Annotated in this window: 61 protein-coding genes and 1 pseudogene (2 of these 62 only partly in view); 25 read left to right on the forward strand and 37 right to left on the reverse strand. The window is 40.9% G+C overall.

From position 1 onward, the window contains the following. Positions 1–2,356, reverse strand: partial view of a helicase-exonuclease AddAB subunit AddB gene (gene addB / locus AC20OE_RS11455; RefSeq protein WP_487268868.1) — the 5' portion only. Its footprint begins 1,154 nt before the window's first position; the window shows 2,356 of its 3,510 coding nt (coding positions 1–2,356); the start codon lies at positions 2,354–2,356; the stop codon falls past the left edge of the window. Positions 2,357–2,508: 152 nt separating this feature from the next. Between addB and AC20OE_RS11460 the strand changes: the two genes are divergently transcribed. Then, a complete protein-coding gene (locus AC20OE_RS11460; protein ID WP_039177646.1) occupies positions 2,509–2,955 on the forward strand; it encodes a ferritin-like domain-containing protein in 447 nt (148 codons plus the stop codon). Positions 2,956–3,152: 197 nt separating this feature from the next. Here the strand turns inward: AC20OE_RS11460 and AC20OE_RS11465 are convergent, their stop codons facing one another. From AC20OE_RS11465 to AC20OE_RS11475, 3 genes are read right to left on the reverse strand one after another with little or no spacing between them, the layout of a single operon-like run. Next, positions 3,153–3,563 (reverse strand): DoxX family protein, encoded by a 411-nt coding sequence (locus AC20OE_RS11465; protein WP_487268869.1) that lies wholly within the window; start codon positions 3,561–3,563, stop codon positions 3,153–3,155. A 57-nt stretch (positions 3,564–3,620) separates the two neighbouring features. Then, positions 3,621–4,460, reverse strand: a complete 840-nt coding sequence (locus tag AC20OE_RS11470; RefSeq protein WP_047202351.1) for a M56 family metallopeptidase — start codon at positions 4,458–4,460, stop codon at positions 3,621–3,623. Further along, complete coding sequence (locus AC20OE_RS11475; RefSeq protein ID WP_024425495.1) at positions 4,453–4,875, reverse strand: BlaI/MecI/CopY family transcriptional regulator; 423 nt, start codon at positions 4,873–4,875, stop codon at positions 4,453–4,455. Before AC20OE_RS11475 ends, AC20OE_RS11470 begins: the two co-directional genes overlap by 8 nt. Positions 4,876–5,142: 267 nt before the next feature. Here AC20OE_RS11475 and AC20OE_RS11480 point away from each other — a divergent pair, with 267 nt between their 5' ends. Then, on the forward strand, positions 5,143–6,288 hold the full coding sequence (locus AC20OE_RS11480; protein WP_059376668.1) for an AbrB family transcriptional regulator: 1,146 nt from the start codon (positions 5,143–5,145) through the stop codon (positions 6,286–6,288). 38 nt (positions 6,289–6,326) lie between these two features. Here AC20OE_RS11480 and lepB read toward each other — a convergent pair whose 3' ends face one another. Both lepB and AC20OE_RS11490 read right to left on the reverse strand, forming a co-directional pair. After that, complete coding sequence (lepB, locus tag AC20OE_RS11485) at positions 6,327–6,839, reverse strand: signal peptidase I (RefSeq protein WP_039177636.1); 513 nt, start codon at positions 6,837–6,839, stop codon at positions 6,327–6,329. Further along, a complete protein-coding gene (locus AC20OE_RS11490; protein WP_024425492.1) occupies positions 6,839–7,456 on the reverse strand; it encodes a TVP38/TMEM64 family protein in 618 nt (205 codons plus the stop codon). The genes lepB and AC20OE_RS11490 overlap by 1 nt, the downstream gene beginning before the upstream one ends. Positions 7,457–7,613: 157 nt before the next feature. On the opposite strand from AC20OE_RS11490, the gene AC20OE_RS11495 reads away from it, so the two are divergent. After that, entirely contained in the window at positions 7,614–7,982 is a 369-nt protein-coding gene (locus AC20OE_RS11495; RefSeq protein ID WP_059374641.1) for a YhjD family protein, read from the forward strand. A gap of 62 nt (positions 7,983–8,044) precedes the next feature. Here AC20OE_RS11495 and AC20OE_RS11500 read toward each other — a convergent pair whose 3' ends face one another. From AC20OE_RS11500 to AC20OE_RS11510, 3 genes are all read right to left on the reverse strand, one after another. Beyond that, positions 8,045–9,001, reverse strand: coding sequence for an LCP family protein (locus tag AC20OE_RS11500; protein WP_039177632.1), 957 nt, complete (start codon positions 8,999–9,001; stop codon positions 8,045–8,047). A 178-nt stretch (positions 9,002–9,179) separates the two neighbouring features. Next, on the reverse strand, positions 9,180–9,458 hold the full coding sequence (locus tag AC20OE_RS11505) for a barstar family protein (RefSeq protein ID WP_144464992.1): 279 nt from the start codon (positions 9,456–9,458) through the stop codon (positions 9,180–9,182). Positions 9,459–9,523: 65 nt separating this feature from the next. After that, entirely contained in the window at positions 9,524–10,693 is a 1,170-nt protein-coding gene (locus AC20OE_RS11510; RefSeq protein ID WP_487268870.1) for an MFS transporter, read from the reverse strand. 145 nt (positions 10,694–10,838) lie between these two features. Here AC20OE_RS11510 and pdxR point away from each other — a divergent pair, with 145 nt between their 5' ends. After that, entirely contained in the window at positions 10,839–12,278 is a 1,440-nt protein-coding gene (gene pdxR / locus AC20OE_RS11515) for a MocR-like pyridoxine biosynthesis transcription factor PdxR (protein WP_341083447.1), read from the forward strand. Between the two features lie 30 nt (positions 12,279–12,308). Here the strand turns inward: pdxR and AC20OE_RS11520 are convergent, their stop codons facing one another. Beyond that, entirely contained in the window at positions 12,309–12,791 is a 483-nt protein-coding gene (locus tag AC20OE_RS11520) for a hypothetical protein (protein WP_212043319.1), read from the reverse strand. A gap of 322 nt (positions 12,792–13,113) precedes the next feature. Then, positions 13,114–13,692: a competence protein ComK gene (locus tag AC20OE_RS11525; protein WP_039177625.1), complete on the reverse strand. Its 579-nt coding sequence runs from the start codon at positions 13,690–13,692 to the stop codon at positions 13,114–13,116. 289 nt (positions 13,693–13,981) lie between these two features. On the opposite strand from AC20OE_RS11525, the gene AC20OE_RS11530 reads away from it, so the two are divergent. Further along, positions 13,982–14,218, forward strand: a complete 237-nt coding sequence (locus AC20OE_RS11530) for an IDEAL domain-containing protein (RefSeq protein WP_008348804.1) — start codon at positions 13,982–13,984, stop codon at positions 14,216–14,218. Between the two features lie 56 nt (positions 14,219–14,274). Here the strand turns inward: AC20OE_RS11530 and AC20OE_RS11535 are convergent, their stop codons facing one another. Beyond that, entirely contained in the window at positions 14,275–15,135 is an 861-nt protein-coding gene (locus AC20OE_RS11535; RefSeq protein ID WP_024425480.1) for an SDR family oxidoreductase, read from the reverse strand. A 142-nt stretch (positions 15,136–15,277) separates the two neighbouring features. Between AC20OE_RS11535 and AC20OE_RS11540 the strand changes: the two genes are divergently transcribed. The 5 genes and pseudogenes from AC20OE_RS11540 (at position 15,278) to AC20OE_RS11560 (ending at position 20,375) form a co-directional block, all read left to right on the forward strand. Next, positions 15,278–16,810, forward strand: coding sequence for an FAD-dependent oxidoreductase (locus tag AC20OE_RS11540; protein WP_338594492.1), 1,533 nt, complete (start codon positions 15,278–15,280; stop codon positions 16,808–16,810). Between the two features lie 90 nt (positions 16,811–16,900). After that, positions 16,901–17,440 (forward strand): annotated as a pseudogene (locus AC20OE_RS11545) (protoglobin family protein); the annotation flags it as partial. A 240-nt stretch (positions 17,441–17,680) separates the two neighbouring features. Next, a complete protein-coding gene (locus tag AC20OE_RS11550; protein ID WP_394336034.1) occupies positions 17,681–18,196 on the forward strand; it encodes a methyl-accepting chemotaxis protein in 516 nt (171 codons plus the stop codon). A 61-nt stretch (positions 18,197–18,257) separates the two neighbouring features. Continuing rightward, positions 18,258–18,842: a histidine phosphatase family protein gene (locus tag AC20OE_RS11555; RefSeq protein WP_059376272.1), complete on the forward strand. Its 585-nt coding sequence runs from the start codon at positions 18,258–18,260 to the stop codon at positions 18,840–18,842. 387 nt (positions 18,843–19,229) lie between these two features. Next, positions 19,230–20,375, forward strand: coding sequence for a serine alkaline protease SapB (locus AC20OE_RS11560; RefSeq protein ID WP_047202379.1), 1,146 nt, complete (start codon positions 19,230–19,232; stop codon positions 20,373–20,375). A 47-nt stretch (positions 20,376–20,422) separates the two neighbouring features. Here the strand turns inward: AC20OE_RS11560 and AC20OE_RS11565 are convergent, their stop codons facing one another. Beyond that, entirely contained in the window at positions 20,423–21,706 is a 1,284-nt protein-coding gene (locus AC20OE_RS11565) for a M48 family metallopeptidase (RefSeq protein ID WP_212043316.1), read from the reverse strand. Between the two features lie 177 nt (positions 21,707–21,883). Here AC20OE_RS11565 and AC20OE_RS11570 point away from each other — a divergent pair, with 177 nt between their 5' ends. Further along, on the forward strand, positions 21,884–22,291 hold the full coding sequence (locus AC20OE_RS11570; protein ID WP_059376278.1) for a YhfM domain-containing protein: 408 nt from the start codon (positions 21,884–21,886) through the stop codon (positions 22,289–22,291). Positions 22,292–22,384: 93 nt separating this feature from the next. On the opposite strand, the gene AC20OE_RS11575 is transcribed toward AC20OE_RS11570, so the two are convergent. The 3 genes from AC20OE_RS11575 to AC20OE_RS11585 form a co-directional block, all read right to left on the reverse strand. Beyond that, positions 22,385–23,938: a fatty acid--CoA ligase family protein gene (locus tag AC20OE_RS11575; RefSeq protein WP_106025309.1), complete on the reverse strand. Its 1,554-nt coding sequence runs from the start codon at positions 23,936–23,938 to the stop codon at positions 22,385–22,387. Positions 23,939–24,110: 172 nt separating this feature from the next. Continuing rightward, positions 24,111–25,100, reverse strand: coding sequence for a lipoate--protein ligase (gene lplA / locus AC20OE_RS11580; protein WP_024425472.1), 990 nt, complete (start codon positions 25,098–25,100; stop codon positions 24,111–24,113). 2 nt (positions 25,101–25,102) lie between these two features. Next, positions 25,103–25,846: an MBL fold metallo-hydrolase gene (locus AC20OE_RS11585; RefSeq protein WP_487268871.1), complete on the reverse strand. Its 744-nt coding sequence runs from the start codon at positions 25,844–25,846 to the stop codon at positions 25,103–25,105. Between the two features lie 156 nt (positions 25,847–26,002). Between AC20OE_RS11585 and yhfH the strand changes: the two genes are divergently transcribed. Beyond that, complete coding sequence (gene yhfH, locus AC20OE_RS11590) at positions 26,003–26,140, forward strand: protein YhfH (protein ID WP_008359029.1); 138 nt, start codon at positions 26,003–26,005, stop codon at positions 26,138–26,140. A gap of 339 nt (positions 26,141–26,479) precedes the next feature. After that, the gene (gltT, locus tag AC20OE_RS11595) at positions 26,480–27,769 is read left to right on the forward strand and encodes a glutamate/proton symporter GltT (protein WP_039177611.1); all 1,290 of its coding nucleotides are present in this window, start codon (positions 26,480–26,482) and stop codon (positions 27,767–27,769) included. A gap of 33 nt (positions 27,770–27,802) precedes the next feature. Here gltT and AC20OE_RS11600 read toward each other — a convergent pair whose 3' ends face one another. From AC20OE_RS11600 to AC20OE_RS11630, 7 genes are all read right to left on the reverse strand, one after another. After that, positions 27,803–28,852, reverse strand: a complete 1,050-nt coding sequence (locus AC20OE_RS11600; protein ID WP_039177610.1) for a M42 family metallopeptidase — start codon at positions 28,850–28,852, stop codon at positions 27,803–27,805. 144 nt (positions 28,853–28,996) lie between these two features. Continuing rightward, a complete protein-coding gene (locus AC20OE_RS11605) occupies positions 28,997–31,306 on the reverse strand; it encodes a YhgE/Pip domain-containing protein (RefSeq protein ID WP_059376286.1) in 2,310 nt (769 codons plus the stop codon). A 64-nt stretch (positions 31,307–31,370) separates the two neighbouring features. After that, entirely contained in the window at positions 31,371–31,949 is a 579-nt protein-coding gene (locus tag AC20OE_RS11610; protein WP_059376290.1) for a TetR/AcrR family transcriptional regulator, read from the reverse strand. 173 nt (positions 31,950–32,122) lie between these two features. Next, complete coding sequence (hemY, locus tag AC20OE_RS11615; protein WP_039177605.1) at positions 32,123–33,535, reverse strand: protoporphyrinogen oxidase; 1,413 nt, start codon at positions 33,533–33,535, stop codon at positions 32,123–32,125. A 22-nt stretch (positions 33,536–33,557) separates the two neighbouring features. Further along, positions 33,558–34,496, reverse strand: coding sequence for a ferrochelatase (hemH, locus tag AC20OE_RS11620; protein ID WP_024426557.1), 939 nt, complete (start codon positions 34,494–34,496; stop codon positions 33,558–33,560). A gap of 32 nt (positions 34,497–34,528) precedes the next feature. After that, positions 34,529–35,587 carry a uroporphyrinogen decarboxylase gene (gene hemE, locus AC20OE_RS11625; protein ID WP_039177601.1) on the reverse strand — a complete coding sequence of 353 codons (1,059 nt, stop codon included), beginning with the start codon at positions 35,585–35,587 and terminating at the stop codon, positions 34,529–34,531. 124 nt (positions 35,588–35,711) lie between these two features. Then, the gene (locus tag AC20OE_RS11630; protein ID WP_212043306.1) at positions 35,712–37,847 is read right to left on the reverse strand and encodes a transglycosylase domain-containing protein; all 2,136 of its coding nucleotides are present in this window, start codon (positions 37,845–37,847) and stop codon (positions 35,712–35,714) included. 127 nt (positions 37,848–37,974) lie between these two features. Between AC20OE_RS11630 and AC20OE_RS11635 the strand changes: the two genes are divergently transcribed. Further along, positions 37,975–38,460, forward strand: coding sequence for an antibiotic biosynthesis monooxygenase family protein (locus tag AC20OE_RS11635; RefSeq protein WP_487268872.1), 486 nt, complete (start codon positions 37,975–37,977; stop codon positions 38,458–38,460). Positions 38,461–38,524: 64 nt separating this feature from the next. On the opposite strand, the gene AC20OE_RS11640 is transcribed toward AC20OE_RS11635, so the two are convergent. Further along, on the reverse strand, positions 38,525–38,677 hold the full coding sequence (locus AC20OE_RS11640; RefSeq protein ID WP_228285951.1) for a hypothetical protein: 153 nt from the start codon (positions 38,675–38,677) through the stop codon (positions 38,525–38,527). Positions 38,678–38,960: 283 nt separating this feature from the next. Here AC20OE_RS11640 and AC20OE_RS11645 point away from each other — a divergent pair, with 283 nt between their 5' ends. Beyond that, the gene (locus AC20OE_RS11645; RefSeq protein WP_099663107.1) at positions 38,961–40,148 is read left to right on the forward strand and encodes a M20 family metallopeptidase; all 1,188 of its coding nucleotides are present in this window, start codon (positions 38,961–38,963) and stop codon (positions 40,146–40,148) included. A 232-nt stretch (positions 40,149–40,380) separates the two neighbouring features. Here AC20OE_RS11645 and AC20OE_RS11650 read toward each other — a convergent pair whose 3' ends face one another. Genes AC20OE_RS11650 through AC20OE_RS11660 form a run of 3 tightly spaced genes read right to left on the reverse strand, consistent with a single transcriptional unit; the run spans position 40,381 to position 43,095 of the window. Further along, a complete protein-coding gene (locus AC20OE_RS11650) occupies positions 40,381–41,088 on the reverse strand; it encodes an EcsC family protein (protein WP_487268873.1) in 708 nt (235 codons plus the stop codon). A 53-nt stretch (positions 41,089–41,141) separates the two neighbouring features. After that, entirely contained in the window at positions 41,142–42,362 is a 1,221-nt protein-coding gene (locus tag AC20OE_RS11655; protein WP_487268874.1) for an ABC transporter permease, read from the reverse strand. Then, positions 42,355–43,095: an ABC transporter ATP-binding protein gene (locus AC20OE_RS11660; RefSeq protein WP_047202605.1), complete on the reverse strand. Its 741-nt coding sequence runs from the start codon at positions 43,093–43,095 to the stop codon at positions 42,355–42,357. The genes AC20OE_RS11655 and AC20OE_RS11660 overlap by 8 nt, the downstream gene beginning before the upstream one ends. A gap of 487 nt (positions 43,096–43,582) precedes the next feature. On the opposite strand from AC20OE_RS11660, the gene AC20OE_RS11665 reads away from it, so the two are divergent. The 3 genes from AC20OE_RS11665 (at position 43,583) to AC20OE_RS11675 (ending at position 45,896) form a co-directional block, all read left to right on the forward strand. After that, positions 43,583–44,011, forward strand: a complete 429-nt coding sequence (locus tag AC20OE_RS11665; protein WP_024425457.1) for an HIT family protein — start codon at positions 43,583–43,585, stop codon at positions 44,009–44,011. 159 nt (positions 44,012–44,170) lie between these two features. Continuing rightward, entirely contained in the window at positions 44,171–45,250 is a 1,080-nt protein-coding gene (gene serC, locus AC20OE_RS11670) for a 3-phosphoserine/phosphohydroxythreonine transaminase (RefSeq protein ID WP_058838797.1), read from the forward strand. A 127-nt stretch (positions 45,251–45,377) separates the two neighbouring features. Next, positions 45,378–45,896: a tryptophan transporter gene (locus AC20OE_RS11675; protein ID WP_039177586.1), complete on the forward strand. Its 519-nt coding sequence runs from the start codon at positions 45,378–45,380 to the stop codon at positions 45,894–45,896. A 49-nt stretch (positions 45,897–45,945) separates the two neighbouring features. Here AC20OE_RS11675 and yhzF read toward each other — a convergent pair whose 3' ends face one another. After that, positions 45,946–46,137, reverse strand: coding sequence for a membrane protein YhzF (gene yhzF, locus AC20OE_RS11680; protein ID WP_024425454.1), 192 nt, complete (start codon positions 46,135–46,137; stop codon positions 45,946–45,948). A gap of 128 nt (positions 46,138–46,265) precedes the next feature. On the opposite strand from yhzF, the gene AC20OE_RS11685 reads away from it, so the two are divergent. Further along, positions 46,266–46,622 (forward strand): YtxH domain-containing protein, encoded by a 357-nt coding sequence (locus AC20OE_RS11685; protein WP_024425453.1) that lies wholly within the window; start codon positions 46,266–46,268, stop codon positions 46,620–46,622. Positions 46,623–46,809: 187 nt separating this feature from the next. Then, positions 46,810–47,430 carry an HTH-type transcriptional regulator Hpr gene (locus AC20OE_RS11690; protein ID WP_058838795.1) on the forward strand — a complete coding sequence of 207 codons (621 nt, stop codon included), beginning with the start codon at positions 46,810–46,812 and terminating at the stop codon, positions 47,428–47,430. On the opposite strand, the gene AC20OE_RS11695 is transcribed toward AC20OE_RS11690, so the two are convergent. After that, positions 47,408–47,752: a YhaI family protein gene (locus AC20OE_RS11695; protein WP_058838794.1), complete on the reverse strand. Its 345-nt coding sequence runs from the start codon at positions 47,750–47,752 to the stop codon at positions 47,408–47,410. The genes AC20OE_RS11690 and AC20OE_RS11695 overlap by 23 nt on opposite strands. 232 nt (positions 47,753–47,984) lie before the next feature. Between AC20OE_RS11695 and AC20OE_RS11700 the strand changes: the two genes are divergently transcribed. Then, entirely contained in the window at positions 47,985–48,506 is a 522-nt protein-coding gene (locus AC20OE_RS11700) for a DUF3267 domain-containing protein (protein ID WP_039177576.1), read from the forward strand. Between the two features lie 82 nt (positions 48,507–48,588). Next, a complete protein-coding gene (locus AC20OE_RS11705) occupies positions 48,589–48,774 on the forward strand; it encodes a hypothetical protein (RefSeq protein ID WP_072368131.1) in 186 nt (61 codons plus the stop codon). Between the two features lie 51 nt (positions 48,775–48,825). Here AC20OE_RS11705 and AC20OE_RS11710 read toward each other — a convergent pair whose 3' ends face one another. Both AC20OE_RS11710 and AC20OE_RS11715 read right to left on the reverse strand, forming a co-directional pair. Next, entirely contained in the window at positions 48,826–48,915 is a 90-nt protein-coding gene (locus AC20OE_RS11710) for a YjcZ family sporulation protein (protein ID WP_017360317.1), read from the reverse strand. A 145-nt stretch (positions 48,916–49,060) separates the two neighbouring features. After that, a complete protein-coding gene (locus tag AC20OE_RS11715) occupies positions 49,061–49,147 on the reverse strand; it encodes a YjcZ family sporulation protein (protein ID WP_008361129.1) in 87 nt (28 codons plus the stop codon). A 161-nt stretch (positions 49,148–49,308) separates the two neighbouring features. On the opposite strand from AC20OE_RS11715, the gene AC20OE_RS11720 reads away from it, so the two are divergent. Further along, positions 49,309–50,187, forward strand: coding sequence for a peptidylprolyl isomerase (locus tag AC20OE_RS11720; RefSeq protein ID WP_047202904.1), 879 nt, complete (start codon positions 49,309–49,311; stop codon positions 50,185–50,187). 53 nt (positions 50,188–50,240) lie between these two features. On the opposite strand, the gene AC20OE_RS11725 is transcribed toward AC20OE_RS11720, so the two are convergent. The 4 genes from AC20OE_RS11725 to AC20OE_RS11740 all read right to left on the reverse strand — a co-directional run bounded on the left by AC20OE_RS11725 (position 50,241) and on the right by AC20OE_RS11740 (position 55,615). After that, on the reverse strand, positions 50,241–50,471 hold the full coding sequence (locus AC20OE_RS11725) for a sporulation YhaL family protein (protein ID WP_041089925.1): 231 nt from the start codon (positions 50,469–50,471) through the stop codon (positions 50,241–50,243). A 116-nt stretch (positions 50,472–50,587) separates the two neighbouring features. Continuing rightward, on the reverse strand, positions 50,588–51,535 hold the full coding sequence (gene yhaM / locus AC20OE_RS11730; RefSeq protein ID WP_024425447.1) for a 3'-5' exoribonuclease YhaM: 948 nt from the start codon (positions 51,533–51,535) through the stop codon (positions 50,588–50,590). A 62-nt stretch (positions 51,536–51,597) separates the two neighbouring features. Continuing rightward, complete coding sequence (locus tag AC20OE_RS11735) at positions 51,598–54,384, reverse strand: ATP-binding protein (RefSeq protein WP_268502994.1); 2,787 nt, start codon at positions 54,382–54,384, stop codon at positions 51,598–51,600. A 16-nt stretch (positions 54,385–54,400) separates the two neighbouring features. Next, positions 54,401–55,615, reverse strand: coding sequence for a metallophosphoesterase family protein (locus tag AC20OE_RS11740; protein ID WP_106025320.1), 1,215 nt, complete (start codon positions 55,613–55,615; stop codon positions 54,401–54,403). A 171-nt stretch (positions 55,616–55,786) separates the two neighbouring features. Here AC20OE_RS11740 and AC20OE_RS11745 point away from each other — a divergent pair, with 171 nt between their 5' ends. After that, positions 55,787–55,975 carry a YhzD family protein gene (locus AC20OE_RS11745; protein WP_039177563.1) on the forward strand — a complete coding sequence of 63 codons (189 nt, stop codon included), beginning with the start codon at positions 55,787–55,789 and terminating at the stop codon, positions 55,973–55,975. A gap of 223 nt (positions 55,976–56,198) precedes the next feature. Here the strand turns inward: AC20OE_RS11745 and AC20OE_RS11750 are convergent, their stop codons facing one another. Further along, complete coding sequence (locus tag AC20OE_RS11750) at positions 56,199–56,969, reverse strand: enoyl-CoA hydratase (RefSeq protein WP_039177561.1); 771 nt, start codon at positions 56,967–56,969, stop codon at positions 56,199–56,201. 27 nt (positions 56,970–56,996) lie between these two features. After that, positions 56,997–57,191, reverse strand: a complete 195-nt coding sequence (locus AC20OE_RS11755) for a hypothetical protein (protein ID WP_080967171.1) — start codon at positions 57,189–57,191, stop codon at positions 56,997–56,999. 353 nt (positions 57,192–57,544) lie between these two features. On the opposite strand from AC20OE_RS11755, the gene AC20OE_RS11760 reads away from it, so the two are divergent. After that, positions 57,545–57,671, forward strand: partial view of a cation:proton antiporter regulatory subunit gene (locus AC20OE_RS11760; RefSeq protein ID WP_024425442.1) — the 5' portion only. It continues 371 nt past the right edge of the window; the window shows 127 of its 498 coding nt (coding positions 1–127); the start codon lies at positions 57,545–57,547; its stop codon lies off the right edge, out of view.

Genomic DNA, 57,671 nt, shown 5'->3' on the forward strand with positions numbered 1-57,671 from the left:
CACCGTAAAGTTCTTTTGTGACGTTTGGTTTTAAGCGCTTTGCTCGATTTGTAAAAAACAAACTCGACAAGATGTTTTTTGATACATCCCGATGAGTTGACGTTATCAAATAATTATAAACACTCCACCATACACCACTGATGGGATATTGGTTGAGCCATTGCTGCAGCTGCGAGACGGTATACGATAACGAGACATGCCCATTCGCTACAAATTTTAATTGCTCCTCGTCATCCAGCTGTTCCGGGTCTAACACATACAAAGCATGCTGATGATTTGGCATAAGCTCCTGACAATACTTGATAAGAGTCGAAGGCAATAAAGAGCGCCCCTCTTCATCTGACACTGAATAAGACAAATACAAATGATGAGATGGACTCGACAGCGCCTGGTAAATTAAAAATTGCTCATCTAGCAGCCGTTCCTTTCCTGTCTCTGCCAGCTCTGCTCCTGCTCGCTTTAACCATTCCCTGTCATCCTCAGACAAAACACTTTCGTCAGAAGGGCGTGCGGGAATAACGCCATCATTTACCCCAATGATAAACATACACTTCACTTGATACATTCTTGATAAATCCATACTTCCGATAAATACTTGGTCGAGTGAAGGCGGAATTAAAGCGAATTTTAAAGAGGCCAATCCTGTATCCATCATTTGCTGGAATAAAGGAAATGAGAGCTCCTCATCACCGAGCATTTCAACAAATTCATCCATTAATTGAATAACAGCATCCCATACTTGTCCATGCTGCATGGCTTCAGCTAATCTACCTGCTTCTTCTGCTTCCAGCCTAGCCTTTTCAAGTTTATCCGGCACTTGTATTTCCTCTAAAAAGACATAGACTGCCTCCACCATGTCTTTTACCTTTTGCGCTTTTTTCAGCCTTTTTTGCAATTGGAAAAGCGGAGGTGCAATCCACTCCTTTACATCATTCAGCATCTGTTCCATTTCAATTTCTTGATCTGTTTGTCCAAAATCCTCATCTAAAGATTGGAATCGTCTGTAGTGGAAACGGGAGCCGTTTGTCCAGCGTTCTCCTTTTACACCATAAGCAATACAGTAGTTTTCAAGCTGATCTGCCTGTTCTCTCGCTTTGTTTTTGGCAAGTTCGAGCGGAAATAAGAACTCTGTTTTCACGCAGCGAAACACGGCCTCATACCGCCAGTTTCCTTTTATGACATCCAAGCTCGAACGAATCAATTCAATGAGCGGATGATACTGCATTGATTCATTTCCATCAATAAAAAAAGGAATATCGTAATCTCGAAAAACCTCTTTTAACGTATCTTTATAGTCATCTACATGCCGCGCGACAACTGAAATATCTCGCAGTCTAAGTCCTTCTTCTCTCACTAAATGAAGAATTTCTCTCGCTACTCCCTCAATTTCAGCTCGTTTACTCGCACTTTTAGACACTGTGAGATGAGGGGTTACTTCCTGATATGGCCGCACCGGTCTCTGCTCATATTGGCGTTCTAAATAAGCAAGATCTGGCGTATGAAGATGCCGGTTATTTCTCTCCAAAATGTGCTCAGAAATGGCCGCTCCGCACTCTTTAGCAAGCTGATAGAGCTGGAAATACGTTTTACCAGTCATACGAAATAAATCAAGTTCATTTGGCTGCTTATCATGGTAGGAACGATCCACTGTGAACGCAGCCGTTATTTTCTCAGCATGAAGCAGAAGCTGTTCAATGACGAGAAGCTGCTGCGGTGTAAATTGATAAAAGCCATCTATATAAATATGTGCTCCTTTTATTTCTTCAGATAGAGGAATTTGCTGCGTGAGAAGCGTCAAATAGTCTTCTGAGTGCACATATTCATCTTGTAAATGCTGCTCCATCTGCTGATAAAGAACATGCAGATCATGCAATTTTTCGCCTGCCCGTCTTTCTTCTGTATACTCTGAATGCATGCTCGATAATGAAATTTTTTCAATATCCTCCGGCAGCATGCAGTATCTTTTGAACTCAGCCATCGTCTTTTCGATTTGCTCGACAAACCCTGGCTTATCACTCGCTTTTTTGAATACCTTAAACTTTTCTTTCTCTTCTTCAATTACTTTTCTTAAAAGCATTTGAATTCCTGTGCTTGTCACAAATTGCCGGTTCGCTCCGCCAGTCTGCTGTAAAATAGACCAAGCAAGACGCGTGAAACTAAATACTTTGGCCCTGATCATCCCGCCAGCTTCAGACGTTTTTGCAAGCTCGTATTCCATTAAGAATGTCATTTGATCCGGGACTAAAAAAATGATTGGCGGACCCAGTGGATCTAGCCGAAGCTGTTCTTTGATTTCCTCTAAGATTGCAGTCGTTTTTCCACTCCCCGATCTGCCTGCTAAAAACTGAATCTCCACGCTCCACAACACCTTTCTTATGTACTCATATTCTAGCGAAAATAAAAGTAAATAGCTATTTTCCCCTTCTCCTTCCTAAAAAGATATAGGCACCTTTCCTAACTCTTCTCATATCATAAACCATCATGAACTCAAAGGAGGCTGGCAATATCATGTATTACGGTTATTATGACTACTCGCCATATGACATGCGCCAAAACACAAGGATCATTTCTGACCTTGAAAAAGCGATCAATGGTGAATATTCTGCGATCCAATGCTACGAAAAACTTGCCCAAAGAGCAAAAACTCCTGAGGCAAAAAAAATCATTCAAGAAATACGCCAGGATGAAGTCAGACACTATCAACTATTTACAAAGCTATATTATTCTTTAACAGGTAAAAACCACAAACCAAGCGTAACAGAACCTTGTCCAGATCAATTTAGAGAAGGGCTTCTTTTCGCATTTAAAGATGAACAAAGAACGGTCGATTTTTACTTAACGGTATCAGATTATGTCCGGGATCAAGGAACAAAAGAGCTGATGAAACGTATTGCTCAAGATGAACAGCAGCATGCTGTATGGTTTTTATATCTTTTAACGCACCATGTGTCTTAGATAGTCCTATTTTAATAGGAGATCGTATGTTCCGTCAAAAAATGAAATCGTCTTTTTATTCATTCAATCTATAAAATAAAGGACTATTTTCAGCAAACCTCTCATCTCTTTCACTTTTTCAAACGTGAAAACGACAATTTGATAAATAAAAAAACTCCTCTGCCACACATAGCAGAAGGAGTTTTTTTCATGATCGTTTAATGAAATTTTGCTTCATTGCTTTGCTGCTGATGTTTTAGCAGCCCATCAATGGACAGCATCTTACTGCCGCTAAGTGTTAAATAAAACGCCATAACAAGCAGTGATAGTTCAAATTCATAACCGCCAACAAATCCTTTAGAAAAACCAACCGTCATAATCGCCACAGCCATAATTGGTACAAATAGCGCTGCGAAAATACGTGTTCCTAGACCTAAAATCAAGGCGATACCACCGACCAGTTCAATTGTCTTCACAATATAGGCCATAAATTCCGGTATACCGATTTGTCCAAAGAATGCCGCTGTTCCTCCCAGACCTCCTTGATATGCCTGAAGTCCGTGTAGAAAGAAGATCAAACCTAAAATAACACGTACGAAAAGTGTTCCTATTTCTTGATTCGTTTTCATATAGTGATTTCCTCCTGTTTTTACACTACATAATGTAATGTTAATTAGTAAAAAAAATTAGTAATTTAGATTAAGCATAATCATCAAGACCACCATGAGAATGGTTGATGTGACAATGGGAATGATGGGTACATTGAAAGGAATATTGTATGTTGGATTTAAGATCTTTTGTATTCTTAAATTCAATGCCCGATCTCCAAAGGATACCGCAAACTTCGTTTGTTTTTGAAACTGAGTTCTCTTTTTAATGAGTTTCAAAAGGGCTTGCCCTACTCCAAGCTCAGTGCCTGTCTGCCGAATCGCATAGTCATCTGCGATCACTTCACGAAAAACGGAATAACTTTGTCTCATATGCTTTAACACTGGAATGTACCAAATAACTTTTGTGAGCATTGAGAATGTGAAGGCCTTTAAAGGATCATAGCTGTATTTGTGGTGCAATTCATGATGAACAACAGCGTCAATCTCCTCTTCATCCAGCATGTCCATGAGAGACGTTGATAAGTAAACCTTTGGGTGAAGCATACCCATGGCAAAAGCAAGCGGTTCATGACAATGAAACACAATGATGTCGTTTGCATATTTCTCAGATAAAGATTCGGTCGACTGGTGATCGACTGCAAGCATGAGATTTTGCTTGAATTGAATGTACGTTTTGATTTGCTTCGTCATATAGAAAATCGCAAATCCCAGTGTGTAGAGTACTAAAGCATCTAGAAAATATTTCAAAGGAGTGAATCCATAGAATTCGAGAACAGATTGGCATACATGAATGAGATTATATGCTTGATTCCAGCCAAAAAAGCTTGAAAGCACGTAATACCCCATCTGATAAAAAATCGTTAAACCAATCAATATACCGCCTAAAAATAGCAGGCTCGATTTCATTTTATTCATTTTGCTGCTCCTCTTTTTTGGATGCCAGCCTTGCTTCAAGCACTTTGAGTAATTCAGGGTCAGCACTTTCAATTGCATCCACCATATGATTCACTGCCAGTGGACCAAAATCGTCCATCAGCCCTTGCGTAATCCATTTTGTCTGCTCATTTAGAAATTCTTCTTTTGTTAAAATAGGATTATAAATAGATGAACGCCCTTTTGTTTTCTTCTCCACAATTCCCTTTTCGGTTAAGCGGTTCAGCACAGTCATCACCGTGTTGAAATTAATCGGCTTTTCATCTGACAGCTTCTGCTGCACTTCTTTAATCGGCATATCCTCACCTTGATAAAGGATCTCCATAATTCTTCCCTCTAAAGGACCGAAAAAACGATTCAATCCCTTTTCATTATATTTAAAAGAAGGAATTTTCATGTTATCACCTCACACTAAGGATTGTAGTGTAATTGAAAATGATAGTCAACTGATAACAAAAATAGGGGAAAATCGTTGTATATTTGTTTTTGTTTTTGGTAAAAATTATATCTTCACTTTTATTAAGAAGCTGTCAGGTTCTTGATAAGATAATCTTATGAAAATGGTAAAAAAATTCGTATTTTATTTATAGAGACTTTTGTATTATAGTGAAGATAACAACATTTCACTTACTGAACAAAATTATAGGAAGAAGGTTTACATGTGATGAAACAAGGAAACAGCCTTCGAACCGATCTCATTTTGATCGCAATAAGCGGTTTAGGTGGTTTTCTTTTGTCTTTAACAGGAATGTCTATTGGCTGGATGATCGGTACATTAATCACAGCTGCATTTATTGCCATGCGACGTCCCACCCTGTTTCAGCGTAAAGGAAACAACACCTTGCGTATTCACAGCAGATGGCTACTCCTTGGTCAATTTATTCTCGGAATCGAACTCGGACAAAAAATGAACATGAAAGTTCTTCATATTTTCGCTGAACATTGGCTCCCTGTGAGTTTCATGCTCGTTTTTTCTATTCTACTGGCGATGCTCTCTGGCTTTGCCTTATGGAAGCTGAGTAAAACAGATATGCTGACCAGCTTTGTCGGCACAGCACCAGGCGGTTTATCTGCTATGCCAGGGATTGCCCAAGAGGTTGGAGCAAATACAGCCGTTGTCAGTCTCGTACAAACAACACGTGTATTAATGGTGGTACTCACCATCCCATTTACGGTGTTCTATTTAAATACAAAAAATCCAGCGGATGCAGCTGCAGGCATTCAAGGGAGCGCCTTTTCATCCGGTGTTTTCACCCTGTCAAATATCTCGTGGACTGCTGCACTTATTTTAGGTGCCTGGCTTATGTCACGCCTGGCGGTTCGTCTTCATTTCCCTGCCCCTTGGCTGATTGGCAGCATGTTAGGAGTTGCTGCTCTTCAAGTAGGTGCAGGTGCGCTCATAGGTCATGATTTGATTCCTTATTGGCCAGCACAAGCGAATATCGCATCACAGGTATTTCTAGGTGCAACCATCGGTTCAAAAATGAATAAACAGATGTTTGTCGGACTAAAAAACACGTTAATTGTAGCCGTCGTCAGCTCAGCTGGACTAATTGCTGCAACGGTTCTCAGTTCAATTGCCATTGCTGAGGTCACAGGGATTTCTGTCATTACAGCCATTCTTGCCTTTTCTCCTGGCGGTATTGCAGAAATGGCAACAACAGCAGTTACACTCCATGAGGACTCAACCTTTGTAGTAGCTGTACAAGTCGTTAGAATCATTCTTGTCATAGCAATGCTGCCACCGTTTTTTCGATTCTTACATCATGTCTGGGCAAAAAGACATCCTGATTATAAAGCCGCTAAATAAAAAAGAGAGACGCTTTGCATGTGCAGAGCGCCTCTTTTTTATTCATCCTGATTTCTTTTGACACCAACTACTTGATCTTTTGAAATCGTTCCAAAATGCCGGCTGTCAAAGCTATGTATTCGGTTATCTCCGATCACGAAGTAATGGTTTTTTTTGATTTTATCATGTCCTGTGATGGCTTTCAGCTGAAAATCCCCTGTCAGGACATTCCCCATTTTATGTTTTTTCTGCTCTTTTAAATAGGGTTCTTTCCATTTTGCCCCATCCACAAATAACTGATCATCGACATACTTGATCGATTCTCCCGGGAGCCCAATGACCCGTTTGATCAAAATTTGATTTTTTGGTCCGTGAAATAACACATAATCAAACCGGCTAATTTTCGTGAGTTTTGGTGAGAACTTGTTGATTAATAATTCTGTTCCATCTGTAAATGTGGGGTCCATACTAACCCCTTCTACTTTATACTTCACAAACATGAAATTCTTTACTTGGAACAATAAGACGATGCATGTAATAATCATCAACCATAACAATGGCTTCTTTTTCATTAAGAGCCTCCTTTGTCCTCACGCTTGCTCATTCGAATGTTCAACCTATTTTCTACTCTCTTTCCAACATACCATAATAAAACGATAACTAGAACCGCAAAAACACTTCTTAACGGATTCTTTACTAAAGCAGAAAGGTCATAACCAATAAAACTAATGATAAAGAGCATGACACACTTACCAGCTAAAGCAGCTAATGAAAATTGCCACATGCTAATTCTTGATAAGCCTGCGACCACATTGACGGCAGCAGAAGGTGTAAAAGGAAAGCAGAGTAAAATAAATAACGGACCAAATCCCCGTTTCTCTACCCAAAGCATTAATTTCTTAATGGAAGGGTGTCTGCTAATAAAGTTCAGCATTCTCATCTGTCCAAATTTTCTGATCAGTAAAAAGACAAGAATAGAACCTGCACTTGCACCGATCCAGGTTAATAAAAAGCCTTCCCAAAGGCCGAATGCATTTGCATTTGCCACCGCAAACGCCACGAGTGGTAAAAAAGGAAGAAATGCTTCAATCAGAGGAAGCAATATAGCGACAATTGGTCCAAAGGCCTTGTAGCTTTCAAAAAATGATGTGATATTTTCATGAGTAAATAGAGAAAGAAATGATGTCAACTTGTTTGACTCCTTCAAGGTTTGTCTACATTTCATTTTACATGGAAAACATAAAAATATACAAATAAATCCCACTCGCCCCCCTTGAGATTTTTTGACTCATTCGATATAATAAACAAGAACATTTGTTCTATTTATAAAGAAAGCAGGCTTGGACATGACGAGACTATCAAGAGTACAGCTTCAAATGATGGAACAGGCCATCTTTCTTCCTATGGTCATCTCCATCCTCAATCGTGATCTGACACACTTAAAACAACATCAAACATTTAAATTAAATGAACCATACATTCAGCTTGTGACCTCTGTGTTAAAGGAAGCACAGAAAGCACTTTATGAACTGAAGCAGCATTTACGTAAAGAAAGTATGAAAGTACAGCAAATTGAACACGATGAGGGATTTACAACGTATCTATTTATCATAAATGGCTATGAAGAAAAGCATAAATACTTTAATCCGCGTATACGTCACCGGGTAGAGGAACTGCTGACTCGATATTTTCTCCAACAAACAAATGAACTATAGGCTGAAATGTTGCGCGTTACACATGCAAAAAAAGCCTGCCGCGGCGGCAGGCTCCTACTTATTTATGATAATTCAAGCTGTTTTCTCAGCTCTGTTCTCACTTCGTTTAATCCTGGTCCATCTAACTCAAAATAATACACATTCCCAGGCTGATAATCATGTCCCTTTAGCTGAATGGTATCTACTGATTTCAATGAGCTCAGTAATGGAAAAAGACCGATGAACTGTTTCATGGAAAGATTGGTTGAGACATTATCACCAAGCGTATCAATGATGTTGTCGTATGACGGGATCGAAGAAATCGATTTAGATTTTTCAAAGATGGCTTGAAGTGCTTCCATTTGGCGCTTTCCGCGCATGAGATCACTGTCTGCTTTTCTCGTTCTCACAAAGGCTAGAGCTTCTTCGCCATTCAGTCTATGAGTGCCTGTCTGTACTTGAACTTTTCCTTTTGAATCCTTTTCCATCTGTTTTACGATGCTTTCATCTTCAATCGTTACATCAATTCCGTTTAGCTCATCCACAATGTCTTGAAATGCCTTAAAGTTACCTGAAATCACATAGTCTACAGGAATGTTCAACAAGTTTTCGACCGTTTTGACTGACAAATCTGCACTCCCAAACGCATGGGCGTGAGCAATTTTATCATATCCTCTTCCCGGTATATCCACATAAGAATCGCGAGGAATACTGAGAAGCTTAATGGTTTTGTCTGTTCGGTTCACCGCCGCCAGTAAGACCGCATCACTTCTTGCTTCGTCTACCGTTTCACCTGGACGGCTGTCAATTCCAAGCAGCAGCACCGAAAAGCTGTCTTTTCCTGGATCAAACGCTTTTACACGCTTTTGCGAGGTGTCTCCTCTTTCTAATGATACTTGCGCCTTATTCGACGCTTTTGAAATTTTATAATATGCGTATCCAGTCACGGACACTGCCATCACCATGACAAATGCCATGATAAACAGCACGGCTTTTACCCAAGGTCTCAGTCTTCTTTTTGATCTTGTTTTTTCCTTCATCCTTTCCGAACCCTCACTCTATCTTAGTCTATCAATGTAGGTCCCACTATAACATATTTTGATGAAAGTTTCCTTCATACAACATATTTTTATGAATCCACAATCTTAAACATCAGACAGCTCACCTATTTACAAATCAAAATCAAAAAACAGCCTGCGGCAGCGGCTGATTTTTCCATCATGATTGAATATCAAATTGAAATTGTCCCTTCAGTTCTTCTTCTGCTTCTTGAAATAACTGACGCAAGCTCTCAGCATAATCGCCAAGAGCGTCTTTGCTCGTTTGAAAATTCACCCATGTCAGTTCTACTGGAAGATCCACCTCTCCTGTTAAACAGTCCCAAAGAGCATCAAGGTTTTTCCCGTAATAATCAGGAAGGTGTAAAACGGTTTTTAGCTGATCATGAAGCTCTTCTTGCGACCTGCACACTGCGCCGTCCAGCTGCACTTTTTTCATGTTCATCTTCCCCTCTCCTCTCTATATTTTAAACGAATTGGAGGAGAAAGAGAAAGATAGGCACCTTACTTTTGTTTCTGTCTGACACCTGAGATGAATAGAATGAGGCAGGCAGCCAAAACGAGCAAGAAAAAGAGGATTAATACGAGCTGAGTACCGTAAATATCAGCGAAGAGGCCAACAAACACACTTGGAATACCAAGACCTAAATAAGCAAACAAGTAATACCCTGCAACGGCTCTAGCCGCCTCTTTTTTCCCCCGCTCAACAATGAGCTGAAGTCCACCTAAATAAGTAAATCCATAGCAGGCAGTACCCGCCAGCATCGTTCCAGCAAGCAAAAGGAAGATAGATTCGCTGTTTGCACCGTATAGCAAGAGGCCATATCCGCATGGAAGACAGATAAACCCCAAAAGAAGCGCTGTGCTGCTATTCATCTTGCGCACAAAGGGCTGCATCAGGACACCTGCCATATTAATCAAAAAGAGCGCCGGTCCTACCCACAATTCATAACCATTTAATTTAAGCTGTGCTGGCAAAATTGAAATGACAAGGCCGCACACCGACCACGCAATAGCAATGGCTGCATTCGCCGGCATTGTTCCTTTTGGAAATCTTGGCATGTTCATCATCGGTTTACCTGAATCTCCTTGGACAGGCGGAACGAAAAAGAAGACACCCACAATAGTTAAGAACAAAAAGGCCAGCACAATCCAATAGCTAAGCGGCGTGAGAGACACACGCTGAAAAGAAAGAAGTGCCGTAAAAAGAGCACCGCCCCCAAATCCAACCGAACTGCATAATGCAATAAAAGTTGGAATCCAGCTTGATTTCTCAGGATATAAAGCAATCAAATATGCGGTGCATGTTCCAACACTAAGACCAAGACCGACACCTTGCAGCAGCCGGGCAGCAAAAAGCATCTGTATGGAAGGATGTACAATCATCAACAAAGTGGCACATAACGAAAAGCTAAGCGCAACCAATAAAATCGGTTTGCGTCCAGCCCGGTCAGAAATACCGCCAAGAAAAAGCAAAACTGGAATGAGACCGAAGACATACGAGGCAAATACAAGTGCTGTTGCCGCCTTTCCGTACCCTGCTTGTTCTGCATACGCCGTATAAAGGGGCACTTGCAGATTCACAGCAATCGTAATCATAAAAAGACCAAGTAAAACGAAAATAAACGGGATCATGGATAAGTGTGCCGTTTCTTCTTTGGATGCTGGGATCATTTGACTCTCTCCTCTATGTCATTGCATATGAGAACAGTGTACACACCATTTGGCTTACTTCCTACATCCAAAAACGGCACTATTGACCAGTCCATAATTCCGTGTCATCATCATCTTATGATGTGAAAACGAGAGAAGGTGCACGATGTATATTCATTTAGACCGTTCAAGCGCCACCCCGCTCTGGCAGCAAATCGTAAATGAGATCATTCAAAAAATTCATTCACAAAAACTGCATCCTGACGATCAGTTAACACCGACAAGAGTGCTCGCACAGGAGCTTAATGTATCAAGATCAACCGTCCAGCTTGCCTACGATGAACTGCTGGCAAGAGGCTACGTCAGCACATCTAGAAGAGGCGGTACAAAGGTCATTTCAAGTGATCAATATACAGCTTCCCCTCCCCATCAAAGTGAACCGCCTTTCCCACCTCCGATAAGACCTCACTTTGAAGAAGCCGAAAAACAAATGGACCATTGGCTGTCAGCCAATCATTTTCATGAGAAGCTCGATATTGATTTTCGTCATCAGGAACCGGCGATCGATGAACACTTTCAAAACATATGGAAACGCTCGCTCATGAAAGCATTACAGCGATTAGATATGAAGAATTGGGGCTATTCCTCCCCGCATGGATTATGGGAAGTGCGTTCAGAAATACGCCAATATTTATCTGTTGAGCGCGGGATTGAAGTAGAAGAAGATCAAATGGTGTTAACAGGTGGCACCCAGCAAGCCATTGATTTGATTTCACAGGTATTGCTTAAAAAAGGGGATACAGTAGCTGTTGAAGATCCAGGTTTTCCTGGGGCAAGGCTGTCGTTTATGCATCGCGAAATGAACATTCACCCCGCACCAGTTGATGAAGAAGGAATGATGGTGAATACATTGCCCCAGCAAACAAAACTGATTGCTGTGACGCCCTCCCATCAGCGTCCAACTGGAGTATGTATGAGTGTAAACAGAAGGCAGCAGCTGCTAAAGTTTGCTGTCAGCCATCAGTCTTATATATTAGAGGATGATTTTGATGGAGATTATCGTTACCATGGCGGGCCGCTCCCTTCCCTATTTTCAGAAGCACCCGAGCATGTGATTTACATCTTAAGCTTCTCAAAGGTGCTGGCGCCTGGCATCCGCCTTGCTGCCATTATCGGCACCAAAGCAGTCATGAAAGAAATTGCCGCACTGCAATCACTCATTCAAAGACAGCTGCCCATTATGGAACAAATCACACTTGCTTCTTTTTTCAAAGAAGGAGAATTCACCCGATATGTCAGGCGAATGAGACAGCTGTATAAAAAAAGACAGGCGGCCATGATGGAAGCCCTTTTGGCACATCAATTTGACAAACACTTCCGTATCTATGGAACCGATACGGGCCTTCATGTCTTTTTAGAAGGAACACCAGACTTTGATGAAAAAGGAAGCATTGAAGCAGCAAAGGCAGCTGGCGTTGGCATTTATCCTTTAAGTCCTTATTGTTTTGAAAGCAATCGAAAGGGATTACTGCTAGGATTCGCCTGTACGGACGAAAGCATGATTCAAGAGGGCGTTCGCCGTTTAAAGAAAATACTTCACATCTAAAAAAGCCTGGAAGTAAACCTTCCAAGCTTTTTAGGATGATTGCTGAATCTGACCTACTTCTTCAATAAATGCGGCTGTCTGCTGCAAGCCATCCTGAAAATGATGGGTAGCGGATATAAACAGCTTTTCTTGATCGGGATGCTTCAAGAGCTTCTCCACCTTACTAACCCCTTTTTCAAATGAAGCCAGGCCCGTCTTTAATTGTTGATCGGCCTTTTGATAAGCGGCTGGAACTTCTTGATGATCAAGCCCTTTTTGAATCACACGATCAAATGCTTTCGTCGCTTCTGTCAATTTTTTATTTGTTTGAATTTTTCCATGTCCATCTGAGATAAACTGATCGGTCATCTTTTCATATGATTCATTTAACTCATTCATATAAGATTGAACCCATTGTTCATAAGCAGCTTCTTTTGCGTCTTGTTTTGAAGGCGATTGACCTGCTTGCTGACAGGCTGCTAGTAATGTCACTGTTAGGATAAATAGCAGCACCAAATGTGATTGTTTTTTCATACAGAGCCTCCATTTCTTCATCCCACTCGTTCATATCGGTCAAATATAAGCATCCTTTACTACATAAAAATACTTCGCAAGAATTGATTTCTTTTATTGTAACAGACAAGCTCGTGTCACTTCTGTGATTTATGAATAAATAGATGAAAATACGTCTAAGGATTCACATTTCCCTGTCATTTCCCAATACAACCAATAGACGACGAGACATACGTATTTGGTTTCAATGAATTCATCTTTATGATAGATGTCCCCCTTTTTACATTGCATGAAGTCCATATGAGATAAGAGGTCCAGCGGCTGCTCTGCCGCTGGCTTTTGATTAATATCTGTTACGAAGCTCCCTTAATATAAAATCGTATACGAGATTGAGCTGCTGTTCCTTTGGATACAGCATAAATTCTTGTTTCTTAGGAAGACCTCCATCAAGACGATCTTGAAATTTCGTTCGGAGATATGCTGTCCGGTGCACCTGACTCTCAAATGATTTATAAGAGACATCAAGTTTGATGGTTTGCTCATTTGTAAAGGTGACCACCGTGTCTCCGAGGGATGATTCCTGGAAGGTATGAATGTATTTGTGGGAGATCCAGCCGCACTGAGGACGGTTGGATGAATAGGTTGGGAAGAAATACAGATGATTGGATGAGTCAATCACAATTGGAGGTTTATGAGATATACCTGTTACTTCATATGTTCCCGCCTTTCTGCCTGCATAGCTTGAGCCGAAGAATCTGCAGCTGCGTTCAATAATTTGCAGGGGCTTTAATTCAACATAAAAGCTTGTCTCTCTTTCTATGACTTTTGAATATACTCTTTTTCCTTCTTCAACTGAAAGGACCGCCATTGTTGTTTGATTAATGACGTATGAATCTAAAGGTGTTTCACTAATTCCTGACACTTCTTTTCCTCCTGTGTTAATATTTGGTTATTTAGGATACTATTAATCTATCACCAACATATAAGAAACGACAGGATTTTTTCAAAATTTATTAAAAATCATCTTTTTATCATATTTTTTAGTCCATTCGATCTATCGAAAAGCTTTTTTTAAAGATATATCACATTCTGTCGATTGGACAAGTGATGTCGATTCTGCTCAAAAATAAATTGTCTAAAAATTATAAATTCTTGTTGATTTTTTCTCCGCCAATCCATATACTATAAAAAAGGCATCGGGGGGATTCTTTATGAAAGAGAAAAAAACGTATGCTGAGCTCATGAAGTCCCGCAACACCCAAAAAACCGAAGAAAACGGCGTCACCATTTTAGACATCTATATTCAAATGGTTTTAGATGAGGCGCTTTATAAACAGCGCTTAACCTTCCTAAGAGAAGAGATTGATAAGGCACTGGATCAGCGTGATGAAAAGCGATTCAATGACTTGTCAGCTCAATATGCAGAACACTGCTTACATCAATCATGATGATTTTACTTGCGGCAGAGAGACAGCAACTTGTCTCTTTACCGCAAGTTTTTTGTTTATCCATTTAAAATGGTTCCGCCATTCACATGGAGCATTTGTCCATTCATATAAGATGAATCTTCACTTGCTAAAAATAAATAACTCGGTGCAAGCTCTACTGGCTCACCAGGACGCTCCATTGGGACATCCCCGCCAAATTCAGAGACTTCTTTTTCCGTAAAGGTTGATGGAATCAGCGGTGTCCAAATGGGACCCGGTGCTACCCCATTCACTCTAATCCCTTGTTTAATGAGCGATAAGGATAATGATCTCGTAAATGTCACGACCGCCCCTTTTGTAGATGAATAATCGATCAATGTTTCATGCCCTTTATAGGCGGTGACAGATGCTGTATTAATAATACTGCTTCCTTTTTTTAAATGAGGAAGAACAGCCTTTGTTAAATAAAACATGGCAAAAATATTCGTTTGAAACGTCCGAAGAAGCTGATGTGAGGTAATTTGCTCAATGCTTTTTTGCGGATGCTGTTCCCCGGCGTTATTCACCAAAATATCAATGGAACCAAATGCATCTTTTGTTTTTTTGACGACCTCATTTGAAAAAGCCTCATCCCCTAAATCACCTGCAATTAAGATGACACGGCCTCCCGCTTTCTCAATATAGTCCTTTGTCTCTTCGGCATCGCGATGTTCACTTAGGTACACAATGGCGACATTGGCACCTTCCTTCGCAAATAAGACAGAGACTGCTCTACCGATCCCGCTGTCTCCACCTGTCACAATGGCTGTTTTTCCTGCTAACTTTTTATCCTGCACCTCACGATCAAAGACAGGTCTAGGGTTCATTTTATATTCAAGACCAGGACGTTCATTTTGGTGCTGAGGCGGCAATGTTTTCTTCGGCTGCTTTGTTGACACGTTAGTCCACTCCTTCCTTTTATCTTGTTTATTTTTATGTGCTGGCTCCTTTTTTATGTATGACGCCCTTGTTTCCTTTCAGATGTATGATTTTCATTATTGTGGAAAAATTATACACAACAAGTTAAGTGGAGGCGACAACATGGAACAAGAACATAAAGGAATGGAAGAGGCAAAATCGTTATGGCTGTCGGACAGCCGGAAGCATTCTTTTTCTTCTGTCAATGAAGATCTCACAGCAGATGTGATCATTGTCGGCGGCGGTATTACCGGTATCGCTGCGGCCTTTGAAATGACAGAGCGAGGATTAGATGTGATCATCATTGATGCCGAACAATTGCTGCAAGGCACGACCGGACACACAACGGCTAAAATCACCTCACAGCATGATGTGTACTATTATGAGCTGATACAGCAGATTGGCATGCCAAAAGCACGTTTGTATGTAGAAGCAAACGAAAAAGCAAAAGACCTCATTCAAGCTCGTATCAAAGAGCACGACATCGATTGTCAGCTAGAGATAAAAGATGCGTACCTTTATACAAAGGAAGAAAGCGGTGTAAAAAAGTTAAAGAAGGAATTAGATGCCTACAAACAGCTTGGTATTGACCGGGAATGGAAAACAGAGCTTCCTTTTGACGCTGACATCAAAGCAGCCCTTGCGATGACGAATCAGGCACAGTTTCATCCCCTTCATTATCTCAATGCGCTAATTGACAAGCTCCTCGAGCGAGGTGTACGTATCTTTGAACAAACAACCGCTGTTGATGTAAAAGAAGGGAACCGGCCTGCTGTCGTCACAAAAAACGGACATCATCTGACAGGGCGCTACATCATTTCATGCTCACACTTTCCTTTTTATGATGGGAAAGGACTTTACTTCACCCGAATTCATCCAGAACAATCTTATGTCGTAGCAGCCAAAACGACAAAACCTCTCCCAGACGGGATGTACCTCGGAATTGATCAGCCTGCTCACTCTTTAAGAACGGCAGAATGGCACGGCGAGGAAGTTGTCCTCATCGGAGGAGAAGGTCATAAAACAGGACAAGGCGGAGATGAATCCGCTCACTATGAAGGACTAGAAACGTTTGGAGACGCCACCCTTGGAATTGAAGAAGTGCTGTATCGCTGGTCGACACACGATATGGTCACAATGGATCAAATCCCTTACATTGGCCGCCTGACCAAACACCACCAGAATATCTTTGTTGCGACCGGCTTTAGAAAATGGGGCATGACCACAAGCCACGTAGCTGCTACTCTTATCGGTGATTTAATTGAAGGAAAATCGAATCCATACGAATCAATTTTTACGCCATCAAGACCTGTTACTGACTCTTTCGTCAAAGATTTCATAAAAGAAAATACCAATGTCGCTGCCAAGCTGATCAGTGGTAAATTCAAACGAACTGATCAAACAATCGATGATTTACAACCAGGCGAGGGCGGCATTATCTCGTATGAACATAAAAAGTGCGGCGCCTATAAATCAGAGGATGGAAATATCTTTCTTGTCGATACCACGTGTACTCATCTAGGCTGCGAAGTCGCTTGGAATAATAGTGACCGCACTTGGGATTGCCCGTGTCACGGTTCACGTTTTTCTATTACTGGAGAAGTAGTAGAAGGCCCTGCTAAAAAACCACTAAAAAGGTCGTATAAAGAACAGTAAAATTTCACTCTTCCCCTTTAAAAAATCCAATATTATCCGATAAAAAACATAAAGTCTGATATTTGTGATGATTATGGGGGGACAAACAAATTGTTATTTAAAAAAGAACCGAAAAGAAAAAACACTGCTTTTTTCACAGAGCAGGATGATGGGATAAAACGAATCAATTTCTCGAACAATACGGACATCGCTAAACAAATCAAAATGATCGACCTGACGCAGCATGACCTATTGATATTAAAGCAGCTCAATTCAATTGTTCAGGATGATATTGCACATATCGTTGATAAATTTTATAAAAATTTAGAAGTCGAGTCTTCCTTGATGCATATCATTCAAGACAATAGTTCTGTCGATCGTTTGAAAAAAACACTCCGCATTCATATTAGCGAAATGTTTGCAGGTGTGATTGACGAAAACTATGTGGCAAAACGCATTAAAATTGCGCAAGTTCATTTACGGATTGGACTCCAGCCTAAATGGTACATGGCCGCATTCCAAGACCTTCTGCTATCAATTATGGATTTATTCGCTAACCATATCCAAGATTTCAAAGAATATCAGACAGCAGTCAAAGCGACAACGAAAATTTTAAATTTAGAGCAGCAGCTTGTCCTAGATACATTCCAAAATGAATATTCTAAAATTCGTGATGAAGCAGAAGAGCAGCAGCAGGAGCTTCATACAAAAATCACGGAAACTTCAAATTCGCTTGCTTCTCTCTTCTCAAACACAACAAGTGCAGTTGACAAGCTTGTCTCAAAATCGGATGAGATGGCGGACATGTCACAAGCTGGAACACAAATTTCAGCACAGGTTGAAGAAAAATCAATCGGCGGTAAAAAAGAATTAGAAATTCAGCAAACACAAATGAATCAAATTGACGGCAGCATGACAAAAATTGAAACAGAAATTAAGCGCCTTGAAGAAATCGCTAAACAAATTGAACAAATCTTTGGGATCGTTACAGGTATTGCAGAGCAGACGAACTTGTTATCTTTAAATGCCTCAATCGAATCTGCACGAGCAGGTGAACACGGAAAAGGCTTTGCTGTCGTTGCAAACGAGGTGCGCAAATTATCAGAGGACACAAAGAAAACGGTTTCAACTGTATCTGAACTCGTTAACAATACCAATTCACAAATCGCCATTGTGTCCCAGCATATTGCGGACGTGAACTTACTTGTGACAGACAGTAAAGAAAAAATGACTCAAATCAATTCACTCTTTGATGATATCGTCAGCAGCATGAACTTAAGCAAAAACCAAAACGGAAAAATTGAAATTGACCTTCAGACCTTCCTTAACGAATTGAAGGAAGTCAAACAAACGGTGTCTCAAGTCGCAAGCTCCGTCGAATCCTTAACTAGCCTGACAAATCGCTAATACAGCCTTTTTTCTTCTGCTTTAGTATAATAGAAGAAAAGATAGAAAAGGCGGGATTTGATTGACAACAATTTGCCTAGTCAGACACGGGGAAACAGATTGGAATGCAGCGAAACGAATTCAAGGACGAACAGATATCCCTTTAAACGACAAAGGTAAATGGCAGGCTGAACAAACTGGACTTTACTTAAAGGATGTCCATTGGGATGTTGTCATTTCCAGTCCACTAACAAGGGCAAAAGAAACGGCACACTTGATTTTAAATCATGTCCATGCCCCACTTGTCATCATGGATGATTTCATTGAACGAGATTACGGTGACGCTGAAGGCATGTCGTTTGAGGAACGTTCAAAGCTGTTTCCAGATAAACAGTATCCAAATATGGAACCACTTGAGACGATTCAAAACCGAATGTTAGAAGGTATTGAGAAAGTCAGAGCCGCCTATCCTGATCAACATGTCCTGATCGTAGCTCACGGCGCTGCTATCCATGCTTTACTCACCACTTTGGCTGATGAACATATGGGTCTACAGAACACGAGACTTGTCAATGCTTGCTTAAATTATGTGGAATGGTCAGATGGTAAATGGAAGGTTCGTGATTACAATGTGGTCAGCCATTTAACTCAATCCACCCCTTCTTAAAGAGCCTGTTATCTTAGCAGGTTCTTTTTTATGACAAAAACAATGATAAAATAATATTTTTTTATATCGAAATTCGAAATAGATGCTAGACAATTCTACCTATTTTATGGCTTTTCGGGTATCGAATATTTAACCGGAAATGGATCATGAGAAAAAAAGCACACTCCCTTTTTAATAGATCATCGCTGAAATGATAGAATAAACATATTTTACCACCAGTTCCAAGTGACTTAATTCCCCAATTTTCGCTAGGACTTTCACAAAAATTCAGGTCTACTCTTATTTGCCTACTTCCCTTAAACTGAATATACAGAATAATCAAACGGATCATTCTATTAGACTACGGATGATTATTCTGAAATAAGAAAAAAGGGATGTGGAATGTGCGTGAAAAAGAAAAATGTGATGACAAGTGTTTTATTGGCTGTCCCTCTTCTGTTTTCAGCAGGGTTTGGAGGCTCCATGGCAAATGCCGAGACGGTCTCCAAAACAGATAGTGAAAAAAGCTATATTGTTGGTTTTAAAGCCTCTGCCACCACAAACAGCTCTAAAAAACAAGCTGTCATTCAAAATGGTGGAAAACTAGAAAAACAATACCGCCTCATTAATGCTGCACAAGTGAAAATGTCCGAACAAGCCGCCAAAAAACTTGAACATGACCCTAGCATTGCTTACGTAGAAGAAGACCATAAAGCAGAAGCATATGCACAAACCGTCCCTTATGGAATCCCTCAAATCAAAGCTCCAGCTGTACACGCTCAAGGTTATAAAGGTGCTAATGTCAAAGTAGCTGTCCTTGATACTGGAATCCACGCTGCACACCCTGACTTAAATGTTGCAGGCGGTGCGAGCTTCGTCCCTTCAGAGCCAAATGCCACCCAAGACTTTCAATCACATGGAACTCACGTAGCTGGAACCATTGCTGCCCTTGATAACACAATTGGTGTACTCGGGGTCGCTCCAAGCGCTTCCCTATATGCTGTAAAAGTATTAGACCGTTATGGCGACGGACAATACAGCTGGATTATTAGCGGTATTGAATGGGCTGTAGCCAATAATATGGATGTCATCAATATGAGCTTAGGCGGACCAAGCGGTTCAACTGCGCTTAAAAATGCCGTCGATACAGCGAATAACCGTGGAGTCGTTGTTGTGGCAGCCGCAGGTAATTCTGGCTCTAGCGGCTCTAGCAGTACAGTTGGCTATCCAGCAAAATACGATTCTACAATTGCTGTTGCCAATGTAAACAGTAACAATGTCAGAAACTCATCTTCTAGCGCAGGTCCTGAATTAGATGTTTCTGCACCTGGTACTTCTATTTTAAGTACAGTGCCAAGCAGTGGATACACTTCTTATACTGGAACATCTATGGCGTCTCCTCATGTAGCAGGAGCAGCAGCGCTTATTCTTTCTAAAAACCCGAACCTAACAAATTCACAGGTTCGCCAGCGCTTAGAAAATACAGCGACACCGCTTGGTGACTCATTCTATTATGGAAAAGGGTTAATCAACGTTCAAGCGGCTTCTAACTAACCAAGTGTGATAAAAAAAATCCGGCTGATCCAGCCGGATTTTTTTTATTACTGCTTTTTAGGCGGCTTCTCTTTTTCCGCCGCTTTTTCCATATCCATGATTCTCTCCATCATGGTTGGGTGTCCATAACGGAAAATCTTCACTAGAAACGGTGGATTCACCTGGGACAATCCTGATTTTGCAAGTTTTTGAAAAGACGTTACGCCCGCCTCCCCGTCTTTTGTCATGTTCACCGCATATTCATCGGCTGCCCGTTCTTGATGCCTTGACACTGCATTTGTAAAAGGTGAAGCTGCAAATGACAGCATCGATACGATGATTAAAAGAAGCGGAAGAGCAGCAATGTCGTGTGACACCTTCAGACGAAATGTGGCTGCCCCTTTTTGATAAAGATAAAAATAAAGACGATCGATCGCAAATAATCCGGCCAATGACAGCACTAAATATCCTGCTAATCCAATATAAACATGTTTCATGACGTAATGTCCCATTTCATGCGCCATGATAAATAAAATTTCGCGGTCTTTCAGCTTTTGCAGTGTTGTGTCCCATAAGACAATACGCTTATTTTCACCAATTCCTGTGACATAAGCGTTCATCGTGTTCGTTTTCTCAGACATATTGACCTCATACACATGATCTGCCGGAATATGCGCTTTGTCTGCAAGCGTTAATATCTTCTTCTCAAGCGCTTGATCCTTTAGTGGATAAAAATTGTTATATAACGGATCAATGACGACCGGCTGTATAAAGAAGAGAAACAGCGTAACTGGGACTGTCAAACACCACGCATACAGCCACCAGCATTTTCTTCTCTTTTGAATCAGCCAAAAAAACACAATTGCACAAAGGGCAAGGAGCGGATATTGAATCCAAAAATCCAGTGTTTGATCTTTCAACCAGCTTGCCGTACTTTGTGCAGATACTCCGTAGTGTAAAGACAGCTGATAGCCAATCCACTTAATTGGGAATGAAATGAGCATTGTTAGAAGCGACAGCACAAACACGTACACAAGTTTGCTTAAAAACGTGAAACGAGCTGCTGCCAGGCTCCAGTCTGCTATTTTCCGTGAAAACCCTGAAATGAGCAAAAGGAAAAAGACATACCAATCTAATGGGATGGTTATGAAATACAGCAGGTTCCGTATGTTCGAGAAATTCTCGCTAATCGCAAGCTCATGACTTGTCATAAAAGTATGCGGATCTGCACTTGTCCCTTTTACGCTTTCAGGTACCGATGAATCCCCCATTAGAAACAAATATGAATAAATAAAAAGACCGTACAATATGTATGCTACCGTTGCAAGAGCTACCCATTTACGTACTCGCACAGGTCAGCCTCCTTTCCATTCCTCTCTCTATTCTAATCACTCTTTTTTTCGTTTAGAACCTGTCTCATGTGGCTCCATCATAGCATGCCCCATCTGAAAAAGCTTTCGCGAAAAAAATGATTATGCGACTCAAAAATCGGAGAAGCTACATGTATAACAGTGAGTTGGAGGATCAAAATGAAGAAAATCCTTGCAGGAGTTGTGATTTTGGGACTTTTATTCATCACCTTCTTTTATGTGTTCAGCCGGACGAGCGAAATCTTTGATGAAAATCGAGCAGAAAAATTGCTGCTCTCGCCAGCGAATGAATCCATCTCTTATGAAATAGATGATAAGGACACAGCAGAAGATCTAATTGAAGAATTAAATAAAGGCAGACAAACAAGCAATCATCTCAAGAAAAATTTAAAAAAGCCCGATTATATCGCCAAAGTGATGTTCGGACGAACAAACGGCACCACCTTTCAGCTTTGGACCGACCGATCACAAGTCGTTTTTTTAGTTGATGGAACGTATTATGAACTGAATCAAAAACAGTCGAAATCTTTTCAGAAACAGTTAAAAGAAGCCATTCAAAAGAGCTAAAATGATCTTTTTAGCCCTTTGTCTTCTTTCGGCGTGAGATGCGAGGATTTGTCTACATGCTAAGGGAGCCTCCTCATCAGAGACTCCCTTTTTTTATTTACTTTCTTCTGCTTGATACTTTTCCTTTAGCGCTCTTCTTAAAATTTTACCTGTTGTGTTTTTAGGAATATCATCTATGAAATGGATCGTTTGGGGCTGCTTATATTTCGCTAAATAGCGTGAACAATGTGTAATGATGTCTTCTTGATTGATGTGAGCATGTTTCTTAGGGGAAATGTAACAGACGACTGCCTCTCCTGTGTTTGGGTCTGGCACACCGATGACAACGGCTTCTGCTACAGCTTCATGTTGATAAAGTACCTCTTCTACTTCTCTTGGATACACATTATAACCGCCAACAAGAATCATATCCTTTTTCCGGTCGACAATATAAATATATCCTTCTTCGTCTCTTCTCGCCAAATCGCCAGTATACAGCCAGCCGTCTCTTAGTGCAGCTTCCGTATCTTCTGGCATTTGGTAATAGCCTTTCATGATGTTCGGCCCTTTTGCTATCAGCTCTCCGACTTCATTTGGACCGACTTCTTCTCCTAGTTCATTCACTATTTTATTCTTCACATTCATAATGTCAGTCCCGACAGAACCTGGTTTTCTTTTTCCGTCAAGAGGATTAAATGCAGTCACTGGTGACGCCTCTGATAATCCATAACCCTCAAGGACCGTAACACCGAACTTTTTCTCAAAGCCATGGAGTAAGGCAACAGGCATGGAGGCACCGCCTGATATACAGATCCTCACAGATGCCATCGCTTTATCATGCCCCTCCTGGCGGTACAAATAGTTATACATGGTGGGCACACCAACAAATAGCGTTGGCTTCTCTTTTTCCATCATGCGCAAAAGCTCTGAAGGGCTGAAATGCGGCAAGACATAAATCGTCGCACCATGAATCAACGGTGCATTCATGCAGACTGTTAAACAAAAAACATGGAACATTGGCAAAGCGGCAATGACCTTGTCCTTTTTATCAATCGATAAATACTCAGCGACATCTCTAGCATTTGAATAAAGGTTGAAATGAGTCAGCATTGCACCTTTTGGTTTTCCTGTCGTGCCAGATGTAAATAAAATAACAGCGGTATCATCTGGCTGAATGGAAGGATGTACATTCTCATTCGCAACACCTGACACAAGCTTTCCAAAGAAAACAAGTCGATCAGATACTTCCTTGAAGCTTGATCTGCACGCCGATTCATTTTCTGCACAAATGATGACTCTTTCAATGGACGGAAGCTGCTCATACACCTGCTCGTACACTGGCAGAAGCTGTTCAGGCGCCACAATACCTTTTACATCGCCTGTGATGAGCATATACCCAATTTCACTAGGTGTATATGTTGGGTTAATAGGTACTACGACAAGCCCTGCCTTTAATGCGCCAAAAAAAGAAATGACAAAATGCGGTGAATTTCCTAAAATAAGCGCGATATGATCCCCAGCTTGAAACCCTTCGTTGACTAATCCATCTGCAAAACGCTCGATACTTGTCATCAGCTCTCGATAGGTCCACTTCTTTCCTTCAAAGATCAGTGCGATATTTTCTCCCTTCGTCATCGCCGTCTGCTGAAGATTTTTGATCAAATCCATTCTCCCACCCCTTACATGTCATCAATGAATGAATGACCATTCATTTTATGGCCGAACATTCCTCCTTTCTATTATAATAGACAATCGAAAAAATCCACAAGATCAAATGTAAATCGCTTTCATTTCCTTCAATCAAAAAAGCACCGCTATCTCTAGCCGTGCTTTCACGCGATTAATAAATCAAATCAAGAAAATCCTCTTTTGATACATTGCCGAAATAGTGGCGCATATCCATATCTTCTAAGACGTCACTGATCGTTTTACGATCATATTGCTGCCCAATGAGCCGCTTCTCAATATCGGCAATATCCCCTACGCCAAAGAAATCACCAAAGATTTTGCAATCCTGGATCATCCCTTTTTTCACTTCTAATCGCAAATCAATGGAGCCTGCAGGGAATCTCTTAGAATGCTGTAAATTAAATTTCGGTGAACGGCCATAGTTCCATTCCCATTTTTGATAGCGATCTCGGGAAATCTCGTGAATCTTTTCCCAATCCTTTTCGGTCAGGCGATATTGAGGCACGTCCCCATTTGTATCAAAAATGTAGCTTAAAAGAATTTTTCTAAACTCTTCTGTTGTCATTTTTTGATCCATCAATTCACTGATATTGGCAACCCTGCTTCTAATCGATTTGATGCCTTTTGATTCAATCTTTTCTTTTTTCACATTTAAAGCCGAAACGACATGTTCAATTTCTGAATCAAATAGCAGCGTGCCATGGCTGAAAATACGTCCTCTTGTTGCAAACTGGGCATTTCCAGAAATTTTACGTCCATCTGCCATGATGTCATTTCTGCCGCTCAATTCAGCTTTAACACCTAGCTTTTCAAGCGCTTTGATGACTGGCTCTGTGAACTTCTTAAAGTTATGGAAGCTGTCCCCATCATCTTTTGTGATAAAGCTGAAGTTTAAGTTTCCTTTGTCATGGTAAACTGCACCACCGCCAGATAAGCGGCGCACGACTTTGATTCCGTTGTCTTCCACGTACTTCGTGTTGATTTCTTCTATTGTATTTTGGTTCTTTCCAATAATGATTGACGGCTGATTGATGTAAAACAGCAAATACGTTTCTTCTGGATCTAAATATTTTAAGCAATATTCTTCAATTGCCAAGTTAATCATTGGATCATAATGTTGTTCGTTATCGATAAACAGCATCTCTATCTTCCTTCCTTGTTCCATCTAAGCCCTGAATGGGCAAGCTGTATATTGCCAGTATATAACGCCTGTGCTTCATTGACTAGGTCTTTATGACGGCCAAAATGGGGCAGATGGGTGATGATGAGTTCCCCAACATTTGCTTCCTTTGCAATCTTCCCTACCTCTGTACTGTTCATATGTCCAGCACCTGATCCATCCTGTCCAGCGTAAAAATTGCTTTCGGCTATGAGCAGATCTGCTCCCTTGCTAAAAGGAATAAATGCCTCCTGATAGCTTGAGTCTGCTGTATACACGACCACAGCATCCTCTGCCTGAATTCTCATAGCATAGCATTCTGCCGGATGAACCGTTTTCAAAAAATCAATTTGAAATGGTCCAAGCTGAATCCCTTCTTCTGGCTGATAAGGCTTTGCCTTTGTATGTACATCATCAGAAAGCCGTCCAAACGCTTCTTGATCACCAGTATGTCCATAGATCGGAAGCGGGCCGCTGCTTTTTCCTAAATGATATCCCACTAGCTTCGCATATTGGAGTGATCCGATATCTGCAATATGATCGTGGTGATAATGAGAAAGGAGAACAGCATCTAGTTCTTCTATATCAATGTATTGCTGAAGCTTTGAAAGAACACCGCTTCCGCAGTCTACAAGAAGCCTGAAGCCATTTGATTCAAAAAGGTAGCCTGATGTCGCTTCACCTGCTGCCGGAAACCCTCCATAGCATCCAATTACGGTTAATTTCATCGTCATTTTTCCCTCCTTTTCTAAAAATCCCCTTCTTACAATATACCCATTTTTCATGGAAAAAGCATTCTTCTTGCCTATTGTTACAAAACAGATTGACAATTATTAATCTGTTATAATACAATGATAGCAACAAAACGTATTGGAGGATGACAAATGCTAGGAAAAATCACAGAGTTTTTTAGAAATTTGCCTTCAAAGAAATGCACAAAATGTGGAAATGATTTAATGGAACAGCACGAGTGTTACGGTAATGAATGTGAGGAATGCTCACAAGTAAGTTATCTTAAATAAGGGAATAAATTGAATAAAAAAGCACTTTTTCCCTCCTCCGTCAGTTGGAGTCAAAAGTGCTTTTTATTTTTTCTGAAAAATAGGTAAAAAGGTAAAACCCTTGTCACAAAAGGGTTTTTTAGTATTTTTATATGATGAGTTTTAGTTCTGAAGACACTTTTTATTGACTAAAAACAATGAAGGAGGTTCTAAATGTCTATTTTTTCTAACAATTTTGTATTTTCTTAATATAATTTTATCGTGGACGAACCTCTTTAATTTTAGTTATACTTTAATTCATATATTAAAACTTAATATGATGGGAATATTCCTTTAATGAATATGTTAGGGAGGAAATCTATGAAAAAATTAAAATTTGGATTGGCTACTCAAATCCTAATCGGTCTTATTCTCGGTGTCGTTGTTGGGGCAATCTTTTTCGGTAACCCAGGAGTCGAGACATACTTAAAACCAATTGGAGACTTCTTCTTAAGACTCATTAAGATGATTGTCATACCAATTGTCGTATCCAGCTTAATTTTAGGTGTTGCAGGTGCGGGTGATGGTAAAAAAGTAGGGAAACTTGGTTTTAGAACCATTCTTTATTTTGAAATTATCACAACATTTGCGATTATCCTTGGCCTTGTCCTAGCAAACTTTGTACAGCCTGGTGCAGGCGTTGACTTTGGAAATACGGAAAAACAAGATATTAGCCAGTATGTTGAAACGGAAAAAGAGCAAAGCAGCAAATCAGTTGCTGATACGTTCCTTCATATCGTTCCAACGAACTTCTTCCAATCATTGGCGGAAGGTGATTTGCTTGCGATTATTTTCTTCACTGTGCTGTTTGCACTTGGCGTTTCAGCGATTGGGGAACGCGGTAAACCAGTGCTCGCCTTCTTCGAGGGTGTATCACATGCCATGTTCCATGTCGTTAATGTTGTGATGAAAGCTGCACCATTTGGTGTATTCGCACTCATTGGTGTGACCGTATCAAAATTTGGTCTTGAATCTCTTATTTCATTAGGTAAGCTTGTAGGTCTTGTTTATTTTGCGCTCGCTCTCTTCCTTATCGTTGTATTCGGAATTATCGGAAAGATGATTGGCGTCAATATTTTCAGATTTCTTGCTTACATGAAAGACGAAATGCTTCTTGCCTTTAGTACATCCAGCTCTGAAACAGTTTTACCAAGAGTCATGGATAAAATGGAACGCATCGGATGTCCAAAAGGAATTGTTTCGTTCGTTATCCCAATCGGTTATACGTTTAACCTGGATGGCTCCGTCTTGTATCAAGCCATTGCTGCGCTTTTCCTTGCACAGGTATATGGCATTGACCTCACGATCGTCCAGCAGCTTACACTTGTTCTTGTACTGATGGTAACATCTAAAGGAATGGCTGCCGTTCCTGGTACTTCATTTGTTGTATTACTCGCGACATTAGGAACGATCGGTGTACCTGCTGAAGGTCTTGCATTTATTGCAGGTGTGGACCGTATCATGGATATGGCACGGACTGTTGTGAACTTAACAGGAAATGCACTTGCAGCTGTTGTGATGTCTAAATGGGAAGGGCAGTATGACCCTGAAAAAGGACATCGCGTGATGACAGGACAAGAGGTACCCGAGCCAACACAGCTTTCAAGCTAATGAAAAAGAACCCCATCTATCGGGGTTCTTTTTTTATGCTGTGATTAATGGTGATTGAACATAGTGATAAAGAAGATCTGCAGTATGGACAAGTGAATCTTCATGTGTTCTTTCAAAGGCATGCGAGGAATCTATACCAGGACCAATCAGTCCATGAATGATATCATGCCCTGCTCTAATGGCTGCTGATGCATCAGAGCCGTAATAAGGGTAAATATCAAGGCGGTAATCAATGTTGTGCTCTTCTGCTAATGCAGCTAAATGCTTGCGTAATCCATAGTGATAAGGGCCGCTCGAATCCTTTACACAAATCGATACACTGTATTCATCTGTTGACTGACCGTCACCAATCGCGCCCATATCTACAGCTAGATATTCCACCGTTTCTTCTGGAATATTCGAGTTCCCGCCGTAGCCAATTTCTTCATTATTAGAAATTAAGAAGTGCGTCGTATGCGGCAATGTGATATTTTCCTTTTGAATTCTGTGGATGAGCCGCAAAAGTAGCGCCACACTTGCCTTATCATCCAGATGTCTTGATTTAATAAAACCTGAAGACGTCACTTCCACTCTCGGATCAAATGAGATAAAGTCCCCTACTTGAATGCCAAGTGCTTTGACATCGTCTGCATCTTTCACCTTTTCATCGAGACGAATCTCCATATTTTCTTGGTTTCGTTTCGCTTTTCCAGCATCCGCATAGACGTGCACGGATGTTTGATGCATAAGAATGGTCCCTGTGTATGTATGGCCTGATGCTGTTTCAATTTCACAATATTCGCCTTCAATTGAGTTATACTGAAAGCCTCCAATAAGTGCTAGACGAAGCCGTCCATTTGATTTAATTTCCTTAACCATCGCACCGAGCGTATCGACATGCGCTGTCAGCATGCGATGTTCTTTGTCATCTGTTCCTTTAATGGTGGCAATTAATCCGCCTTTTCGATTTCGTTTTGTCTCAATGTTCAAATCTTGTAAAAAACGTTCAACAAAGCCGATCACTTTTTCTGTATTTCCTGATGGACTTGGGATTGATACAAGCTTTTGAATCAGCTGAACGGTTTCATTTACTTCAGTAGTCATTCGGCATTTCCTCCTTTGTCTGAAAGCAATTCCTTCCATGTATGCCTTTTTCAGCATCTCTTCTTAAAATATATCGCTTCAGGTTCGAGATGTCTAATTTCAAATGAAAAATCCTTCCTCTATTAAAGAGAAAGGATTCATGGATTAAACTTCGTCCTGTTTCATTTTTCTTACGTTCCAAGCAAAGTATGCTGTTGTTGCCGCCATCATGATGATCGCAACTGTACCAAGGATCGCTGCTTGGTGCCATAAATAGCTGTCATCACCGCTTGCAATGATCGTTCTAAATCCGTTGATTGTATACGTCATTGGAAGCAGACTGTGAATGACTTGGAAGAATTTCGGCACAAGCTCAAGCGGGAATGTACCAGCACTTGCTGCGAGCTGAAGAACCAAGATGATAACAGCAATGAAGCGTCCTGGGTTCCCCATTGTTGTCGCCAGCAGCTGAATGATCGCTAAGAATGTCAGACTGACGATAATCGCAAAGAGATAGAAGCGCCAGAGGCTTTCCACCTCAAGACCGAGCCCAAAGATGAGCAAGGAGCTTGCAATAACTGCTTGCAGGATACCGACAAAAAAGAGCACACTATATTTGCTGAAAAACCATTCAAACGCATTTCTAGGGCGTCCAGCAGGGTCTTTCATTGGGAAGACAACGGTGAGCATGAGAGCCCCTACAAAGAGTCCCATCGATAAAATATAAGGTGTGAGTCCTGTACCATAATTATCAATCTTTTTCGCTGTATCATTTTCTGTTTTCACGGGACTCGCAATCATATTGTAATTGTCTTGACCCGCATCAATTTCTCCTGTTTCATCAGCGGCGCTTTTTAATTTATCGGACAGCTTACCTGTTCCGCTCTTTAAATCTCCCAATCCTTTATCGAGTGATTTTGAGCCTTCAGCAAGCTTAGATGTGTTGCTTTGGATATTCGTTGAACCACTTTCCAGCTTATTTAACGCTGCGCTTAGCTGGCTTGAACCATTTGCAAGCTTATCTGCACCACTTTTCGCTGTATCAAGCTTTCCATTTGCTGTCTGTAGACCATCTTGTAATTGGCCTTGACCTGTTTGAAGCTTCAGTGCACCTTGATACAATTTATTCGTACCAGATGTCATTTGATCAATCGCATTTTGTATCGCGACTGTAGATGTGTACAGCTGTTCTGTTTTCTGTGGCAGCTGTTTGACTTGCTGCAGCTGAGCTTTTGCAGAAGCAACCGCAGATTGAACCTCACTTGCATCAGGCAGTTCCTGCAAGGCCGCTAAGCTTTGTTCAAGTCCAGACAGATCAGGGAGTTCGATTTTAGGCAGACTGTCAAGCTGATCCATTGCCGCCTTTTTCTCTTCATCTGTCATTGAGCTGTTTTGGATAATGCTTTTTACTTTAGCATCTCGATTCGATAACGCTTCTTTTAATGAAGCAAGTTTTGTACTAAACGTTTTTGCGTCTTTTTTCACCTGATCGAGTTTAGGCGCCATCTTTTCAAGATTCGCTAATTCTGGTGATGACAAGACTTTTTCTACTGCTTCAATTTTTTCTGAAAAGGATTGTGCTTTGTTGTTTAGCTGCTCAATGCCCGCTGTGAATTGCGGCATTTTAGAAGCGAGCTGCTGATGGCCTTCCCGGCTTGTGTTTAACCCTTCAGTCAATGTATCAATTCCTGAACCAAGCTCTCCAAATTTCTGATCGATGGTTTGATAGCCTGTTAAGAGCTGGCCAAGTCCGCTGTCAAGAGATTGTATCCCTGTGTTCAGTTCACCCATTTTACCAGCAAACTGATGAACACCTTCGCTATAGGTTAACGTTCCTTCAGCCAATTTTGCTAAATTGTCTTTTAACTTGTTACTGCCATCTTTTGCACTTTTTGTTCCGTCATCAATTTTCTTCGCACCATCGCTTGCTTGATCTAAGCCTTTTGCAATCGTTTTGAAGTTATCAAAAATGACCTCTGCGTAATTTTTTGTGACTTCCTTTGAAACCGAATCTTTTAATTTGATAATGGCATTATTCGCAATTTGTGACGCCGCATAGTTGGCGCCTGGATTCGTATAATATTTCAGATTCGATTTTTTTGGATGTTTATCAAGGACTGTACTTGCATTTTTCGAGAAATCCTTTGGTATTTCCACGACGAGATAATAATCCTCGTTATTTAATCCCTTCACTGCCTTTTCTTCACTGTCGACAAAATTCCATTTGAAATTATCGTTTTTCTTTAATTCCTTCACTAAATCATCGCCGACATGCAGTGTTTTCCCGTCATAATGACTGCCTTCGTCCAAGTTGACCACTGCTACAGGCAATTGATCGACTGTACCATATGGATCCCAGTACGCTTTTAAAAATACGCCACTGTAAATCAGCGGAATAAATAACACAGCGAAAATCGGGATCAGTAGTTTTTTGCTCGTCACAATGTCTTTCCATTGATTCCGAATTAAATTCATTGCTGTTTTCCTCCCATAGATGAATGACTAAATTTAGAATTTGGTCATTTGAACTTAAAAAAAATTATGTTGCGGCTAAAAGTCCTTTGAGTACATAAAGCTCCAGCGACTCGGCCACCTCTTCTTTTGTTAAAGGCTCGTATCGCTTTTCCCAATCAAAAATAAGTGCAATATATAGTTTCACCATCACAAATGCAGTCAATTCAGGATCACATGGCTTAATATCGCCTTTATCAATCGCTTCTTTTACTTTCGTTTTAACATAGCGAATGATCATTTGCTCCATCTTCTCAATCATTTCCTTGACCGCTGATGTGCCAAGCTCCGCATTTTCCTGAAAGATTTTGATTGTGAGCTGGTGGTTTTTTCGAAATTCCAATATTGCAAAGAGTGCTAAATGAAGGTTTTCAGAGAAACTTTTCTCCTCATCCATTGCTTCATCCGCAATTTTCTTCATCTCTATTAAAAGGGATGTGAAAATTTCATCGAACAGCTCTTCTTTGTTTTTGAAAAAGGTATAAATGGTTCCTTTTCCGACGTTGGCCAGCTTCGCCACAAGATCCATTGTGGTGGCTTTATACCCAAATTGAGTAAATGCCTTCGTAGCCCCGTCTAAAATCATTTGTCTCCTATCAACACTCATGATCTCACTCCCAAAATGACTATTTGAACGTTTTGGTCATTAAGTACAGAAAGTAATATACCACATCCTTTTCTCCGGATGCAACAACTTTGTTCACTTTTATGATTCACAACTCTTTTTGAATTATTCGAACACGAAAAACTCCCTTTCCTTGGTAGAAAAGGGAGTTTGTTTTATGAAAATAGATAAGATACAGCCTCTGAAATGGCCGCTTTTCCTTGATCAATACAATCAGGGATTCCGACACCTTCAAAAGCAGCACCTGTGATATAAACACCAGGATATGATTGCTTAAACGTTTCTCGCATGTTCGAAATGGCTTTCTGATGACCGACGTGATACTGCGGCATGCTCGTCTTCCAACGAGTCACTGTCGTCAGTTCTGGATCTGCTTTAATATCCATAATTTTCTTCAAATCCTCCAGCACAATGCTGACGATTTGATGGTCTGACTGTTCGACAATTGATTCGTCGCCAGCCTTCCCTACATAAGCACGCAATAGCGTTTTTCCTTTAGGAGCTGTATGCGGCCATTTTTTGTTCGTCCACGTACAGGCTGTAATAGAGAAATCACTGTTTCTTGAGATGACAAAACCAGTGCCGTCATATTCATTATGAACATCCTCTTCTTTAAAACCGAGTGCAACTGTTGCAACAGAAGTAGATGTCATATCATGCAAGTACTCAAGTCCCGCTTCTTTTGGAAACATGGAATAGATCGATTGATGCGGAGTTGTCACAATGGCTGAATCGGCAAAAAGCGTTTGACCGCTGTCTAATTGCACTCCATAGCCCCCATCAGTTTTTTCAATCTGCTTCACTTTTGTCCCTTTATAAACCGTTGTCAGCTTGAGCTTGCTTTCTACTGCTTCAACAAGCGCTTGCAGTCCTTGATTGATCGTTTGGAACTGCCCTTGTTTTTTCGCTGTCACTTGCTGCGCTTTCGCATGCTGCTGTGATTTTTTCATCCCAAGAATCAAACTGCGATGCTTTTGTTCTGTTTGATAAAACTGCGGGAAGGTGGACATTAAGCTGAGGCGGTCAATGTCACCTGCATAAATGCCTGATAGAAGAGGTTCGATTAAATTCTCAACTACTTCATCACCGACACGTCTTCTAAAAAATTCACCGAGCGACTGATCTTCTGTCTGCTTGCTTTTTGGCAGTACGAAATCCATTGCGGCTCTCGCTTTTCCTGCAACTGAAAAAAGACCGGTTGTGATGAATGGGCTGATTTGAGTTGGAATACCCATGACAGCGCCTTTTGGCATCGGGTGAAGGGTTTCATTTACTAGTACATATGCTTGCCCTGTTTCATTATTGACGAGCTGATCCGCGAGACCAACATCCTTCGCCAGCTGCGGTCCACTGACCTTTCTTTCTAAAAATGAATCAGGTCCACGTTCAATGATGTACCCGTCTTTATATAATGTTTGTATTTTTCCACCTAGCCTAGGGCTCGCTTCAATAAGAGATATTTGAATGGGAAGACCTTTTTCTTCGACTTCCTTTTCCAAATAGAAGGCGGCGGCTAAACCAGTGATGCCACCGCCAATGATGACAAGGTGTTTTTGATTGTCATGCATAGGATCGCCTTCTTTTATATAATTACTTGCTTTCGTCAAGCTTCTTTAATACGACAGTTGCGAGAGCATCAATAAATGCTGGTTTCGCATTTGGCATTTCTGGACGATAGTAGGCTGCACCGATTTCATCTGTCACGACTTTACATTCATAATCGTTGTCGTATAACACTTCAAGATGGTCAGCGACAAACCCAACAGGCACATATACGAACGTTTTATAGCCTTTTTGTTCGAATAGATCCCGTGTTAAGTCTTGAACATCTGGTCCAAGCCATGGATCAGGCGTGTTGCCTTCACTTTGCCAGCCAATTTCATAATGTTCAATTCCTGCACCTTCTGCAATCATTTTGGCAGATTGTGCGAGCTGATCAGGATATGGATCTCCTGCTGCAATAATTTTTTCAGGAAGACTGTGTGCAGACACAATGAGTACGGCTGATTCTCTTTCCTCTTCACTCATCGATGCATACGTATCCTTCACTTGTTTCACCCAATAGTCCACAAACTTCGGCTCATCGTACCAGCTTTCCACAGACGTAATCTTCAGATTGCCAAGCTTGTCTGCCTCATCTTGTGCACGCTTGTTATACGATTTCACGCTAAAGGTTGAAAAATGCGGGGCAAGAACAATACTCACTGCTTCTGTGATGCCGTCTTTGTGCATCTCTGCAACTGCATCCTCAATGAATGGTTCAATATGCTTTAAGCCAATGTAGACATGAAATTCAATGTCGTCTTGGATGTCGTTCAAATGATCACACAAACCATTTGCCTGCTGTTCTGTAATTTTTGATAAAGGAGATATACCGCCGATTGCCTTGTAGCGATCCTTCAAATCTTGCAGCATCTCTGGCTCCGGTTTTCTGCCTCTGCGGATATGTGTATAATAACGTTCAATATCTTCTTCTTTATATGGGGTGCCATATGCCATGACAAGAAGTCCCATTTTCTTTTTCTCCACAACCAACACTCCTTCAGATCATTTGAAATAGTTTAGATGGATGATTTTTTATATTTCGCTGAATAATCGTGAATAAAATCTGTCAGCTTCTTTAACGTATCTGGTGAAACATCAGGAAATACCCCATGACCTAAGTTAAAGATAAAGTGATCTGATTTCATTCCTTGATCTAAAATATCTTTTGCTCTTTCTTCAATGACTTCCCAAGGAGCAAGTAAGATGGTTGGATCAAGGTTCCCCTGTAACGTTTTTGTGAGCCCTTCTTTTCTCGCTTCATCTACACTCATACGCCAATCCAGTCCAACCACATCAAGCGGCAGATCGTGCCAGTCTTTCGCTAGATGGCTTGCACCAACTCCATACATGATCATTGGGACATTTTCAGACTTCAGCTCTGTGAAAATTCGCTGCATGACAGGCTTAATGAATGTCCGGTAATCTGCTGCATTTAAAGCGCCAACCCATGAGTCGAAAATTTGAAATGCACTGACCCCGGCTTTTACCTGCGCGCGTATGTACGTGATCGTCATATCAGCTAACTTGTTCATGAGCAGCATCCACGCCTCAGGATCACTGTACATCAGCGCCTTTGTTTTATGATAATTTTTAGATGGACCGCCTTCAATCATATAGCTTGCCATCGTAAATGGTGCGCCAGCAAAACCGATAAGTGGAACATTCAGCTGCTCCTTCGTTAAAAGCTGAATGGTATCAAGCACATATGGCAGGTCTTCTTCAGGATGAAGTTCCCCAAGACGTTCGATATCTGCTTTAGATCGAATCGGTGCATCAATCACAGGTCCAATTCCATTTTTAATTTCTACGTCCACTCCAATAGCCGGAAGCGGGGTCATAATATCTTTATATAAAATAGCAGCATCTACACCATATTGTTCTACAGGAAGTCTTGTTACATAAGCACATAACTCTGGCTGATGCGTAATTTCAAATAGCCCGTATTTTTCTTTAAGGGCACGATATTCAGGCTGTGAGCGTCCTGCCTGTCTCATATACCAAACTGGTACATGGTCTGTTTTTTCCCCTTTACACGCCTTTAAGAACGTGTCATTAAAAACCTTCGTTTTTCCCATTACCTTTCATTCCACCTTTCGCCTTACACTCTCTTTGCATAAGGCTCAAACACTGCTTTTACTATACCGCGTTTTCAAGGCACGGTATACTAAAGCGGCTCAATGTTCAAAAAATCGCCGAATATTAACGTCCAAAAGACTCTGGCTTGACATACGCACTGCCTTCGCCTTCTTCTTGTGTTTGGGTATTATATGGAACAACTTTATACTCTGCGTTTGAAAATACATTGGCATACGGCATTGTATAACTGCCCACGCCTGTCACTGTGTCGATCAGCGTCTCGCCTCCATTTCTCTTTTCATAGATGCGGTATTCAACGCGTTTATCCTCCTGCTTGTCCCAAGACAGCTCTAATGTAAATAATCCTTTGATTTTAAACGCATAGCGGGCTTCAAATCCTGATACTCCCTCTAAATGGATAGGAGATTGAAGCTCTTTTATTCCCTCTGGTTTTTCAAACGTTTCATTGGTGATTTGAGCTGCTGTTAAAATATCTTTAAACAGCTGCACTGGGTATTGACTGCCCCCAGTTAAATAGTGGCTGTTATCGGTTTTGTCATACCCCATCCAAATCGCACCCGTTGTACTAGGCGTATAACCGGCAAACCAAGCATCCTTTGTTGCACCTTTCACACCCGAATATGTGGTCGTCCCTGTTTTACCAGCTAAATCTCCAGCGTATGAACCGCTCTGGGCTGTCCCGCCTTTGACAACTTGCTGAAGCATTCTTGTCATGTTCCATGCATTCTGCACGCTAAACACTCGTTCTTGCTTACCACGATTCTTTTCTACAGTTTCTCCTTCATCATTGGTGATCTTTTGAATAAAGAAAGGCTTTTTATATACGCCTTCATTGGCAAATGTATGGAAGGCTCCAGCGATCTGTAATGGCGAAACTCCTTTTTCTAAACCGCCAAGCGCAATAGCTAAGCCTTTATCAGAGATATCTATCCCCATTTTCTCGAGATATGACTTCGACGTATCAATGCCCAGCTGGCTTAACGTCCACACAGCAGCGGTATTTTTACTTTTCATGAGGGCTTCCATCATTGTGACCCGGCCCTCATACTGCCCATCGTAATTCTTAGGTGAGTAGCCGTCATAGCTTTTTTCTTTGTCTTCAAGCAGCGAATAAGGTCTGAATTTTTTCTCCTGCATTGCCGGACCGTACACCGCGATCGGCTTAAAAACAGATCCCGGCTGCCTAACAGCTGTCACCCTGTTATAGCCTCTCGCCTGATATTCTCGTCCTCCAATGGCTGCTTTCACTCCACCAGACTGGTTATCAATAAATACGGCGCTGCCTTCCGGAGAACCGCTTTTTCCCGGGAAATAACGGTTGTTCTTCATCGCATCATATGCAGTTTTTTGCAGATTCATATCAATCGGTACTTTAATGGTATAGCCGCCTTGAAGCAATTGTTCATGTGAAATGGCATACTCTGATTCTGCTTCTTTTATGATGAGATCAACATAGCTGTCCACCCAAGGTGTTTCTGATTTCTTTTTTAAATGAATGCCTAGTGTTCTCCCTTTTGCTTCTACCGTTTCTGTTGAAGACAAATATCCTTGTTCGTTCATTAAATTCAGGATGGTGTCCCGCCTTTGTTTATTTTTATCAGGGTGTAGAACAGGCGAATAAGTAGATGGTGCCTTTGGCATCGCAGCGAGAGTAGCACCTTCGCTGACCGTTAAATCTTTGACATCCTTACTAAAGTAATAATTGGCTGCTGCCTGAATACCATAAACACCATGGCCGAAGTAAAGCTGATTCAAATACATTTCAAGCAGCTTATCCTTGGAATAATCTCTTTCTAAATTAATGGCAATAATGACTTCTTTCGTTTTTCGAAGAAAGGTTTTGTCATTTGTGAGAAAAATATTTTTTGCGAGCTGCTGAGTAATTGTACTGCCGCCCTCTACCTTTCCTCCTGCTAATATATCTCGATAAACCGCCCTTGAAATAGACTGTGCATCAATTCCGTGATGCTCATAAAAACGCTTGTCCTCGACAGCCACAAAGGCTTTTGCTACTTTATCGGGCACCTCTTTTAACGACACAGGGTCCCGATTTTCTGAATACATGCTTGTGAGTTCTTTTCCATTCTGGTCAATGATTTTGGAGGAAGCGTGAAAAACAAGCTTCTTTTCATCTATGACATAATGTCCTAAAAATAAAATCGTCAGATAGCCAATAAATGAGAGTACGATTGTACTTCCTGCAATGACTAATGGAATGATTATCTTCTTTTTCTTCAAATTAGGTCACCTCATTCCTTTATACGGATAGTATGGGATGTATTGCTTCATAATATGTTTTATGGATTGACTGCCAAAGAATTATATATCATTCTTTTGTTATACTATCAAGCAGGAGGCGGTTTAGATGAATTTCTATATTACATATGGAACAGCAGATTTTTTGCATAAAATCTCAAAAAAACACCATCTGGAAAATCTGCTTTATATGGTCGGGAAAGAACAAGCAGCTCTTTTTCATGAAACGGAGGGTGAGACTGTATTTAAAGCCCCTCATGCCTATGATGTGATTTATGCGAAAGGCGAGCTTGTCCAATCTGGTTTCGTCACCTTGAATCATATCCCTGTTAAGCTTGAAAGCAGAGCACTCTTTGAATCCACCTTTCAGAAAAAGACGAACATCTCAGAACATCAGCGCGGCTTCCAAGCTATTCGCGTTTTAAGACCTCAAAAAGATGAAGAAGTTTATTTGATTTTGACACTTTGGGAATCAGAGGACTTATTTCAAGACTTTCAAGAATCAGAAGCATTCTTTCAGCCACACGAGGATACAGGCTCCATTTTCTCTCGTCCGGCTTACCTCACATCCTACCATGCCGTCACAGACAATTAAGGAAGTGCTGCTCTCAGCACTTCTTTTTTTCATGAAAAAAAGCCCAATCGCTGGGCTCTTCATTTTATGAGCTTGATTTCAGCTCGTACCGATGAATGATCGGCTGAAGCACATAGAAATTCAGCAATATCCAACCCAATAAGACCGGCCATTTCAACATAGGTGAAGCACCTTTCAATTGAACGAGCAGCACCAATAGCGGAATCAAACAGATCATGAAAAAACTCATTTTTGAGACAAACGTTTCTTTGATTTGATGCCGGCAGCTTGGACACATCATCATTTTCGTATGTGATAAATGAAACTTTTCGACGAAAGAAAATGTTTTTGAACAATTTGGACAGCTTCCCAACGCTACTCCTCCCTTTCCCTGCTTCATATCAACTTCGACTTTTATGCAAAATGACCTTTTGATACTGACCACGAAATCCTCTTCTGTTGAAAGATTCTAACAATTACCATACAATCAGTAAAAGAGCATGAAGGAGGTTTTCGATTCAATGACAATATCCACTTTACAGAAAAGCATCAATGAACGTCTTGATGAACATTATGAGGAAATGGTTGAAATTAGACGCCATCTCCATATGAATCCTGAACTTTCTTTTCAGGAAGAAGAAACAGCCGCTTTCATCGCCAGCTACTATGATACATTACAAATCCCTACGCGTACTCAGGTGGGCGGTCATGGCGTACTCGCTTTTATCGAAGGAGCTTCTCCGGGGCCAACCATTGCCCTCAGAGCTGATTTTGATGCACTTCCCATCCACGATGAAAAAGATGTACCTTACAAATCAACAAAACCTGGAGTGATGCATGCGTGCGGTCACGATGGGCATACTGCGACACTTCTTGTATTAGCAAAAGTTTTGCATACACATCGTGACCAATTAAAAGGAAAGATCGTCCTCATTCATCAGCATGCGGAAGAATATGCTCCCGGCGGTGCAAAACCAATGATTGAAGCCGGCTGTTTAGACGGTGTCGATGTGATATTTGGTACGCACCTTTGGTCTTCAGAGCCTTGTGGCACGATTCTTTATAAAAGCGGAAACTTTATGGCAGCCGCCGATCGTTTCTCTATTCAAGTCCAAGGGAAAGGCGGACACGGTGCCCAGCCTCATTTAACAAAAGATGCCGTACTCATCGGTTCACAAATCGTCGCAAACCTGCAGCAAGTCGTTGCCCGTAAAGTCAATCCGATTGATTCTGCTGTAGTGTCTGTTGGAGGTTTTGTCGCAGAGAATGCCTTTAATGTCATTGCAGATTCAGCTGTTTTAACTGGTACTGCACGATCCTTTGAAGAAAGTGCACGGCATATCATCGAACGAGAAATTGAACAGGTGGTAAAAGGGGTGTGCCAGATGCATGATGCTTCCTACACATATGAATATGTGAGAGGATATCCAGCTGTCAAAAACCACCCGAAGCCTACTGAATATATTGCGGACGTCGCAGAACAGACGGAAGGTGTAACAGAAGTAAAAGAAGCGGAAACCCAAATGGGCGGAGAAGACTTTGCTTACTACCTTCAGCATGTCCCTGGCACCTTCTTCTACACAGGCGCCATGCCGGAAAACAGCCAGGATGTGTATCCACATCATCATCCAAAGTTCGATATCAACGAAAAAGCAATGCCTGTCGCAGCAAAGGTACTCGCTAACGCCGTTCTTTCCTACAATGAATAAAAAAAAGCCGCTGTCCTCAGCGGTTTCAGCGTGTAGACAAACCCTCGCATTCGGTTTCAGGTCTGCGCTCCGGTGCTCACGAATGTCCAATTCGCTCCGTTCCGCTGCTCGTCCTTCCTAGACTGAAAAGGTTTTTTCTATCACGCTGTGCTGAAAAGAAGACAAAGGGCTAAAATAAAAATTATTTTAGCCCTTTGTCAACAATCTGAAGCCCCTGTCCTCAGCGGCTTTTCTATTTCATATCTTTCAATATCCGTAAATGAAACACATGGCGTGCGACCTCTCCGAGCTGTCCTGTCAGCTGATGATTTGCCACGCCGCCAACAGCGGCTCCGACGACCGGCATTAATTGAAACAGCTTCACAAGATCAATGTAATCTCGATACTCCTGCTGAAAGCTGTACCAATCCATTTCCTCTCGGCTCGTTTCCCAATCATCTATGATCTTCATCATTTTTTGACGATGTGCACTGCTGGAAAAAGCGAGTTGAAATATACAGAGCAAAAAGAGTCTTTCTTCCTTTTGAGATAAATCAAAGCCGTAAATACACGCCAGCTCATAAAGGCATTTCATCTTTATGCTCAGCAGCAGCGGAAAGTCTGCCATTCCGAGGAATAAACCGCCTGCACCTGTTCCAATCCCTTCGACGGCAGCCGCCTTTTGGTAATACTTCACTTTATCCTTTGCCAGTTCATTTCGTTCTACAAGAGATAATTGTTCATCAATCACTGAAAATGAAGTGAAGTGTGATCCTGATACGGTGGATTCAACCATTGTTTTGACTGCACTTGTGATGACTTGATGAAACCTGGCAGGAATTCGGCGGTTCACCTGCTGCTGAACTGCTTTTGAAAACCGTTCGATCTTTGAAGGTTTTCTTAAAAAACGTGTTTGAAAAAGAATGGCTTCTTCATACAACTCCCGTTCAGCTGCATTCATCCGGTCCCCTCCTAGATGTCATCATACGCGCGTTGTAAAAAACATATCTCCACTTATCTCATCTTTTTTAACCTACTTTGTACGTAAGGCTTAAAGAGGACAAGCACAAACGCTACAGAAATGAGAAGGGCAAGTCCGCTTCCCTGCCAGCCTCCTGCTGGAAGTACTGCACAGCTCAGCAATATCGATTGGATGATGAGCACATTACGGACGAGAACAAAAAAGCTTCGATCCTTTTCTTTTTGAGAAACTGGATAAAGTGCCTGTAATGAAAGATGAGCAAAGTGCTTCGTTAAAGGCACAAGCTGTACACCTGTGATAAATACTGTGAACAAGACAAGCAACGCACCCACCCAGCCTGCTGCACCTGTATACAAAATAATCAGGACAAACACGGCCGTTAATCTAAACACCAGACCAAAATAGTCATTTGAGCGTACAAACGCCCTCACATACATATAAGAAAAAGTTTTACGCTGATCGTAAGGAACAAACTTCAACATCCAGTCCATGTATGCTCTTCTTTTCACCTGTTTCTTTAAGTGAGGCACATCGGTGAATAAGTTTGCCAAACGATAAAAGCGCTGCTTCCGTTTTAATTCATCAGAAATATGCAGTTCCCATTGAAAAGGCTGTTTTTTCACTGCATTTGTTAAGTAGACGAGATAGACACCGTAGATAAGATAAAAAACGATTGCAATCACATAGGCTGCCTGTAAGACGGTGTAGATCAACATCATATTTAATAGAAAACGAAGGGCTGCATCGAGCCATCTCACATGTTTTCCTTGAAAATAAGTCATTCTCCATTGAATGGCTGTATTCAAACCCTTTATCAAAATCATTTGCGCCAGTATCAGCACATACCCCGTGATGCCTCCTGAAGACACTGCCGAATAAAGCGGAAGTGCGACAATGGATACAGCAATGAGAGGAAACAGCTGAGAAATGAAGCTAAAGTTAAAAGCTTGTTTTAAGTAAGGCTCCATCTTTCCTTCTAAAGGAAGCAAAAACACAAGATCGGCTTCTTTAATCAACGTACGTACGTATGAGCTTGTAAGTACTAATGAGAAAACAACTGCCATCATCCAGTAGGATGGGAAGTGAGCCGGAATCTGTCTGAGCCAGCCGCTGTACCAGCTTGCTCCGCCTGCAAGGAAAAAAATGAGCACAATGACAAGATGATCGTTGAACATGTATTTTAAGTATTTTCTTGTTTCTTGTATGTGTTCCTCTAATCTTGATTTCCAAATAGTAAGCGTTGTTTTACTCATAGTTTTCTTCCTTTGTTAATTCCAGATAAAGATCATCGAGTGTCGCATCTCTCATATTGAACTGTTCTCTCAGCTCTGCCAGTGTTCCTTTCGCTCTGATTTCCCCTTCGTGCAAAATAATAAAGGAATCACAATAGCGCTCAGCTGTCGCTAAAATATGCGTTGACATCAGGACACTAGCACCGCTTTTCTTCGCAGCATTCATCCGTTCAAGCAGTGCATTGATCGCAAGAGGATCAAGCCCTAAAAACGGTTCATCGATGATATACAGCTCTGGTTCCACAAGGAATGCACACATAATCATGACCTTCTGCTTCATTCCTTTTGAAAAATGAGCAGGGAACCATTTCAGCCGTTTCTCCATTCGAAATTCTTTCAGCAACGACGGCAGCCGTTCGTCTAATTGTTCCTTCGATAGACCGTAAGCCATCGCTGTCAGCTCTAAATGCTCTTTTAACGTTAATTCTTCATATAAAACAGGTGTCTCAGGAATAAATGTAAATTGTGAACGATACGCCTCTTGGTCGTCTTGAAGGGTTCGTCCATTCAATTCAATGACACCTTTATGCGGTTTCATAAGCCCGATAATATGGCGGATGGTTGTACTTTTTCCCGCCCCGTTTAAACCAATGAGACCAACGATTTGATTTCTTTCTAATTCAAATGAAATATTTTTTAGAACGGGATTCTTCGTATATCCACCCGTTACATCTTTTACAGTGAGAAGGGACATGAATTCGTTCCTTTCTTTCTTTTTTCCTTTATAGTAACAAAAACGAATGATAATTTGAAATGTTTACCTATAGACGAGTCATGAATAAAAAATAGGCGCTATGGTCATCATAATGTATGTAGAAGAAATGAACTTGATGACCAATAAGTAAATGAGGTGTTTGTTAAAGGCAAAGAACCGCATGACAAGTTGGTTTTTCATCTAAAAACCTTAGCTTCTGTTTTGCTTCACTGATTCTTGATTTTTGTGTCCTATACAATATGTATACGACAAACCAAAACGTCAAATGAGGTGTTTACGGCAGAAATAGCAGGCATATGAATTCTTTATTTCAGTAAATAGAGAATTCAAAAGGCATATCGAATGAAAGCATCAGCATTTCTTCTGCAGGAGCAGGATGAGCGACCAAAGGAGTTCGCTTGTCCTGTTTTCTTTTTTGCTTCTTTTTGTGATACGATAAAGGAAAAATAATGAGGAGTGACATGGCGTGAGCGACTGCATTTTTTGCAAGATCATTGATGGAGACATTCCATGTGCAAAAGTATATGAAGACGAGCATGTATTGGCTTTTCTTGATATCAGCCAAGTAACAAAAGGACATACCCTTGTAATCCCGAAAATACATAAAGAAAATATCTATGAGATGACACCAGAAGTGTCTAACCACTACTTCCAAGCGATTCCGAAAATTGCAAGGGCGATCAAACAGGAATTTGAACCAATCGGGTTAAACCTCCTGAACAACAACGGTGAAAAAGCTGGTCAATCGGTGTTCCATTACCATATGCATATCATTCCGCGCTACGGCAAAGGTGATGGCTTTGGTGCCGTATGGAAATCACATCAAGATCAATACACGTCAGAGGATTTAAAAGACATTTCTTCTGCCATCCACACGCGGCTTACCTCATCTTAACAGATGAGGTTTTTCTTATTTTTGCCCCTTTTCATCGCTTTCACCTCTTAATAGTAAGATATTTTGAACGATTCAAATTTTTTGTCCAAATGCTTCAAATTTGTGATAGGATGGTTTTATCTTTTGATCCATTAACGCGAGAAATAGGGAGAGATTGTGATGAAGCGAACGACAAATTTTAATGCTGGTCCGGCGGCACTGCCGCTAGAAGTGCTTCAAAAAGCACAGGAAGAACTTGTTGATTTTAAACAAACTGGGATGTCTGTGATGGAGCTTTCTCATCGCAGCGGTGAATATGAAGAAGTCCACAATAAAGCAAAAGCGCTTTTGGTGGAACTGATGGACATTCCAGAAGATTATGAAGTCCTCTTTTTACAAGGCGGAGCTAGTCTTCAATTTGCGATGATTCCTATGAACTTCTTACATGAAGGCGAAACAGCTCATTTCATTCAAACAGGCGCATGGTCAGAAAAAGCATTGTCAGAAGCAAAAGGGTTTGGTCAGACATCTGTCTTTGCTTCAAGTGAAGATGACAACTACTCATATATTCCAGAAGTAGATGCTTCCGGTTTAACAGATGGTGCTTACTTACACATCACATCGAACAATACGATCTTCGGCACTCAGTGGAAAACGTTCCCGAACACGTCACTCCCGCTCATTGCGGATATGTCCAGTGATATTCTCAGTAAAAAAATAGACGTTTCTTCATTTGATTTCATCTATGCCGGGGCACAAAAAAACCTAGGTCCATCAGGTATCACGATTGTGATTGCGCGCAAACGTTTATTAGAGAAAGAGAAAAGCAGCACACCAAAAATATTAAAATATTCAACACACGCAAAAGCTAACTCTCTTTATCACACACCACCGACTTTTGCGATTTATATGCTGTCGCTTGTCCTTGAGCATGTTAAACAAGCTGGCGGTGTAGAAGCAGCGGAAAAACGCAATGAACAAAAAGCAGGCATTCTCTACGATACAATTGATCAAAGCGGCGGTTTTTATCAAGGACATGCGCGTGCTGACAGCCGTTCGCATATGAATGTCACCTTTACTCTTCGTGATGATGCACTTACTTCTTCCTTTGTGGAAAAAGCAAAGCAAGAGCAGATGGTTGGACTTGCCGGCCACCGTTCTGTCGGTGGATGCAGAGCATCTATTTACAATGCGGTCTCAATTGAAGACTGCCAAAAGCTTGCGGACTTTATGAAAAAGTTCCAGCAAGAAAATGAGTAAAAAGGCTTTTCTATAGGGAAATAAATTTGTTATAATAACGAGAAATATAAAGTCATGACTCTTGCAATAAATGATGAGCCATATTATTGGAGAGTCCTATAAGAGCTTAGCAGAGGAGAGCATAGAAATGAAAACAAAAGAATTAGTGATTATGTCATTGCTTGCAGCAATGGGAGCTGTTTTGCATACGATTTTCCCGCCCATCTTTTTCGGAATGAAACCTGATATGATGCTGGTCATGATGTTTTTAAGCATCATCCTTTTCCCAAAGGTTCAGCATGTCGTCGTGATTGCGCTAGTGACTGGTGTCATTTCTGCATTAACAACGGGATTCCCAGGCGGACAAATTCCGAATATGATTGATAAACCAGTGACAGCCTTTATCTTCCTAGCCCTTTTCTTATCTTGCTCGAAGATAAAGAACAAAGTCGTGCTGACCGCTGTGTTAACTGCGATTGGAACCATCGTATCCGGCGTGATTTTCTTATCTGCCGCTTTACTGATCACTGGACTGCCAGCTGCATTACCGGCACTTCTTGTGGGCGTCGTCCTGCCAGCAGCCGTGATTAATACCATCGCTATGGTATTTGTCTTCCCAATTGCTCAGTCCATTCTGAGACGTGCAAGAATGATAGAAGTTGCTTAACGAATAACCGAACCTCTTCATGATAGATGAAGAGGTTTTTTTCATGCTTTTATAAAAGAAAAAGGGTCAGCAGCAAAATGAGGAGCGAAATCCCTGCACCTGCCGCACACACAAGTGCTTTTTGCTTTAAGACATGTTTTGGCGGATAAGACCCTGCATACCCAAGCTGTCTTGCATAATGAATAGAACCACCTGTAAAAACGATGACGATACACATAAAAACGAACAGAAAGACAGACAACCTTCTCCCCTCCCTTTTCTTCAAAAGTATGCTAAAATAAAGCAAGCTATGTATGGAAGTTCAATGAAGCTGATCGTCAGCTCAGAGAGAACATGCGAATGTGTAAAATTTGACTAGAGGTGATTTGAATGGCTAGTGGACGTTCTTTATTAACAGGATTATTTGTAGGCGGTCTCCTCGGAGGTGCGGCAGTGCTCCTGACGACTCCCTCTTCTGGCAGAGATGTGCGCGGAAAAGTGAAAGACGGCTATGACAAATTCGAAGATACGCTGACAAAATTAAAAAGAGATGGACAAGCTTTAAAAGAGCAAATTGTGGAAACAGCAAAAGAAAGCGCAGAGGTGATTAAAGAAGTCGGATCTGAATTGCAAACATCGATTCAGCAATGGCGCGAAGAAATCAAACCTCATCAGCAGGACTTACAAAAGGAAATTCAGGAAATTGAGGAAAAGCTCAAACAACTGGAGAAAACCTTACAAAACTAATATACTCACAAAAAAATATTCGTTTACAAAAGTGTGCGGGGTGCGTATCCCGCACTTTTTTTGTTGAAAAAAGGTTATTTTGTCAATGTTTTTCATGACTTTTAAAAATTCTTGAATTTTCAGCTTTATTAATCTTTATTTTATTGGCATAATAGAATTACAAGAAAAAGAGAAGTAGGTGAAATGGATGAATCATTCGGAACAGCCTTTCGATGTAAAAGAAGCACTTTTATTCAGTCAAAGAATGGCCCAATTGAGCAAAGCTCTTTGGAAATCCATTGAAAAGGACTGGCAGCAGTGGATCAAACCGTATAACCTAAATATCAATGAACATCATATTTTGTGGATTGCGTATCAATTAAAAGGAGCTTCAATATCAGAAATTGCAAAGTTTGGCGTCATGCATGTATCAACGGCGTTTAACTTCTCCAAGAAACTGGAGGAACGAGGATTTTTAAAATTTTCTAAAAAGTTAAACGATAAACGCAATACGTATATTGAACTAACGCCAAAAGGCGAAGAGACATTCCATAAACTACTCGAAGATTATGACCCGGCTCGAACTGGTATTGTCAAAGGCGCACAGCCGCTTCATGACATTTACGGAAAGTTCCCTGAGATTTTAGAAATGATGTGTATCATCCGAAACATTTATGGTGAGGATTTCATGGAGATTTTTGAGAAATCGTTTTCAAACATTGAGAAGGACTTTTTGAATGAGCGAGGAAGAGTCAAGAAAAAGACTGAGGAACTTGAAAACTCAGCGGAGGCAGCAGAAAAAGCGGCTAACACAAATCAAATTGTTTAATGATCTTTATAAATTCATTCATTAGCGGCTGAAAGAGCCCTTGATCATGCAAAGCAAATATCGTCTCATGAACATCCAGCTTTTCAATTAACTGTCCCGCAAAGAGCGCAAGGAGATCGTCAAACATGACGTAGCCTTGTGCTTTTTGCTTATCCATTTCCTCTGAAAGCTCAGCACAAATACGCTCAATTTCCTCTGCCTCTTCTTTCGATACACGTTGCCTGATCAATAACGCGTAATATGGATAACGGCTCATATCGGTTGCCGTCAATAAAAGTTCCATATAATATTCAAGCTGGCTCATTCGTTCCTCAATACTCATGTACGTTCCCTCTTTCTCTTAGTCCTTCTATTTTAGCCGAAATTACTCATTGACGAAAGAGACGAACCTCCCCCTTCTGTTCTTTTTTCTTGAAAAATCCAAAGTTTCCTCTCTTTATTCCATTTGAAGGCAGCATTTTATTTTTTTTCATCAAAACCATTGATTTTTATCCTCAGGAAGAGTAAATTATCTTGAGATATTCAATTCGATTTTTAGATTGGAAGGATGAAAAATGAATTGTTGGAAGACCATTAATCTTGAAAAGGATTATGGTTATACGAGAATGATGATTTCTGCCATAAGTCTTGCTATCCTTTTTTTCATTATGGCATTTTTATGTTTTCAACTGACTCATCCTGAAACGAGGCTAAGCAGCCATAACGCACCGCTTTTTGCCGTGCTCTTACTTGTGACATTGCTTGTCCACCGTGTGGTTCACTTGATCCCAGTGATGAAAAATAAGAAAAAAATGACGCTATTTATGAAACGAAATTGCTGGCAGCGCGTGCCTAAGAAAGTGATGCTTTTTTCACTTCTCAGCCCGTTTTGTGTCATCTCACCGGTTTACTTTGTATTAGGCGTGGCGTTTCCCATGTATGCACACTATTTTATCATCATCGCAAGTATACATGCAGGCTATTGTTTGCCTGACTTTTTATTTGCATGGAAGCTGCTTAAAGCACCTAAATCCTGCATCATCGATCAAGCTCAAGACGAGTTTGATATTTTAGTTGACCAAACTTCCTCATCATGAGGTTTTTAAAGCCAACTTCTATCTTTTTCATAAAAAATTTGGTAATGTAGTATGGGAATAGCATAGAGAGGGGGGATCTCCGATAGTTTTATTTTACTTCATCGTCTTTGCCGCGTTTATTGTGTATTCAATAAACAGGCTTACTAATACATTATGCCTTGTCAGAGAGATTCCTGAAGAACGGCAAGATAAGGTGTTTCGCTTTATCAATGTATCAATACTGATCTTACTTATCTCATCATTTGTTGAAATTACCATCTCCATTTAAGATCAAAGCAAAAGCTGCCAGTTTGAGGGCAGCTTTTTGTGTATATTTTAATTAGCAAATCCAAGATGCACCGATGATGATCAATAAGATGAATAATACGACGACTAGTGCAAAACCGCCAGCAAAGACTTCTCCTCCCATGTAAAAACACCTCCTGCCAGTTCTTCCTCTGTTCTAAGCTCAGTGTATGCAGAAAAATAAAAAGCGTTTAGGCACCTGTCATCGTTTGAAAAAAGAACCGCCCTCACGCATGGCAGGACGGCTCCCTTCTGTCACAGCGATTTAATTAGTAAAGATATGCTGCACCAACGATGATCAGCAAAATGAATAGCACGACCAATAAAGCAAACCCATTAGAATATCCTGCTCCCATATAATTCAGCCTCCTTTTTGTGATCACTATATGTGTATGTCGCGCGCAATTTTTTGACTAGACGAATGCCCTTCCATTTGCATTTCTTTTTACAGCATGTCACAATATGTTATGATACAAGCAATGATAAATAAATTGGAAAGATTAGGAGTGTTTTTTGAATGAAAAAAATGGCTTTAGCAGCTGTAACAGCAGTAAGTGTTTTAACTCTTGGCGCATGCAGTAGCGGTGATAAAGATGTAATCGCAACAACAAAATCAGGAGATGTCACAAAAGGTGAACTTTATACAACTCTTAAGAAACAAGCAGGTGGAGATGCTCTAAACCTACTTGTTCAACAAAAGGTTCTTGCTGACAAATACAAAGTATCCGATAAAGAAATTGATAAGAAATTGGAAGAATATAAAAAGTCACTTGGTGAAGATCGTTTAAAACAGCTTCAAGATGAATTCGGTAAAGATTACATCAAAGATCAAGTGAAATATGAGCTGCTGACTCAAAAGGCTGCCAAAGCTAACATCAAAATCACTGATAAAGAAGTCAAAGCGTATTACGATGACCTTAAAGGGAAAATCCGTGCAAGCCATATTTTAGTAGCTGATAAGAAAACAGCTGACGAAGTGGAAAAGAAATTAGATAAAGGTGAAAAATGGGATGCCCTTGTCTCTGAATATTCAACTGATACTGCTTCAGCTGCACAAGGCGGCGATGTAGGCTGGTTCGCAAAAGAAGGCCAAATGGACGAGAACTTCAGTAAGGCTGCTTTCAAACTAAAAGTAAATGAAATCAGCAAGCCAGTAAAATCCCAATTCGGCTATCATATCATTAAAAAGACCGAAGAACGCGGTAAATATGATGACATGAAAGCGGACTTGAAAAAAGAACTGCTTGACCAAAAACAGGCAGACACAAATGAAATCCAAAACATCTTAAACAAATTAGTAAAAGATGCTGATGTGAAAGTAAAAGATAAAGAGCTTGAAAAAACGTTCAAAGAAAAATCTGAACAGCCTGCACAAAATCAGCAGACTCAACAGTAATCACAAAAAACCCCTCTGCCTTCATCGTGCAGAGGGGTTTTTGTATGATCAGATTAAGCAATCGAATGATCTTCATGTGCCGCAGTATCCTGTGATCTTTTCACCTGCTGATCCTGACGTCTGCGCTCTCTTTCCTGTTCCATTCGCTCGATAAAAATTTCTCCTTCCTTTTCAATAAAGGATTGATCAATTTCTTGCTCCTCTTTGGCTGTTGTCATTAATTTATACGCACAGAAAATAATGCCGATGATACAGGCATACACCCACCACGGAAAAAACAACATTTTTTCATCGCCTCCTTTTCTTAAGGACATTCCTCTCTTCCTTTGTGTTACATGCTTATGCGAAAAGAAGACAAGTTATGAAAAAAACGCCCGCATAAACGGACGTTTTGACATGATTATTCGTGATGGAAGGTTGGTTTATAAAACGAACGATTCTCAAGTGCAAAAATACGTTCTGTATATTCTCCTGGTTTCACATGCTCAAGCGCACGATCCATCATGTTCATTTTCGCATCTAAATTATCAATATAGTGGAGAATTTCAGCCTCTTTCACCATTGGTGGTTTCGGGCTGCCCCACTCTCCTTTTCCATGATGACTGAGGACTAAGTGCTGTAAAATGAGAATTTCTTCTGAATCAATGCTAAGCTCTTCTGCCGCTTTCGCAATTTCTGTCACCATGATGGAAATGTGGCCAATTAAATTCCCTTCCACTGTATATGTGGTAGAGACTGGACCTGAAAGCTCTTTTACTTTCCCTAAATCATGAAGAATGATGCCTGAATATAAAAGATCTCGATCTAGTGATGGATATAGGTCAACAATGGATTTTGCTAAATGCAGCATGGACACGACGTGGTAGGCGAGTCCAGAGACAAATTCGTGATGATTTTTTGTCGCTGCTGGATAATCAGCAAATTCCTGTCCATATTTCTTCAGCAAATGCCTTGTAACACGCTGAATATTAGGGTTTTTCATATCAAAGATATATTGCATAATCGTATCCATCATATCGTGTTTTGGAATAGGAGCTGTTTCGAGAAAATCATCAATTCGAATTTGCTCGTTTTCAGCAACAGGGCGTATATTCCTAAGCTTCAGCTGATTCCTCCCGCGATAATGATGAATGTCGCCTACTACCTTCACGATGGTTTGCGGGCCATAGGTGATTTCATCATTCTGCTTTGCATCCCATAGTTTCGCCTCAATATCTCCACTTTGATCTTGAAGAATGAGCGTTAAAAATGGTTTGCCATTACTTGCAATCCCTTTAGTAGATGATTTAATTAATAAATGCAGGTCAACTTGTTCGCCGACATCATAGGTCATGATCCCTTTAGCCATTCAATAAAAGCTCCTTCCATGTTTCTGCTCATATAAGTATAACATAAGTCATTATTTGTCAATCATTCAACTGCTAAACTCGTAATCTGTCCATCTTCTGCTGCCTGCGCCATATGCTGATGACAGGTAAAATAAAACAGCTGTGTTTCAAAACGTGTGAGTTCATTCATCAACTCCAGCACTCTTCCTAGACGTACATGATCAAAATGAACGAAGCTGTCATCCATCATAAACGGAAGCTGACACTCCTGCTGATGCGACAAGGCGAGTGCAAAACGAATCGCCAGATAGATTTGTTCACATGTTGCCTGTGAGAGCTCTTCTGGATGGAATATTCGTCCATCCACCCTTTTCACGATCAGCCGGTCATCCTCGGGTGAAAATAAAATGGCTTCATATCGATCATTCGTTAACGGCTGAATAAAGCTTGAAGCTGTTTGCAGCAATGCTGGCAGCCTTGTTTCTTTATGCTCATTCAATTTTTCTCGAATGACGGAGCGGACAAGCTGAATCGCCGCCCATTTTTTCGCAAGGTGCTTTGCATGCTCCTGCTCAGCTGCAAGCTGATGAGTCAAATCAGAAACTGTACCAGAAGCTTCTATTTGCCGGATTTCCACTGCTCGTTCTGCTAAGCGTTTTTCCATATTCGCCGCATTCGATTGTACGTTATTCAGGTGCTGCTTCGCTTCTGCACACTCTTCTTCAAGAAGACGCAATCCTTTGCGAACAATCGATTCTTCCTCATCAAAGCAGCCGCTTCTATGCAGCTCTTGATTCAGCTGCTGCAAATGAGAAAGCCGTTCCCGATATTCTTTTGATAAATGAGAAAGGATTTGGTAATCTTTTTTGGACTCTGCTTCTACTTGACGAAAAAGCGCGTCCATTTGTTTTTCGTAATAGTCAATTTCCCCTTCTAGCGTCGTGATCTGCTGTTTCACATGTTGAATCGAAACATCCAATGTCTGACGTTCTTTTTCTCTTTTCGCCTCATCTTTCAATATCTCTTGAAAGGCCAAGATATTCTCTTGAATGGTGCCTTCCTTTCGTTGAAGAAGACTGCTTAACGCTTCCACCCTGTGCTCATAATTGGATTGCTGGCCTAAAAGCTCGTCTATTTCCCGGCTAAGCCCCTCATATTCCGCTGTATCCGTTTTTAATTGCTTCAGAATAAGGAAGGCTTCTACAAGGAAAGAAAGCTCTGAGGACAAGCCCAGCTGTCTTTTCTTTTCCTCTACTTGCTGCTGGACAGGTTCCAGCTCCAGCTCCCAGTCTTCATATTGCCGGATAATCCTTTCGTACAAAAGCTCCTTCTGCCTCACAAGCGTTTCAGCTGAAGCTGCCTGCACTTGGAAGGAATCGAATGTTCCCCCGCCGCTTCCCTGTTTCATCTGTATTGATTTCAAAAATGGATAAATCGCAAAGAAAACAAAAACAGAAAATCCCGCAAATAAGAAAGTAATCCACCATTTTGTTAAAAAGAAAAGGACAAGCAGAAATGCAGCATCGAACATCACCATCACAGGAAATAACCACGCCCGGGAATGAGCCTGTTTCTCTTTTGTTCTTGTTTCCCCAGTTTCCACTGTACTATGCGATTTGGCCTGCTGTTCCTTTAATCCTTTTAAAGCGGTTTCCGCTTCTTCCAGCTCATGTCTTGCATGATCAAACCGGTCATCCAGCTGTGCCTTTCTGTCCATTAAACGAATGTATTGGCTGACAGCCTCCTTTAATTCCCACTCAAATTCAAGGGAGTCGTCGATCTGATCGAGCTTGACTGAACGCTGCCACTTCAGCTTCGCTGCGGCTTCATCCATTTTTTGTTTCAATGAATCACGTTCTGCTTTACATTCAGCTAAGCGATTTTTGACACGTTCAGCATGAGAAGTTTCATCAACGACACGCTTCATCTCCAGTAACGTATCCTTGTCATAAAGCGGTTGAACTTGTGCCATCGTGGTTTGCAAATGATCTAATTTTTGCTTTAGTGCAGTCATTTGAGCCTTTTTCGGGTGAAGGTGTGATTCTAATTTATCCAATTCATGCTCTGTTTCTGCTCTAAAGCGTTTGACTCGTTCTGGATAACGGGCTAATTCTTTTTTTAACTCCATCTTCTTCTCTATCATGGGATAAAGTCGAATGTGTTCAGTTAACTGCTGAATCTGTTCTTCTGTCTGCTTCATTTCATTTTGAAGCGCTGCGATCGTCTCTATGAATTCAGAATGCTCCCGTTTTTTTTCTGAATAACGGCCTTCTGCCAATCTAGCTTGTTTCAGCTGGCCAGTCAGCTCTTTTAAACGATCAAGCTGCTGGTTTAATTCTGGCTTGCGTCCATTTGGTTTAAACAGCTGCTCCTGCTGCTTAAGCAGCCTGCTATCCATCTTGGAGGCCGCATCTGAGCCAAATAAACTTGAGAAAAGCAGAAATTCACCAATTTGATCTTCGTTTAAGGCTTGGACATTTTGCAGTCCAAACACATCAAATGAGTAGATTGATTGGAATAATCTGCGATCCGTTCCCTTTAAAAGAGTCCGCAGGAATGCTTCGTCTTTCACTTCACCATTCGGTAAAAACACCTGTGCTTGACCGCCTCGATCGGACGATCTCTCAATGTGAATGACACCTAACTCTTCATCTAAGCAAGTGAGGGAGCCGCCATAGAAAGATCCTTGCTTCGGCTTGTACATCTTGTTTTTTGAAAAACCAAATAACATCGACTCAATAAACGCCTTCAATGTCGTTTTCCCCGATTCATTCAGGCCGTAAACTAGCTGAAAACCGTCATCAGAAAAGTGAAAGGTTCGATTTGAAAATTTCCCGAAATTCGCTATATGGAGTGAACGTATTTTCATCATACCTCTCCTTTTCTCATAATTGCTTCAGCTGTTCCGTCAGCAGCCTTTGTGCTTCTTCTTTTATATCCACTTCATCCTCTTTTGTGAGCGCTTTTCCTGACTTTCTGTAGGTTGGGTGACGCTTGATCGGTGAAAGCAGCTCTTCATATGGCTCAAACTGTGCAATTTCTGTAGTGAGTTCCTTCAAAAAAGAATCCTCTGGATAGATCACATCCTCATTTGTTCGGCAGTCAATTGACATCACCCAAACGAACACGTCTTCATCTTCCTCCTGCTCATGAAAAACAGTCATCAGCTCTTCGAGGACCTCAAGCTGTGTATGCTCAAAGTAAGAAGGCGCATCACCTATCAATTCAATTCTCACAAAATGAGGAATGCCTTCCTCTTTCAGCTCATTGATTTTGCCTTCCACAAGTGTGACAAGATCAGTCATATGAGCCGTTTCTGTGATGTCTATTGCCAGTGTCTCAAAGATGATATCTGCACAGCTGATAAAATCCGCTGTGTGAGAATCTTCAGAGAGGTGAATCAAGTAACAGCCTTTTTCTCCCGTTTCTTTTATATGTCTGCCCTGCACATTACCAGGATAAATAATATATGGATCTTCATGCAGAAGGGCTCTTTTATGTATATGTCCGAGCGCCCAATAATCAAAATCTTGCGAAAGGAGCTGCTGAAGCTGAAATGGGGCGTAGGCATCATGACCTTCTTGCCCGGCTAATGTGCCGTGAAGCATCCCAATGTGATAGGCAGCATCTGTCGTTTTGACATAATGAGATGTCATATTTTCATAGACAGCCCGCTCTTTGTAGCTAAACCCATATATGCTTGCGACTAGCTGATCCCCTCGATAATAGGAGTGCTCACTTGGTGTACTGCTCGAAAAGACATGTACATTCTCGGGCCACTCAATCGGAGTCCATTCACCGCCTAAATGATCATGATTCCCATAAATAATAAAGACTTCAATTCCGTGTGTTTGCAGTCTTACAAACTGGTTTCTTAAAAACAGCTGTGCTTTCAGGCTTCGATTGGATTCATCAAATAAATCTCCGCTCAGCAGCACAAAGTCTACTTCTCGCGCAACGGCAAGATCAAACATGTTCTTAGCACTTTGAAATGTACTTTCTTTGAGCCGCTTAAATATGGAATTAGGTATAGTCGACATTCCTGCAAATGGACTGTCTAAATGTAAATCTGCGGCATGAATAAAGGTGAGCTTAGTCAAACGTCTATCTCCTTGTCCGATACTGTCATTGTCCATATTTTATCATGCCATTTTTACGAATGCACGTTCTATCACTCTCATTCTACAAAACACATTTTTAAGGGCTAAAAAAGAGGTTTTGTCTTATTCCATGTTTAATTACATTAAAAACAGAGGAAAGGAAGATGAGGGATGGAGAAGACATACTTTTTAACCGTATTTGACCGGTCGGGTGAGACTTTATTAAATGAAAAAATCACAGCGGATAGTGACGAGAAGGCAAAGGAATTAGGACGTCATCGCTTAATGGAACAGCAATACACAAAGCATTCTCATCGACTCGTTGATCCAGCAGGCAAACTGCTTTTATTTGAACGTTAAAAAGCCAGCTTTCGCCGGCCCAGATTGTTGACAAAGGGCTAAAATGATCTTGATTTTAGTCCTTTGTCTTCTTTTCAGCGTGATAGAAAACCTTTGCAGTCTAGGAAGGACGGCTACCTTTGCGGAGCGAATTTGACATTCGTGAGCACCGGAGCGCAGACCTGACACCGAATGCGAGGGTTTCTCTACACGCTGAGCCGGCTTTCGCCGGCCTTATGTTCATCTATGCTTTTTGAAAGACAGGTCGTCTTTTTTCTAAAAAAGCCTGTATACCTTCTTTGTGATCATGACTTTTTCTCAGTCTTGCCTGTGCTGCCCTCTCTTTTTGAAGAACTGCTAAGAGCTTTGATTCTGACTGCTGGAAATAGATCATCTTTGTTTCGATAAAGGCTTGAAGCGGCATGTTCATAAACGACTTCACACACACTTTTTGGTACGTATCGACCTCTTCTTGGAACAGCCCGTCGGCAAGGCGCAGCTTTAACGCTTCTTCAGCCGGCAGCTTTTGTCCGCTCCAAATCAATTGTTTGGCGGTTTGCTCACTGACTCTTTTTGTGAGGAAAAAATGCCCCCCACCATCTGGAATTAATCCTACCCCATTAAAATTCATGGCAAGTTTAGCATCGTGATGCATAAACAAGTAGTCACAGCTTAGGGCAAAGCTAAAAGCGAGGCCTGCTGCTGACCCGTGGACAAGCGCAATCGTCACTTTTTTCATACTAGCTAGTGAAAGTGTAATTCCCTCGATCAAATCCATCACACGATGGAAATCTTCTTCACTTTCCTGCTTAAGCATCATCCCAATATCTCCGCCTGCTGAAAACCCTTTTCCCTCTCCCTTGATGACAACGACTTTAGCACTGCTTTCCTCCGCTGCATCACATGCTTCTTTGAATTCAGCAAACATGTCCACATGAAACGAATTATATGCTTCAGGCCTATTGAAAACGATTTCAAAAACATCCCCGTCTAACTGACAATTGATATATGTCATCATCCATCCCCCTTTTTGTTTAAAAGCTCATAACTTACTTCCATTTCCATCAAGTAAAACCTTTTTCTCTAAACAAAAAATTTCAAGATCAATTGATACTAAAATAAGCATAATCATTGAAACAAGAAATATATTTTTATATAGTAAAATAAGAAAGAAAATAAATTTGAAAGGAGGAGGATGATTGATCAGATGTTCCATCATGATATTGGTTAGCTTCATCGTCATGTTTTCTCCTTTTTCAAATGTCGTTTTTGCGTCACAAGCAGAAGCGAGCACACCTAGCCTGATTTCTCCATCCATCTATGATGAAGAAATCAATGCTGTGAAGACACCTTCATTTTCAAAAAAACATGCTTCATCTCTTTTGTTGAAGGACAGATTATCAATGGCGGATGCCAAAACTTTTCTGTCAAAGCTTGCCCCATCATCTGCATTATCCATTGATCTATGTTTTTTGGAAATGAAGTGTGCGATCCCCGTTATGTATCAATCTAATTACCTCTACTGATTCATTTTATTTCATCCGTATTTACTATACGAAAAACACAGCCTATCAAATTCGGAGGGATAAAATGAACATTAAAGAAAATGATCTTCCTGGGATCGGAAAGAAATTTGAAATTGAAACGAGAAATAGAGAAAAGATGACGATTGTGATTCATGATGATGGCAGACGGGAAATTTATCGTTTTGACGATG

This window comes from Bacillus sp. SRI_025 (assembly GCF_057592095.1).

Excerpts from the sequence above, each read along its gene's own strand:
- AC20OE_RS11460 (WP_039177646.1), top strand. The coding sequence starts at position 2,509 with ATGTATTACGGTTATTATGACTACTCGCCATATGACATGCGCCAAAAC.
- AC20OE_RS11465 (WP_487268869.1), bottom strand. The coding sequence starts at position 3,563 with ATGAAAACGAATCAAGAAATAGGAACACTTTTCGTACGTGTTATTTTA.
- AC20OE_RS11470 (WP_047202351.1), bottom strand. The coding sequence starts at position 4,460 with ATGAATAAAATGAAATCGAGCCTGCTATTTTTAGGCGGTATATTGATT.
- AC20OE_RS11475 (WP_024425495.1), bottom strand. The coding sequence starts at position 4,875 with ATGAAAATTCCTTCTTTTAAATATAATGAAAAGGGATTGAATCGTTTT.
- AC20OE_RS11480 (WP_059376668.1), top strand. The coding sequence starts at position 5,143 with ATGAAACAAGGAAACAGCCTTCGAACCGATCTCATTTTGATCGCAATA.
- lepB (WP_039177636.1), bottom strand. The coding sequence starts at position 6,839 with ATGAAAAAGAAGCCATTGTTATGGTTGATGATTATTACATGCATCGTC.
- AC20OE_RS11495 (WP_059374641.1), top strand. The coding sequence starts at position 7,614 with ATGACGAGACTATCAAGAGTACAGCTTCAAATGATGGAACAGGCCATC.
- AC20OE_RS11500 (WP_039177632.1), bottom strand. The coding sequence starts at position 9,001 with ATGAAGGAAAAAACAAGATCAAAAAGAAGACTGAGACCTTGGGTAAAA.
- AC20OE_RS11505 (WP_144464992.1), bottom strand. The coding sequence starts at position 9,458 with ATGAAAAAAGTGCAGCTGGACGGCGCAGTGTGCAGGTCGCAAGAAGAG.
- AC20OE_RS11510 (WP_487268870.1), bottom strand. The coding sequence starts at position 10,693 with ATGATCCCAGCATCCAAAGAAGAAACGGCACACTTATCCATGATCCCG.
- pdxR (WP_341083447.1), top strand. The coding sequence starts at position 10,839 with ATGTATATTCATTTAGACCGTTCAAGCGCCACCCCGCTCTGGCAGCAA.
- AC20OE_RS11520 (WP_212043319.1), bottom strand. The coding sequence starts at position 12,791 with ATGAAAAAACAATCACATTTGGTGCTGCTATTTATCCTAACAGTGACA.
- AC20OE_RS11530 (WP_008348804.1), top strand. The coding sequence starts at position 13,982 with ATGAAAGAGAAAAAAACGTATGCTGAGCTCATGAAGTCCCGCAACACC.
- AC20OE_RS11540 (WP_338594492.1), top strand. The coding sequence starts at position 15,278 with ATGGAACAAGAACATAAAGGAATGGAAGAGGCAAAATCGTTATGGCTG.
- AC20OE_RS11550 (WP_394336034.1), top strand. The coding sequence starts at position 17,681 with ATGAATCAAATTGACGGCAGCATGACAAAAATTGAAACAGAAATTAAG.
- AC20OE_RS11570 (WP_059376278.1), top strand. The coding sequence starts at position 21,884 with ATGAAGAAAATCCTTGCAGGAGTTGTGATTTTGGGACTTTTATTCATC.
- AC20OE_RS11575 (WP_106025309.1), bottom strand. The coding sequence starts at position 23,938 with ATGGATTTGATCAAAAATCTTCAGCAGACGGCGATGACGAAGGGAGAA.
- lplA (WP_024425472.1), bottom strand. The coding sequence starts at position 25,100 with ATGCTGTTTATCGATAACGAACAACATTATGATCCAATGATTAACTTG.
- AC20OE_RS11585 (WP_487268871.1), bottom strand. The coding sequence starts at position 25,846 with ATGAAATTAACCGTAATTGGATGCTATGGAGGGTTTCCGGCAGCAGGT.
- yhfH (WP_008359029.1), top strand. The coding sequence starts at position 26,003 with ATGCTAGGAAAAATCACAGAGTTTTTTAGAAATTTGCCTTCAAAGAAA.
- gltT (WP_039177611.1), top strand. The coding sequence starts at position 26,480 with ATGAAAAAATTAAAATTTGGATTGGCTACTCAAATCCTAATCGGTCTT.
- AC20OE_RS11600 (WP_039177610.1), bottom strand. The coding sequence starts at position 28,852 with ATGACTACTGAAGTAAATGAAACCGTTCAGCTGATTCAAAAGCTTGTA.
- AC20OE_RS11605 (WP_059376286.1), bottom strand. The coding sequence starts at position 31,306 with ATGAATTTAATTCGGAATCAATGGAAAGACATTGTGACGAGCAAAAAA.
- AC20OE_RS11610 (WP_059376290.1), bottom strand. The coding sequence starts at position 31,949 with ATGAGTGTTGATAGGAGACAAATGATTTTAGACGGGGCTACGAAGGCA.
- hemY (WP_039177605.1), bottom strand. The coding sequence starts at position 33,535 with ATGCATGACAATCAAAAACACCTTGTCATCATTGGCGGTGGCATCACT.
- hemE (WP_039177601.1), bottom strand. The coding sequence starts at position 35,587 with ATGGGAAAAACGAAGGTTTTTAATGACACGTTCTTAAAGGCGTGTAAA.
- AC20OE_RS11635 (WP_487268872.1), top strand. The coding sequence starts at position 37,975 with ATGAATTTCTATATTACATATGGAACAGCAGATTTTTTGCATAAAATC.
- AC20OE_RS11640 (WP_228285951.1), bottom strand. The coding sequence starts at position 38,677 with ATGATCTGTTTGATTCCGCTATTGGTGCTGCTCGTTCAATTGAAAGGT.
- AC20OE_RS11645 (WP_099663107.1), top strand. The coding sequence starts at position 38,961 with ATGACAATATCCACTTTACAGAAAAGCATCAATGAACGTCTTGATGAA.
- AC20OE_RS11650 (WP_487268873.1), bottom strand. The coding sequence starts at position 41,088 with ATGAATGCAGCTGAACGGGAGTTGTATGAAGAAGCCATTCTTTTTCAA.
- AC20OE_RS11655 (WP_487268874.1), bottom strand. The coding sequence starts at position 42,362 with ATGAGTAAAACAACGCTTACTATTTGGAAATCAAGATTAGAGGAACAC.
- AC20OE_RS11660 (WP_047202605.1), bottom strand. The coding sequence starts at position 43,095 with ATGTCCCTTCTCACTGTAAAAGATGTAACGGGTGGATATACGAAGAAT.
- serC (WP_058838797.1), top strand. The coding sequence starts at position 44,171 with ATGAAGCGAACGACAAATTTTAATGCTGGTCCGGCGGCACTGCCGCTA.
- AC20OE_RS11675 (WP_039177586.1), top strand. The coding sequence starts at position 45,378 with ATGAAAACAAAAGAATTAGTGATTATGTCATTGCTTGCAGCAATGGGA.
- AC20OE_RS11685 (WP_024425453.1), top strand. The coding sequence starts at position 46,266 with ATGGCTAGTGGACGTTCTTTATTAACAGGATTATTTGTAGGCGGTCTC.
- AC20OE_RS11690 (WP_058838795.1), top strand. The coding sequence starts at position 46,810 with ATGAATCATTCGGAACAGCCTTTCGATGTAAAAGAAGCACTTTTATTC.
- AC20OE_RS11695 (WP_058838794.1), bottom strand. The coding sequence starts at position 47,752 with ATGAGTATTGAGGAACGAATGAGCCAGCTTGAATATTATATGGAACTT.
- AC20OE_RS11700 (WP_039177576.1), top strand. The coding sequence starts at position 47,985 with ATGAATTGTTGGAAGACCATTAATCTTGAAAAGGATTATGGTTATACG.
- AC20OE_RS11710 (WP_017360317.1), bottom strand. The coding sequence starts at position 48,915 with ATGGGAGGAGAAGTCTTTGCTGGCGGTTTTGCACTAGTCGTCGTATTA.
- AC20OE_RS11715 (WP_008361129.1), bottom strand. The coding sequence starts at position 49,147 with ATGGGAGCAGGATATTCTAATGGGTTTGCTTTATTGGTCGTGCTATTC.
- AC20OE_RS11720 (WP_047202904.1), top strand. The coding sequence starts at position 49,309 with ATGAAAAAAATGGCTTTAGCAGCTGTAACAGCAGTAAGTGTTTTAACT.
- AC20OE_RS11725 (WP_041089925.1), bottom strand. The coding sequence starts at position 50,471 with ATGTTGTTTTTTCCGTGGTGGGTGTATGCCTGTATCATCGGCATTATT.
- yhaM (WP_024425447.1), bottom strand. The coding sequence starts at position 51,535 with ATGGCTAAAGGGATCATGACCTATGATGTCGGCGAACAAGTTGACCTG.
- AC20OE_RS11735 (WP_268502994.1), bottom strand. The coding sequence starts at position 54,384 with ATGAAAATACGTTCACTCCATATAGCGAATTTCGGGAAATTTTCAAAT.
- AC20OE_RS11745 (WP_039177563.1), top strand. The coding sequence starts at position 55,787 with ATGGAGAAGACATACTTTTTAACCGTATTTGACCGGTCGGGTGAGACT.
- AC20OE_RS11750 (WP_039177561.1), bottom strand. The coding sequence starts at position 56,969 with ATGACATATATCAATTGTCAGTTAGACGGGGATGTTTTTGAAATCGTT.
- AC20OE_RS11755 (WP_080967171.1), bottom strand. The coding sequence starts at position 57,191 with ATGAAGCTAACCAATATCATGATGGAACATCTGATCAATCATCCTCCT.